Source organism: Streptococcus sp. 2020WUSS084 (genome assembly GCF_044427445.1).
GTDB lineage: Bacteria > Bacillota > Bacilli > Lactobacillales > Streptococcaceae > Streptococcus > Streptococcus suis.
The window spans coordinates 1-57671 of sequence record NZ_JAOTGC010000004.1 but is presented as its reverse complement, the minus strand read 5'-3'; the positions used below and the strand labels follow the sequence as shown (position 1 = coordinate 57671).

At 38.7% G+C, this 57671-nt stretch carries 51 protein-coding genes, 1 pseudogene and 1 other annotated feature (1 of these 53 running past the window's edge); of the genes and pseudogenes, 44 read left to right on the top strand and 8 right to left on the bottom strand.

Going from position 1 to position 57671, the window contains the following annotated elements:
* The 11 genes and pseudogenes from ODU50_RS03525 to ODU50_RS03475 form a co-directional block, all read left to right on the top strand.
* Window positions 1-583: the 3' portion of a tRNA (adenine(22)-N(1))-methyltransferase TrmK gene (locus ODU50_RS03525; protein ID WP_105153555.1), read on the top strand. The gene continues 101 nt to the left of window position 1, outside the view; the window shows 583 of its 684 coding nt (coding positions 102-684); its start codon lies off the left edge, out of view; it ends in the stop codon at window positions 581-583.
* Window positions 573-1367: a Nif3-like dinuclear metal center hexameric protein gene (locus ODU50_RS03520; RefSeq protein ID WP_105153556.1), complete on the top strand. Its 795-nt coding sequence runs from the start codon at window positions 573-575 to the stop codon at window positions 1365-1367. The genes ODU50_RS03525 and ODU50_RS03520 overlap by 11 nt, the downstream gene beginning before the upstream one ends.
* A 175-nt stretch (window positions 1368-1542) precedes the next feature.
* Window positions 1543-2367, top strand: coding sequence for a ZIP family metal transporter (locus ODU50_RS03515; RefSeq protein WP_105121790.1), 825 nt, complete (start codon window positions 1543-1545; stop codon window positions 2365-2367).
* Window positions 2368-2475: 108 nt separating this feature from the next.
* Window positions 2476-3345 (top strand): glucose-1-phosphate thymidylyltransferase RfbA, encoded by an 870-nt coding sequence (gene rfbA / locus ODU50_RS03510; RefSeq protein WP_044762008.1) that lies wholly within the window; start codon window positions 2476-2478, stop codon window positions 3343-3345.
* A complete protein-coding gene (locus ODU50_RS03505; protein WP_105121789.1) occupies window positions 3345-3938 on the top strand; it encodes a dTDP-4-dehydrorhamnose 3,5-epimerase family protein in 594 nt (197 codons plus the stop codon). The genes rfbA and ODU50_RS03505 overlap by 1 nt, the downstream gene beginning before the upstream one ends.
* Window positions 3938-4423 carry a phosphoribosylanthranilate isomerase gene (locus tag ODU50_RS03500; RefSeq protein ID WP_105153557.1) on the top strand — a complete coding sequence of 162 codons (486 nt, stop codon included), beginning with the start codon at window positions 3938-3940 and terminating at the stop codon, window positions 4421-4423. Before ODU50_RS03505 ends, ODU50_RS03500 begins: the two co-directional genes overlap by 1 nt.
* A gap of 360 nt (window positions 4424-4783) precedes the next feature.
* Window positions 4784-5830, top strand: coding sequence for a dTDP-glucose 4,6-dehydratase (gene rfbB / locus ODU50_RS03495; RefSeq protein WP_024385627.1), 1047 nt, complete (start codon window positions 4784-4786; stop codon window positions 5828-5830).
* Window positions 5831-5884: 54 nt separating this feature from the next.
* Window positions 5885-6736 carry a dTDP-4-dehydrorhamnose reductase gene (gene rfbD, locus ODU50_RS03490; RefSeq protein ID WP_105121787.1) on the top strand — a complete coding sequence of 284 codons (852 nt, stop codon included), beginning with the start codon at window positions 5885-5887 and terminating at the stop codon, window positions 6734-6736.
* Between the two features lie 16 nt (window positions 6737-6752).
* Window positions 6753-7796 (top strand): annotated as a pseudogene (locus ODU50_RS03485) (LPXTG cell wall anchor domain-containing protein).
* A gap of 73 nt (window positions 7797-7869) precedes the next feature.
* Entirely contained in the window at window positions 7870-10941 is a 3072-nt protein-coding gene (locus tag ODU50_RS03480; RefSeq protein ID WP_398581317.1) for a GBS Bsp-like repeat-containing protein, read from the top strand.
* 2 nt (window positions 10942-10943) lie between these two features.
* The gene (locus ODU50_RS03475; RefSeq protein ID WP_313770362.1) at window positions 10944-11447 is read left to right on the top strand and encodes a glucosaminidase domain-containing protein; all 504 of its coding nucleotides are present in this window, start codon (window positions 10944-10946) and stop codon (window positions 11445-11447) included.
* Between the two features lie 59 nt (window positions 11448-11506).
* Here the strand turns inward: ODU50_RS03475 and ODU50_RS03470 are convergent, their stop codons facing one another.
* A complete protein-coding gene (locus tag ODU50_RS03470; protein ID WP_161940728.1) occupies window positions 11507-14056 on the bottom strand; it encodes an LTA synthase family protein in 2550 nt (849 codons plus the stop codon).
* A gap of 213 nt (window positions 14057-14269) precedes the next feature.
* On the opposite strand from ODU50_RS03470, the gene cps2T reads away from it, so the two are divergent.
* The 15 genes from cps2T to ODU50_RS03395 all read left to right on the top strand — a co-directional run bounded on the left by cps2T (window position 14270) and on the right by ODU50_RS03395 (window position 30634).
* Window positions 14270-15418 carry a beta 1-4 rhamnosyltransferase Cps2T gene (gene cps2T / locus ODU50_RS03465; protein ID WP_105096051.1) on the top strand — a complete coding sequence of 383 codons (1149 nt, stop codon included), beginning with the start codon at window positions 14270-14272 and terminating at the stop codon, window positions 15416-15418.
* Window positions 15415-16344 (top strand): glycosyltransferase family 2 protein, encoded by a 930-nt coding sequence (locus ODU50_RS03460; protein ID WP_105096050.1) that lies wholly within the window; start codon window positions 15415-15417, stop codon window positions 16342-16344. Before cps2T ends, ODU50_RS03460 begins: the two co-directional genes overlap by 4 nt.
* Before the next feature lie 2 nt (window positions 16345-16346).
* Window positions 16347-17153: an ABC transporter permease gene (locus tag ODU50_RS03455; RefSeq protein WP_002937101.1), complete on the top strand. Its 807-nt coding sequence runs from the start codon at window positions 16347-16349 to the stop codon at window positions 17151-17153.
* Window positions 17153-18367, top strand: coding sequence for an ABC transporter ATP-binding protein (locus ODU50_RS03450; protein ID WP_029171596.1), 1215 nt, complete (start codon window positions 17153-17155; stop codon window positions 18365-18367). Before ODU50_RS03455 ends, ODU50_RS03450 begins: the two co-directional genes overlap by 1 nt.
* A gap of 20 nt (window positions 18368-18387) precedes the next feature.
* Window positions 18388-20112: a rhamnan synthesis F family protein gene (locus tag ODU50_RS03445; RefSeq protein ID WP_024386844.1), complete on the top strand. Its 1725-nt coding sequence runs from the start codon at window positions 18388-18390 to the stop codon at window positions 20110-20112.
* A gap of 32 nt (window positions 20113-20144) precedes the next feature.
* Window positions 20145-21404 (top strand): polysaccharide biosynthesis C-terminal domain-containing protein, encoded by a 1260-nt coding sequence (locus tag ODU50_RS03440; RefSeq protein WP_014735674.1) that lies wholly within the window; start codon window positions 20145-20147, stop codon window positions 21402-21404.
* A complete protein-coding gene (locus ODU50_RS03435; protein ID WP_105096049.1) occupies window positions 21401-22708 on the top strand; it encodes a DUF2142 domain-containing protein in 1308 nt (435 codons plus the stop codon). The genes ODU50_RS03440 and ODU50_RS03435 overlap by 4 nt, the downstream gene beginning before the upstream one ends.
* Before the next feature lie 22 nt (window positions 22709-22730).
* Window positions 22731-23720, top strand: a complete 990-nt coding sequence (locus ODU50_RS03430; RefSeq protein WP_044681993.1) for a glycosyltransferase family 8 protein — start codon at window positions 22731-22733, stop codon at window positions 23718-23720.
* A 2-nt stretch (window positions 23721-23722) separates the two neighbouring features.
* Complete coding sequence (locus ODU50_RS03425) at window positions 23723-24703, top strand: glycosyltransferase family 2 protein (protein WP_024412380.1); 981 nt, start codon at window positions 23723-23725, stop codon at window positions 24701-24703.
* A gap of 9 nt (window positions 24704-24712) precedes the next feature.
* Complete coding sequence (locus ODU50_RS03420; protein WP_105096048.1) at window positions 24713-26773, top strand: rhamnan synthesis F family protein; 2061 nt, start codon at window positions 24713-24715, stop codon at window positions 26771-26773.
* Complete coding sequence (locus ODU50_RS03415; RefSeq protein ID WP_105096047.1) at window positions 26773-28026, top strand: glycosyltransferase family 4 protein; 1254 nt, start codon at window positions 26773-26775, stop codon at window positions 28024-28026. Before ODU50_RS03420 ends, ODU50_RS03415 begins: the two co-directional genes overlap by 1 nt.
* Before the next feature lie 104 nt (window positions 28027-28130).
* On the top strand, window positions 28131-28847 hold the full coding sequence (locus ODU50_RS03410) for a glycosyltransferase family 2 protein (RefSeq protein WP_014637743.1): 717 nt from the start codon (window positions 28131-28133) through the stop codon (window positions 28845-28847).
* Complete coding sequence (locus ODU50_RS03405) at window positions 28847-29203, top strand: DUF2304 domain-containing protein (RefSeq protein WP_002937073.1); 357 nt, start codon at window positions 28847-28849, stop codon at window positions 29201-29203. The genes ODU50_RS03410 and ODU50_RS03405 overlap by 1 nt, the downstream gene beginning before the upstream one ends.
* Entirely contained in the window at window positions 29193-29963 is a 771-nt protein-coding gene (locus tag ODU50_RS03400; RefSeq protein ID WP_105096046.1) for a glycosyltransferase, read from the top strand. The genes ODU50_RS03405 and ODU50_RS03400 overlap by 11 nt, the downstream gene beginning before the upstream one ends.
* 182 nt (window positions 29964-30145) lie before the next feature.
* Window positions 30146-30634 (top strand): EbsA family protein, encoded by a 489-nt coding sequence (locus tag ODU50_RS03395; protein WP_014735682.1) that lies wholly within the window; start codon window positions 30146-30148, stop codon window positions 30632-30634.
* Here the strand turns inward: ODU50_RS03395 and ODU50_RS03390 are convergent.
* Window positions 30623-30817, bottom strand: a complete 195-nt coding sequence (locus ODU50_RS03390; protein WP_009910133.1) for a ferredoxin — start codon at window positions 30815-30817, stop codon at window positions 30623-30625. The genes ODU50_RS03395 and ODU50_RS03390 overlap by 12 nt on opposite strands.
* Window positions 30818-30867: 50 nt before the next feature.
* Here ODU50_RS03390 and ODU50_RS03385 point away from each other — a divergent pair, with 50 nt between their 5' ends.
* From ODU50_RS03385 to ODU50_RS03360, 6 genes are all read left to right on the top strand, one after another.
* Window positions 30868-31344: an SAG1386/EF1546 family surface-associated protein gene (locus tag ODU50_RS03385; RefSeq protein ID WP_002937057.1), complete on the top strand. Its 477-nt coding sequence runs from the start codon at window positions 30868-30870 to the stop codon at window positions 31342-31344.
* 9 nt (window positions 31345-31353) lie between these two features.
* Window positions 31354-32031, top strand: coding sequence for a (d)CMP kinase (cmk, locus tag ODU50_RS03380; RefSeq protein WP_105096045.1), 678 nt, complete (start codon window positions 31354-31356; stop codon window positions 32029-32031).
* A 26-nt stretch (window positions 32032-32057) separates the two neighbouring features.
* Window positions 32058-32186: a sequence feature (ribosomal protein L20 leader region), on the top strand.
* 40 nt (window positions 32187-32226) lie between these two features.
* Complete coding sequence (infC, locus tag ODU50_RS03375; protein ID WP_002940606.1) at window positions 32227-32733, top strand: translation initiation factor IF-3; 507 nt, start codon at window positions 32227-32229, stop codon at window positions 32731-32733.
* Between the two features lie 26 nt (window positions 32734-32759).
* Window positions 32760-32960: a 50S ribosomal protein L35 gene (rpmI, locus tag ODU50_RS03370; protein WP_002940607.1), complete on the top strand. Its 201-nt coding sequence runs from the start codon at window positions 32760-32762 to the stop codon at window positions 32958-32960.
* A 49-nt stretch (window positions 32961-33009) separates the two neighbouring features.
* Window positions 33010-33369: a 50S ribosomal protein L20 gene (gene rplT, locus ODU50_RS03365; protein WP_012028296.1), complete on the top strand. Its 360-nt coding sequence runs from the start codon at window positions 33010-33012 to the stop codon at window positions 33367-33369.
* Window positions 33370-33748: 379 nt separating this feature from the next.
* On the top strand, window positions 33749-36253 hold the full coding sequence (locus ODU50_RS03360) for a pneumococcal-type histidine triad protein (RefSeq protein WP_398581316.1): 2505 nt from the start codon (window positions 33749-33751) through the stop codon (window positions 36251-36253).
* A gap of 193 nt (window positions 36254-36446) precedes the next feature.
* Here ODU50_RS03360 and ODU50_RS03355 read toward each other — a convergent pair whose 3' ends face one another.
* Complete coding sequence (locus ODU50_RS03355; protein ID WP_105153193.1) at window positions 36447-38627, bottom strand: LTA synthase family protein; 2181 nt, start codon at window positions 38625-38627, stop codon at window positions 36447-36449.
* 115 nt (window positions 38628-38742) lie between these two features.
* On the opposite strand from ODU50_RS03355, the gene ODU50_RS03350 reads away from it, so the two are divergent.
* The 11 genes from ODU50_RS03350 to ODU50_RS03300 all read left to right on the top strand — a co-directional run bounded on the left by ODU50_RS03350 (window position 38743) and on the right by ODU50_RS03300 (window position 49982).
* Complete coding sequence (locus ODU50_RS03350; protein WP_398581315.1) at window positions 38743-39906, top strand: class I SAM-dependent rRNA methyltransferase; 1164 nt, start codon at window positions 38743-38745, stop codon at window positions 39904-39906.
* Window positions 39903-40577 (top strand): type I 3-dehydroquinate dehydratase, encoded by a 675-nt coding sequence (gene aroD / locus ODU50_RS03345; RefSeq protein WP_105153191.1) that lies wholly within the window; start codon window positions 39903-39905, stop codon window positions 40575-40577. Before ODU50_RS03350 ends, aroD begins: the two co-directional genes overlap by 4 nt.
* Window positions 40578-40580: 3 nt before the next feature.
* Window positions 40581-41747, top strand: a complete 1167-nt coding sequence (gene aroC / locus ODU50_RS03340; RefSeq protein WP_105153190.1) for a chorismate synthase — start codon at window positions 40581-40583, stop codon at window positions 41745-41747.
* A 7-nt stretch (window positions 41748-41754) separates the two neighbouring features.
* Window positions 41755-42858, top strand: coding sequence for a prephenate dehydrogenase (locus tag ODU50_RS03335; protein ID WP_398581314.1), 1104 nt, complete (start codon window positions 41755-41757; stop codon window positions 42856-42858).
* Between the two features lie 9 nt (window positions 42859-42867).
* Window positions 42868-43206, top strand: coding sequence for a YlbF/YmcA family competence regulator (locus ODU50_RS03330; RefSeq protein WP_029180450.1), 339 nt, complete (start codon window positions 42868-42870; stop codon window positions 43204-43206).
* A gap of 261 nt (window positions 43207-43467) precedes the next feature.
* Entirely contained in the window at window positions 43468-44613 is a 1146-nt protein-coding gene (nagA, locus tag ODU50_RS03325) for an N-acetylglucosamine-6-phosphate deacetylase (protein ID WP_024395469.1), read from the top strand.
* A 23-nt stretch (window positions 44614-44636) separates the two neighbouring features.
* A complete protein-coding gene (lacD, locus tag ODU50_RS03320; RefSeq protein ID WP_105153188.1) occupies window positions 44637-45638 on the top strand; it encodes a tagatose-bisphosphate aldolase in 1002 nt (333 codons plus the stop codon).
* Between the two features lie 628 nt (window positions 45639-46266).
* Window positions 46267-47226: an ABC transporter substrate-binding protein gene (locus ODU50_RS03315; protein WP_398581313.1), complete on the top strand. Its 960-nt coding sequence runs from the start codon at window positions 46267-46269 to the stop codon at window positions 47224-47226.
* Window positions 47227-47249: 23 nt separating this feature from the next.
* Complete coding sequence (locus tag ODU50_RS03310) at window positions 47250-48224, top strand: ABC transporter substrate-binding protein (protein ID WP_105153187.1); 975 nt, start codon at window positions 47250-47252, stop codon at window positions 48222-48224.
* Between the two features lie 54 nt (window positions 48225-48278).
* The gene (locus ODU50_RS03305) at window positions 48279-49172 is read left to right on the top strand and encodes an ABC transporter permease (protein WP_002940642.1); all 894 of its coding nucleotides are present in this window, start codon (window positions 48279-48281) and stop codon (window positions 49170-49172) included.
* Between the two features lie 9 nt (window positions 49173-49181).
* Window positions 49182-49982, top strand: a complete 801-nt coding sequence (locus ODU50_RS03300) for an ABC transporter ATP-binding protein (RefSeq protein WP_044763604.1) — start codon at window positions 49182-49184, stop codon at window positions 49980-49982.
* 409 nt (window positions 49983-50391) lie between these two features.
* Here the strand turns inward: ODU50_RS03300 and aroB are convergent, their stop codons facing one another.
* From aroB to ODU50_RS03275, 5 genes are all read right to left on the bottom strand, one after another.
* Window positions 50392-51459, bottom strand: a complete 1068-nt coding sequence (aroB, locus tag ODU50_RS03295; RefSeq protein ID WP_105153186.1) for a 3-dehydroquinate synthase — start codon at window positions 51457-51459, stop codon at window positions 50392-50394.
* 12 nt (window positions 51460-51471) lie between these two features.
* On the bottom strand, window positions 51472-52341 hold the full coding sequence (locus ODU50_RS03290; RefSeq protein ID WP_105153185.1) for a shikimate dehydrogenase: 870 nt from the start codon (window positions 52339-52341) through the stop codon (window positions 51472-51474).
* A gap of 45 nt (window positions 52342-52386) precedes the next feature.
* Entirely contained in the window at window positions 52387-53412 is a 1026-nt protein-coding gene (locus ODU50_RS03285; protein WP_012027207.1) for a 3-deoxy-7-phosphoheptulonate synthase, read from the bottom strand.
* Between the two features lie 9 nt (window positions 53413-53421).
* Window positions 53422-54459: a 3-deoxy-7-phosphoheptulonate synthase gene (locus ODU50_RS03280; protein WP_105153184.1), complete on the bottom strand. Its 1038-nt coding sequence runs from the start codon at window positions 54457-54459 to the stop codon at window positions 53422-53424.
* Window positions 54460-54758: 299 nt separating this feature from the next.
* Window positions 54759-55352 carry a DUF1361 domain-containing protein gene (locus ODU50_RS03275; RefSeq protein ID WP_105153183.1) on the bottom strand — a complete coding sequence of 198 codons (594 nt, stop codon included), beginning with the start codon at window positions 55350-55352 and terminating at the stop codon, window positions 54759-54761.
* Window positions 55353-55507: 155 nt separating this feature from the next.
* Between ODU50_RS03275 and metG the strand changes: the two genes are divergently transcribed.
* Window positions 55508-57511, top strand: coding sequence for a methionine--tRNA ligase (gene metG, locus ODU50_RS03270; protein WP_105153182.1), 2004 nt, complete (start codon window positions 55508-55510; stop codon window positions 57509-57511).
* The last annotated feature ends 160 nt before the right edge of the window (window positions 57512-57671 follow it).

The following is a 57671-nucleotide window of genomic DNA, read 5'->3' as shown; positions in this document are numbered from 1 at the left end:
TTTTTTGGTAGAGCAGGGGCGTATTGATTTTGCCATTGCAGGGGAAGTTGTTCAAGGTCCCTATCAGTCAGCGCTCCAGAATGTAGAGCAGGCGGGACAAACAGAAAAAATTCTAGTCCGTTTAGCAAATGGCTTAGGTGCGTTTGAGATGTCTGACCAGATGACTGCCGTGACCATAGCAGGTATGGGAGGGCGCTTGATTGCAGAAATCTTAGAAGCAGGAAAAGAAAAGCTTGCGACCATTGAACGGTTGATACTCCAGCCAAATAATCGTGAAGATGATGTGCGTCGATGGTTGGAAAAAAATGGTTTTAGATTGGTTGCTGAAAAGATTCTGGAAGAAAATGGCAAGTTATATGAAATCCTCGTTGCAGAATCAGGACAGATGAGATTATCAGAAGTTGAATATCGTTTTGGTCCCTATCTACTAGAGGAGGCTTCACCAGTTTTCGTCAAAAAGTGGAGAAGAGAACTTGAAAAATTAAGTTTTGCTTTGGAACAAGTTCCATCTGAACGCCAAGGCGACCGCTTTGCCATTTCCCAAAAGATCCAACAAATTCAGGAGGTACTCCATGTTAGCTAGTCAGGTTATTGAGCGTTATCAAGCCTTTTGCCCCTCTTCTTTGGCTATGGAAGGCGATGTCAAAGGGCTGCAAATTGGTACCCTTAATAAAGAGATTCAACGTATCATGGTGGCTCTGGATATTCGTGAGACAACAGTGGCAGAGGCGATTGATAAAAAGGTGGATTTGATTATCGTCAAGCACGCCCCGATTTTTCGTCCCATAAAGGATTTGGTGGCTGACAATCCGCAAACTAAAATGTATCTTGATTTGATTAAGCATAATATTGCAGTCTATGTCAGTCATACAGATATTGATGTGGTTGAGGGTGGTCTCAACGACTGGTTCTGTGAACTATTAGAAATTCAAGATACTACCTACTTGATTGAAACTGCCGAGGGGCAGGGGCTTGGTCGTGTGGGGACAATAGCAGAGCAGACCTTGGAAGAATTGGCATTGAAAGTCAAGTCTGTCTTTGGTCTAGATGCTGTCCGTCTAGTGACCTATGGGCATCAAGCCAAGCAATATGTCAGCCGTGTGGCGATTTGTGGTGGCAGTGGTGGTTCCTATTACCATGAGGCTCTTGCCAAGGGAGCAGATGTTTATATCACAGGCGATATTTACTACCATACGGGTCAGGATATGTTGACACAAGGCTTGCTGGCTATTGATCCAGGTCATCATATCGAAGCCTTGTTTATCAAGAAAATTGCTGAATTGTTGGAAACATGGAAGGCAAATGAAGGTTGGGATGTCGAAATTCTACCTTCAACTGTTTCAACCAATCCGTTTAGACATTTGTGATAAATTAATCAGTACCTAATTATGGAAAGACCAAGACGACATTTAATGTAGTTTTAGGTCTTTTATTTTTTAGATATTTTCTTATTTATTTAAGTGAAAAAGCTTGAATTTTATAATAAATTAGGGTATCTTAATTTATAGGATATGCAAGATTAAACAGGATAGGATGTTAGTTATGACTTGGTTTACTAATCAGTCTGTAGTTCTACAGGCTTTGCTAGGTGGTTTATTCACATGGTTTTGTACGATTATGGGATCTGCCGTTGTATTTTTCTTTAAGACAGTTAGCCGTCGTTTGCTAGACACCATGCTAGGCTTTGCAGCAGGTGTTATGATTGCGGCTTCTTTTTGGTCTTTATTAGCTCCATCGATTGAGTATGCTGAAAGTTCATACGGCAATTTGGCTTGGATACCAGCAGCAGTAGGTTTTGCAGCAGGTGGTATTTTTTTACGCTTGGTAGATGCCTGGGTTCCGCATTTACATTTGGGAAATGATAAAGATAAGGCAGAAGGTGGCGGTGAGAAGGAGAGAAAAAATCTATCAAAAACAGCCCTGCTCTTCTTAGCCATTACAATTCACAATATTCCTGAAGGCTTGGCGGTCGGTGTGACATTTGGTGCACTTGCTTCTAACTATAGTCCAGCAGCTCTTATCGGCGCAATCGGTCTTGCTATTGGGATCGGTATACAAAATATTCCTGAAGGTGCAGCCTTGGCTATCCCAATTCGTACAGACGGTGCATCTAGGTGGAAAGCTTTTTACTGGGGATCAATGTCAGCAATTGTCGAGCCGATTGCAGCAGTCATAGGGGCTTTTGCGGTCACCTTTATGACACCTATTTTACCTTATGCCCTCTCCTTTGCGGCAGGAGCAATGATTTTTGTCGTTGTAGAAGAGCTCATTCCAGAGTCGCAGACAAATGGCAATACGGATATTGCAACACTGGGCTTAATGGCTGGTTTTATCATCATGATGATTTTGGATGTTGCCCTGGGGTGAATTAAAGTATATTTGAGAAGAGTCTGGCTATCAGGCTTTTTTCTTATGACAGTATGATGAAAAATATGGTATAATGAACTGATATTAATTGATGGAAGGTACTCTTATATGAAAGGTATTATTCTGGCAGGTGGGTCTGGGACTCGTCTCTACCCATTGACACGCGCAGCTTCTAAACAGCTGATGCCGATTTATGACAAACCAATGATTTATTACCCATTGTCAACACTCATGTTGGCTGGGATTAAAGAAATCTTAATTATTTCTACTCCTCAGGATCTACCACGTTTCAAGGATATGCTTGGTGATGGTTCTGAGTTGGGAATTTCTCTCTCATATGCAGAACAACCAAGCCCAGATGGACTTGCACAAGCCTTCATTATCGGCGAAGAATTCATCGGTGACGACCATGTAGCCCTTATCTTGGGGGATAACATTTACCATGGAAATGGCTTGACCAAGATGTTGCAACGTGCTGCAAGCAAAGATAAAGGAGCAACTGTCTTCGGTTACCAAGTAAAAGACCCAGAACGCTTTGGTGTTGTTGAGTTTGACGCAGATATGAATGCTATCTCTATCGAAGAAAAACCAGAGAGTCCAAAATCAAATTTTGCGGTTACAGGTTTGTATTTCTATGACAATGATGTCGTTGAGATTGCGAAGAATATCAAACCATCTCCACGTGGTGAGCTGGAAATCACTGATGTAAACAAGGCTTACTTAGATCGAGGTGATTTATCAGTTGAATTGATGGGACGTGGTTTTGCATGGTTGGACACGGGGACACATGAAAGTCTCTTGGAAGCTGCACAATACATCGAAACAGTTCAACGTTTGCAAAACGTTCAAGTGGCAAACTTGGAAGAAATTGCCTACCGCATGGGCTACATTACAAAAGAACAAGTGTACGAATTGGCACAGCCACTCAAGAAAAACGAATACGGACAATACTTGCTCCGTTTGATTGGAGAAGCCTAATGACAGAAAACTTTTTCGGTAAAACACTAGCAGCTCGTCCTGTTGAAGCTATTCCCGGAATGTTAGAATTTGACATTCCTGTTCATGGTGACAACCGTGGCTGGTTCAAGGAGAACTTCCAAAAGGAAAAAATGTTGCCGCTCGGCTTCCCTGAAAGCTTCTTTGCAGAAGGAAAATTGCAAAATAATGTTTCCTTCTCTCGCAAAAACGTTCTTCGTGGTCTTCATGCAGAGCCTTGGGATAAATACATCTCTGTGGCGGACGGTGGTAAGGTCTTGGGAACTTGGGTCGATCTTCGTGAGGGTGAGACTTTTGGGAATACCTATCAAACTATTATAGATGCTTCAAAAGGTATCTTCGTTCCGCGCGGAGTAGCCAATGGTTTCCAAGTTCTGTCAGACTTTGTATCATACAGCTACTTGGTTAACGACTACTGGGCTTTGGAACTCAAGCCCAAGTATGCCTTTGTCAACTACGCAGACCCTAGTCTCGACATTAAATGGGAGAACCTAGAAGAAGCAGAAGTCTCAGAAGCAGATAAAAACCACCCACTCCTCAAAGACGTTAAGCCTTTAAGGAAAGAGGACCTCTAATGTTTCAAGCCTTTTTAGAAATAGCAGAGCAGTTAAACAAGCTTGGGATCACTCCCCTGCTGATGGGCTCTGTCGGCCTGGAAAGGCAGACAGGACGAGATTGGCAGGCAAGGGACCTTGATATTCATGTGCCTAGTGATCCACGGGGATGGGAAGCGCCAGATGAGGAGCGGATTTACCGTGCAGATGAGCTGATTGCCATGATGAATCAACTCGGCTATGTCCTGGTTGATCGTCACGAACATGAATTTCATAAAGATGGCTTATCTGTTGAATTCGGAGGCCTGCATTCACTGCCTGAATTTGCTGGTGTAGAGCTAGAAGATTTGGAAGAATTAGAAACAGCAGGTGTTCGCTATTACCTACCGACACTTGAACAATACCTAAAAATCTACCAAGCCTCTTCAAAAGATTCCTACCGAGCAGAAAATAACAATCAAAAAGACTTTGCCAAGATTGCTTACATGAAAGAAATCTTGAAGTAGTCTATCATTCAAAAAGGGCGAGCACAGCGAGCTAATAGCGATAGTTTCCGCCGTAGTGAAAATAGGAACCTGCATTCATAGTTCAGTACGTTCATCTAAGGCTATTTTTTCAGCTACTCATCGTTAGTTTTTTTCAGAATACAGTCAGTATTCCCTCAAAAAACTGCCTTGATTAGCGAAAAACTATCTCTTATATAAAAGTACTTCACTTGTGAATACAGGTTCCGAGATTACGTTTTACGTAATCTTGCAGGGAAATTTTGAAACCTTAGGTTCAAAATTTAGCCATGAAACCGAAGGTTTGCTGGCGTCCCCACTACCTAAGGAAACTATCAAAATAAGAAAAATTCGGAGAAAAAAATGTCTCAATTTAAAAATATTATCGTAACTGGTGGAGCTGGTTTCATCGGTTCAAACTTTGTACACTATGTTTATAACAATCATCCAGACGTTCACGTAACTGTTTTGGATAAACTTACTTATGCTGGTAACAAGGCTAACATCGAAGCCATCCTTGGTGACCGTGTTGAGCTAGTTGTTGGCGACATTGCAGATGCTGAATTGGTTGACAAATTGGCTGCTAAGGCAGATGCAATCGTTCACTATGCGGCAGAAAGCCACAACGACAACTCTCTCAACGATCCAAGCCCATTCATCCATACCAACTTTATCGGTACCTATACTCTTCTTGAAGCGGCTCGTAAATACGATATCCGTTTCCACCATGTATCGACTGACGAAGTATACGGTGACCTTCCTTTGCGTGAAGATTTGCCAGGTCATGGCGAAGGTCCAGGTGAGAAATTTACAGCAGAAACCAACTACAACCCATCATCACCATACTCATCAACCAAGGCTGCTTCAGACTTGATTGTCAAAGCATGGGTGCGTTCATTTGGTGTCAAAGCAACCATTTCCAACTGTTCAAACAACTACGGACCATACCAACACATCGAGAAATTCATCCCACGCCAAATCACCAACATCTTGGCAGGTATCAAGCCAAAACTTTACGGTGAGGGTAAAAACGTCCGTGACTGGATTCATACCAACGACCACTCGACTGGTGTTTGGGCAATCTTGACAAAAGGCCGTATGGGTGAAACTTACTTAATCGGTGCTGACGGTGAGAAGAACAACAAAGAAGTGCTTGAATTGATTCTTGAAAAAATGGGTCAACCAAAAGATGCTTACGACCACGTGACGGACCGTGCAGGACACGATTTGCGCTATGCTATTGACGCAAGCAAACTTCGTGACGAGCTTGGTTGGACACCACAATTCACAGACTTCTCTCAAGGTTTGGAAGAAACAATCCAGTGGTATACAGACAATCAAGACTGGTGGAAGGCTGAAAAAGAAGCAGTTGAAGCCAACTATGCTAAGACACAGGAAGTTATTAAATAAGACTATTAAAGGCTAGGGCTCTTGCCCAAGCCTTTCTTGAAATAAGGAGCAAATATGATTTTAATTACAGGTGCAAATGGTCAGTTGGGAACAGAATTGCGTTATCTCTTGGATGAGCGTGGTGTTGAGTACGTTGCCGCTGACGTAGCAGAAATGGACATCACGGATGCAGACAAGGTGGATGCCTTCTTTGCAGAAGTTAAGCCAAGCGTTGTTTACCACTGTGCAGCCTACACAGCTGTTGATATGGCAGAAGATGAAGGCAAAGAACTCAACTACAAGATTAATGTAACAGGCTCTGAAAATGTTGCCAAGGTAGCTGCTAAATACGGTGCAACCCTTGTCTATATCTCTACAGACTATGTCTTCAATGGTGATTTGCCAGTGGGTCAAGAGTGGCAAGTAGATGACCAACCAGATCCGCAATCTGAATACGGTCGTACCAAGCGCTTGGGTGAGGAAGCAGTTGAGAAGTTTGCAGACAAGTTCTACATTGTTCGTACGGCTTGGGTCTTTGGGAACTACGGTAAAAACTTTGTTTTCACTATGCAAAATCTTGCGGAAACCCGCGATACTTTGACGGTTGTCAATGACCAACACGGTCGCCCAACCTGGACACGCACACTTGCGGAATTCATGGTACACTTGGTGGACACCAAGCAAGCATTTGGCTACTATCATTTGTCAAACGATGCAGCAGAAGATACGACTTGGTTTGACTTTGCTACGGAAATCCTCAAGGATACCAATACCAAGGTATTGCCAGTGGATTCTAGCCAATTCCCAGCTAAGGCAAAACGTCCATTCAACTCAACCATGAGCTTGGACAAGGCAAAAGCCACAGGCTTTGTCATCCCAACTTGGCAAGAAGCTTTGGAAGCATTTTACAAACAAGAAAAGAAATAGTTTACAGGAGATGTGTATGAAAAAGAAAGCGATTGTTAAGTCGTTGTTGATGTCAGGAATTTTTCTGGCTTTACTAGGAGGTGCTACATTACCGTCCAGAGCTGTTCCAGTTGTAGCAGCAGAGACAAGTCAAAGTACGACCTATCATTTAACTGATGATGAAAAAGTTGCCGTACGTGAATATATTCAAGCTAAAATGACTATCGATATGCAAGAATATGGATTAGCGTTTCTTGAGGGAATGATGGAAGAAACGGCATCGGGTAGTGCTGAAGCTGCATGGGATGAAGAAATTGCAGACTTGAAGGCAAGCTTAACAGCAGAGTAAGCTGTTGTTTTAGATGAACTTAAAGCAAATTTAATTGGTAGCATAGCCCAACATTACCATTACTTATTTGAGACACTTACAGTCGCTGGAAAAAGCGGAAGAGAAGAAGCAGCGGCTATAGTTTCTAAGTACGAGGCTGAAGATGATGCAAGTACTCCTGAAGCAGAATTGGCTGCATTGAAATACGCTAGAGAAGTTATCGTTGAACTACTGAATAAAGAGTCGGCAGCGATTGATAATTATATTGCTTATGCAGAAGCAACCGGACAAGAATTAGCTGGATTGTTGGAAAGTGGAAACTCTAATTTAGAAACTATTACATCTGCCACTATAGGATATGGTCAAGCTCTTGCAACTGCTTCGCAACCAAAATTTCCGTATGACTTTTCAGAAATGGACCGACAGATTGCAGAACTAACTGCTAGTCTACAATCAAAAGTCGAGGATAAAAGTACAGCTAAGACTGAAAATACCGGGGTACAAACAAGTCAAAGCGCTACAAATGGCTCAAATGATTTGCAGACCGTTCCAGGTCAAGGGGGCGGTCAGATTTCTGATTTAGCTACAGGCAAAGGCAATATTTCCGAAGCAGGTCAGAAAAAGGTTATCCCAAATGATAATGCTAAGGTATTGCCAAAAACTTCAGGGAAATCTAGTCTTCCATTAACTGTACTAGGACTCATAACAATTTTTGCTGGTTGGTTATTGACAAAGAAGCAAGAAGAAAAATAGAAGATTAGTGTAATTGCATCTATTTTGAGAAATATAGTTGTTTTTACATGTGAAATACATAAAGGAGATATTTGTGAAAAAAAGAACGTTGTTATTTCTTTCTTTGTGTGCATCCGCGTTGAATGCTCAGCTTGTTCAAGCGGATGTGGTAAATGCCCCATCTAGTCAAGTTTCTTCATCTCAGGTTGCTGAAACTGGCGGGCAGTTATCTGTCGTTGATGAGGCTGGACAGATTAAAGCTATTCTGTCGAACATTCAAGGGGAAATTATTGGTGTTACAGCCCAGTTTCGCTCTGAAACAAATAGCGGCATTACTGTCGCATTCTCAATGGATGAGCAAGGTAGATACGTAGCGGTTTTGGATCGGTCTGCATTTGCGGAGGAAGACCAAGTCTTTTCGCTGAAGTTAACGGCACAATTAACAGATGGAAGTTTTCAGACCTTATCAGATTATAGTTTCGAATGGAAGAAGGATGTCGTAAGCGCGGCTGAGAAGCCTACTGCTTTGAATAATAGCAATACAATCTCGTCTAAAATTGAGGAGGAAGCAACTTCGACTACTACAAGCTCAACGGTTAATTCTAGTTTGACAGCAGGTACAACAAGTAGTACTTCGAATTCGCTGACCAGAAGTTCTTCCAATACGATTGCAGGAAGTTCGAATGGCTCTACAAGTGTTCCAAGTGCTCGAGTCAGTACAGCTTCCAGTTCGGTCAATGTTACACAACCTACTGGCACCATCACAATTGAAAATCGTAATGATGCCCAAGGTACCTTTGATGTTCGTGTTACTAATGTTTCATCGCCGAAAGATATAGCAAGTGTTATTTTACCTACTTGGTCCCAGACGGATGATTTACGTTGGTATGAAGCCACTCGTCAGTCAGATGGCAGTTATAAGTTAACTGTCAATAAGAAGGACCATAAGTACCGCACAGGCACCTACACGGTTCATTTATATTATAAGGATTCAAATGGTGGTTTGACAGGTGCAGGTGGTACAACGACTCATTTATCAGAAGCGAAGCCAACAGGCACCATCACAATTGAAAATCGTAACGATGCCCAAGGTACCTTCGATGTTCGTGTTACTAATGTTTCATCGCCGAAAGATATATCAAGTGTTATTTTACCTACTTGGTCCCAGACGGATGATTTACGTTGGTATGAAGCAAAGCGTCAGTCAGATGGCAGTTATAAGTTAACTGTTAATAAGAAGGACCATAAGTACCGTACAGGTACCTACACGGTTCATCTATATTATAAGGATTCAAATGGTGGTTTGACAGGTGCAGGTGGTACAACGACTCATTTATCAGAAGCGAAGCCAACAGGCACCATCACAATTGAAAATCGTAACGATTCCCAAGGTACCTTCGATGTTCGTGTTACTAATGTTTCATCACCGAAAGATATAGCGAGTGTTATCTTACCCACTTGGTCCCAGACGGACGATTTACGTTGGTATGAAGCCACTCGTCAGTCAGATGGCAGTTATAAGTTAACTGTCAATAAGAAGGACCATAAGTACCGCACAGGTACCTACACGGTTCATTTATATTATAAGGATTCAAATGGTGGTTTGACAGGTGCTGGTGGTACAACGACTCATTTATCAGAAGCGAAGCCAACAGGTACCATCACAATTGAAAATCGTAACGATGCCCAAGGTACCTTTGATGTTCGTGTTACTAATGTTTCATCGCCGAAAGATATCTCAAGTGTTATCTTACCCACTTGGTCCCAGACGGATGATTTACGTTGGTATGAAGCCACTCGTCAATCAGATGGCAGTTATAAGTTAACTGTCAATAAGAAGGACCATAAGTACCGCACAGGTACCTACACGGTTCATTTATATTATAAGGATTCAAATGGTGGTTTGACAGGTGCAGGTGGTACAACGACTCATTTATCAGAAGCGAAGCCAACAGGTACCATCACAATTGAAAATCGTAACGATGCCCAAGGTACCTTCGATGTTCGTGTTACTAATGTTTCATCACCGAAAGATATAGCAAGTGTTATCTTACCTACTTGGTCCCAGACGGATGATTTACGTTGGTATGAAGCCACTCGTCAATCAGATGGCAGTTATAAGTTAACTGTCAATAAGAAGGACCATAAGTACCGCACAGGTACTTATACAGTTCATCTATATTATAAGGACTCAAATGGTGGTTTGACAGGTGCAGGTGGAACAACAACTCATTTATCAGAAGCGAAGCCAACAGGCACCATCACAATTGAAAATCGTAACGATGCCCAAGGTACCTTTGATGTTCGTGTTACTAATGTTTCGTCACCGAAAGATATATCAAGTGTTCTCTTACCTACCTGGTCCCAGTCAGACGATATACGTTGGTATGAAGCCACTCGTCAATCAGATGGCAGTTATAAGTTAACTGTCGATAAGAAGGACCATAAATACCGTATAGGTACTTATAGCGTTCACTTATATTATAAGGACTCAAGTGGTGGTCTAACAGGTGCAGGTGGTACAACGACTCACTTATCAAATCCGTCGGCACAGCGATCCTACACAGTCTATATTGACCCAGGGCACGGAGGGCGAGACTCGGGCGCTTCTTACGGTGGCGTACATGAAAAAAATCTTGCATTGTCTGTTTCAAATAAGTTGCGTGAAAATCTCTTGAAATATGGAATCAATGTTTTGATGACCCGTACAGGTGATTATGATGTAGACTTCAAAACAGAGCGTTCACGAATGACGAATGCAAGTAACGCAGATTTATTTATTAGTATTCATTTTAATGCGACGGGAGCAGGAGTTTCGAATGCGACTGGTATCGAAACATACTGGTATCAATATAATCCAGAATACCAACCTAAAATTAATAAAGAAATGCATAATAACCCTACTCGTTTAGCTGAAAGTGAGATTTTAGCTAACAAGGTTCAGGAGAGTTTAATTAAGGAAACAGGTGCAGTTAACCGTGGCGTAAGAAGAGAAACTTTTGCAGTCCTTCGTGAGACAGCAATTCCTGCTATTCTAGTAGAGCTAGGATTTATGGATAATCCTTCGGAGTTGCAAGTTATCAAACAAGATTCTTACCACACTCGCCTTGCGAAAGCATTGGCACAAGGCGTAATGAATTGGTACGGTGCTGTTGAGGGAAAGTAGAAATTGCAGGTACAGGTATTGAAACAGGAAAACTTTCTAATGATCAAAAAAGTTTCATAGCTAATCTAGTACCTGCAATTGAGCAAAGTTCAAAAGCTAATTCTATCCTTTCGAGCGTCATGTTATCTCAAGCCATCCTCGAAAGTGCATGGGGAACGTCATACTTGGCGACTCATGGGAATAATCTTTTTGGCATCAAAGCGGATGCTGCATGGACGGGCGATACAATTGAAATCATTACTAATGAATACCGTGATGGTGAGAAGAAGCAAGAAAAGCACTTGTTTAGAAAATATAATTCATGGAATGAAAGTGTAGCAGACTATGCTAAGTTCTTTACCTCTACTCCGTGGAGAATAAAAAATTACCAGAGTTTCAGAGAGGCAACTGATTATCAACAAGCAATTCTTGCGTTAAGACAATCAGGATATGCTACTGATCCGAAATATGGTGAAAAATTACGATCAATTATCGAGAATTACAAGCTTTATCTTTTAGATAATTAAGTTTTTTGGATGATTGATGATAAAATAGCCTTGCTCAAGAACGAGCAAGGCTATTTTTATCACTCATATAAATCTGTTAAAGGTTGTTTGTCAATGGCACTATTGTATTCTAGTTGTAAGTATGTTTGGTAAAGTGGTAGGGTTGATAGATCTTCAATTTGTTGGCCATTATTATCGATATTTCCCCAGCTAGTAATGATAGGTGCTTCGATTTGCATATCACTCAAAAATTGTTGGTAAGGTGATCGAGGAAGGGCATAGTCGGATTCGGATAAAATATCCATCAAATATGGAACGAGATAGTTTGGGCTGATTGTTGTAGATTCGCGCTCCCTAATATCAAAATTCGACCAAATCACTAAAGGGGTAGAATATTTAGTAGCAGGATTATTTTCATCCATAAATTGTGCGTAAAATTCTTGAGTCAAACTAGGTTGGTGATCGCCGTACATGACGATGACCGTTGGCTCTTTGTAAGTGCTAAAGAAAGTAATTAAATCTGCAAATGCTTCATCTGTTCTTTTCATGCTGGTCAAAAATTCTGTTTCAGCTAAGTATTCAGATGTTGAACCATTAATACTGACTTCGCGAGGATAAATTTCTTCCGTACTTGGATAGCCTCCATGTCCTTGCATGGTAACAACAAAGCTAAATAGAGGCTGGTCTCCTTTTTGGGTATAAAGTTCTTTTATTCCGTTGAACAAGAATTGATCAGATGGCCAGCCACGATCGATTGTTAGTGGTGCTAAGCTACTAATAGCAGGTTCCGAATCTAAAAAATAAGATTTATTAAACCCTAGTAGAGGATACACTGCATTGCGGTTGTAATTATTTCCAGATTGAGGATGTAGAGCTACGGTGTCGTAATTTTTATTTTTTAGATAAGTTGCGAAACTTGGACGTTCTTGTGTGATAATCTGCTGATATGGGAATAAATTAGAGGATAATAAACTGATTGGGTTACTTGTCAGCACTTCATACTCGGTATTTGCAGTACCACCGCCGAAAACAGAGACGTTTAGGGTGCCATGAATAGTATTGTCTGTTAATGCATGTTGGTTTGATAGCGGATCAGGCTCCATATTTAAGCCCTGTAAGTTTGAAAAATCACTCTGTGATTCATTCTGTATAAAGATAATATTAGGTCTGATTGTTTGTTTTTCTGTTTCAGGAGGGTACTTCTCAAGAACTTCATTAAGTTTTGGGAGTGAATATCCCTCAGGCTTAGTTATTTTACTATCTTCATAGAAAGAGGCGAGTGAGAGTGGTAGCCCAAATTGACCATAGGTGACGTACATTCTCCAGTAGTTTAACGATATATTTGCATTAGAGACGACAGTTTTATTAATCATTGGAACGATTGTTATTAAAGTTATATAGCCCAGTAAAATTCTGCTGAAACGTTTCGGCCATTTGAAATCATAACTAGAATAGAACGTTCTAGAAGGTAGAAGTTTTGGTAAATATAATTTGGGGATAAAGAAAAAGAAGGTCAATAAGATATAAGAAAATACCATGCTTTGTAGCATTCGATTGTTGATATTAATTGCTACGCTAGAAGCTACATTTAATCCGTCTGTAATTTGAAAAAGATTATAAAATAATAGAGGGGCACCACGGCTGTCAATCAAAAGTTGGTTACTTATACCAATAAATACTGAAGCGGATAGAATTAATAGGCTGGCAAATCGTAGGTTAGTTGTAAAGACCAGTATTAGGTAGAGGACTCCGATAATGATTAGATTGTTCCAAAGACTGTTTGGGGAAAGAGTAGAGAATTGTGAGTAGCTATTTTCAATAATAAATAATGAAAAAATGGGAACTAGAAGATAAATCACTGATAGGCTAATCGTTTTGAAGGCTTTAGAGATATGACCTCGGAGTTGTTTGTATCCTAAAAGACCAAAAAATATCAGGAAAGTTAGTGCAACTAATAGCTGTTGAGTTTCCATTTTATTAAAGTTCGAATTAAATAGCACTAATTCATTGCGATATAAACGTGGAAATGTAAAAGTAGTGAATATATATTGAACGATTAATAATATTGTTAAGATACGGATATCTCTTCTTTTGATTCTCCATGTTGCTCCATTTAAGATAAAGCATGTTAGACCTAAAGCAAGGACTATTAAGTGGAGGTACCAAAATTGATTATCTTTAGTTATCCGTAAAGTATAGGGAAGCTCAATAAAGGCTAAATTTTTATATTTATCTCCAGTTGATGTGTCAATGGATTCAACCAATTGTCCACCGACTTTAATTTTTACAATAGTCGGATTTTCACTAACAAAGTATTCAAATGATAAGGTTCTTACAGAAGAGGAAGATTTAATTACGAGTGAATTTTCTTCACCTAGAGAAGAAAAATTAGGAATTAAATCAGCATCATTGATTCCCCATTGGTTTTCTATAATTTCTGATGAGTGAATATAACGTCCATTTATTTGGATGCTGTCGATTACTTGGTTTGGTTGTTCTGCGATTATTTCTATAGTTCCATCATTTTTTGTAGAACCTAATTCGTTTTGAATGAGATGTGCATAGAGAAAAAAACTTCCAATCAATCCGATGGAGATCAGTATGTGAATAAGCTGTTTGATTAATTTCATATTTATTAACAATTCTAAGTTTTATATTTTTATGTAAAATCCAGTACATATTATATCAAATTTTTCTTATTAACTCAAAATTTGTTTTTATCTATACTGTGGAGTCAGAGGCGTAGAAAAAGAAAAGCCTTTATAACCAAACTAGTATAGAATTAGGAAAAAAAACTAAAAAATGGTATAATGAAAAGAACTGCAATTTGATGGAGAGGATTCATGAAACACGTTTTTATTATCGGTAGTCGTGGACTGCCAGCAAAATATGGTGGCTTTGAGACCTTTGTCCAACAATTGGTCAGTCACCAACAATCTGAAAAGATTCATTACCATGTGGCGTGCTTGTCTGATACAAGTCATCACCAACATTCGACCTACCTGGGTGCAGATTGCTTCACCATTAATCCACCAAAACTTGGACCGGCTCGTGTGATTGCTTATGATATGATGGCGATTACTTATGCCCTTAAAATCATCAAGGAACAGCAGATAGAGCGACCAATTTTCTATATTTTGGGAAATACCATAGGTGGCTTCATAGTACCTTTTGCGAAAAAGATTCACTCTGTTGGAGGTACCTTGTTTGTCAATCCAGATGGTTTGGAGTGGAAACGAGCAAAATGGGCTAAACCAGTTCAACGTTATCTAAAATTTTCTGAGAAAATGATGGTTCGTTATGCGGATTTGATTGTCGCTGACAATGAAGGTATTGAAGATTACTTGCAGTCTGAATACTCAGCTACAAATACAACTTTTATTGCCTATGGTACAGATTTAAGTCCGACTAAGTTAACAAAAGAATCTGAACAAGTTCGCCAATATTTTACAAATTGGAACATTAAAGAGAAAGAATATTTCCTGATAGTTGGTCGCTTTGTTCCAGAAAATAATTATGTAACAGCTATCAAGGAATTTATGGCCAGCAAGACAAAACGTGATTTGGTCATTATAGCCAATCATGAAGGCTCTGCTTATTTCCAACAGCTCAAAGAAGAGACAGATTTTGCATCTGATCCACGAATCAAATTTGTTGGAACAGTGTACGATCAAGAACTACTAAAGTATCTTCGACAGGAGTGTCGTGCCTATATCCATGGACATGAAGTTGGTGGAACAAATCCTGGACTACTCGAGGCCTTGGCACAAACCAATGAAAATTTGGTTTTAGGTGTTGATTTTAATAAAAAAGTTGCCCTGCAAGGTGCTCGTTATTGGAGCAAAGATGGAGGAAATTTGGCTCATTTGATTGATCAAATAGATGGACAAGCAGAATCCATTGAGCTTGGGAAAGTTGCAAAAAAACACATGCAAGAAGCCTATACATGGGAAAGAATTGCACGTGAGTACGAGGAATTATTTTTACGATGAAAGTCAATATTTTGATGTCGACCTATAATGGTCAACAGTTCTTGGCTGAGCAAATTCGTTCTATTCAAGAACAGTCATACACAGACTGGACTCTCTTCATCCGTGATGATGGTTCCAGTGACAATACAAAAGAAATCCTTAAGGATTTTGAGCATCAAGATAGTCGAATTCATATTATTGATAGTGATAAGAGTGACAATCTTGGAGTTATAAAAAGTTTTCACAAACTCGTGAACCACGATAGGGCTGACTATTATTTTTTTAGTGATCAGGATGATGTTTGGTTGCCAAATAAATTGGAACTGAGTCTAAAGGAAGCTCAAAACTATCCAGCTGATCTTCCCTTAATGGTTTATATGGATTTAAAAGTGGTCAATCAAGATTTAGAGATTATGACTGAAAGCATGGTTAAATCTCAATCTCACCATGCAAATACTGAATTAGTTCAAGAATTGACCGAAAACACGGTAACAGGTGGGGTCGCCATGATCAATCATACTCTCGCTGAAATGTGGCAAGAGACGGAAGATATACTCATGCATGATTGGTTCTTAGCCTTGCTTGCCTCAGCCTTTGGAAATTTGGTGTTTATAGATCAACCAGGGGAACTGTACCGCCAGCATTCTGATAATGTTTTAGGGGCTCGAACTCTCTCAAAACGCTTTAAAAAATGGATTCGTCCTCACATTTTATTTGCGGTTTATTGGGACTTGATTAAAAATAGTCAAAAACAAGCCCGTCATTTACTACAAATGCCTCTATCTCAGTCAAATAGAGAATTAATTGAAGCATTTGTAACCATTATGGATAAACCAATGCTTGAACGATTCAGGATTTTGAGAAAATATGGATTGAGGAAAAATAAGGCTTTCCATACATTGGTATTCACAACACTGATTGTGACAAAATTTGCATATAAGGAATAGTTATGAATTTATTAAATAAAGAAAATCAAATACTCTTGAGAGAGATGATTAAAACAGATTTTAAATTACGTTACCAAGGTTCTCTCATTGGGCATCTTTGGTCGATTTTGAAACCGATGTTACTTTTTACAATTATGTATTTAGTATTTGTTCGTTTTTTGCGCTTTGATGATGGAACTCCTCATTATGCAGTAGGGTTATTATTAGGTATGGTAACATGGAACTTTTTTACTGAAGCAACCAACATGGGAATGATGTCCATTGTTTCTCGTGGAGATTTGTTGCGTAAATTGAATTTTTCGAAAGAAATTATTGTCTTTTCTTCAGTTGCAGGAGCTGCAATTAATTACGCCATTAACTTAATGGTTGTGTTTGTATTTGCTGCTATTAACGGGGTTCCCTTTACTTGGTCCATTTTAATTATAATCCCATTGTTTTTTGAATTGGCATTACTAGCAACAGGTATAGCTTTCATTCTATCTTCTTTATTTGTAAGATTTAGAGATATTGGTCCAATTTGGGAAGTGTTCTTACAGGCTGGATTGTATGCGACACCAATTATTTATTCATTGACATTTATTTTACAGCGTGGGCAAGTAACATTTGCTAAATTGATGATGTTGAACCCTGTTGCACAAATTATTCAAGACTTGAGACATTTTATTGTTTATTCTGGGAATACTACAGTTAGTGAATTGATTGAAAATCCTGTTATTGTGGCAATTCCGTATATTCTTCCAGTCGTTGTTTACCTATTGGGTATAACTGTGTTTAGAAAAAATGCCAAAAAGTTTGCGGAGATTTTGTAATGGTAAAAAATAATAATATTGCTGTAAAAGTAGAACATGTTAGCAAGAGTTTTAAGCTTCCAACGGAGAGTAGTCAGAGTCTAAGAACTACTTTAGTCAATTTATTTAAAGGGATTAAAGGCTACGTAGAGTATAATGTTTTGCAGGATATCAGTTTTGAAGTTGAAAAAGGGGACTTTTTTGGAATTGTTGGTCGCAATGGTTCTGGTAAGTCGACACTGTTAAAAATTTTATCTCAAATATATGTTCCTGAAAGAGGAACTGTAGCTGTGGATGGTAAATTAGTTTCTTTTATTGAACTTGGTGTTGGTTTTAATCCTGAGCTAACTGGTAAGGAAAATGTATACCTAAATGGTGCGATGTTAGGATTCACTGCAGAAGAAATTGATGCAATGTATGATGATATTGTTGAATTTGCGGAATTGAGTGAATTCATGAATCAAAAGCTGAAAAATTATTCTAGTGGTATGCAGGTACGTTTAGCCTTTTCAGTTGCCATTAAAGCTCAGGGAGATATTCTGATACTTGATGAGGTTCTAGCAGTCGGTGATGAGGCCTTTCAGCGTAAATGTAATGATTACTTCCTAGAGCGTAAAAAAAGTGGAAAAACAACCATTCTTGTCACCCATGATATGGGAGCTGTGAAAAAGTATTGTAATAAAGCTCTTCTAATAGAGAAAGGATACGTCAAGGCATTAGGAGAACCTGATGATGTAGCTAATCAATACAGTTTTGATAATGTGCTTGCCTCAATAAGCGAAGTTACAGAAAACGAAGAACCACTGCATCAGAGTGATATTGTAAAAGATTTGCAGATTAACCTAGTCTCAAAAAATCAAATTGAACCTGATGAATCAATTGAAATCGAGTTTAAATATACGGTTTTAGAAGATATTGAAACACATATTGCATTTACATTTTTAGATTTAGAACGTCATTTTGATGTATATAACGACAATTCTATGGATTTAAAAACATTTGGCAAAGGTGAGAAGTTTATCCGAGTGAAATGTAAGCTACCTTCAATTAATCAGGCTAAATTAAAAATGGCGGTGTCAGTACGAAATAGTAATAAGCAGCCGTTATTATTTGCAAAGACTTCTGACACACCAGCTATTTTTATTAGTAGGAAGTTTAGCACTGATAATATTGCAGAGGAAGACGCAGCAACCGGGTTTATTCAGAGAAATAGCCAATGGGAGCTGCTAGATTAATAAAATATAACGGAGGCAGAATGTCGCGTTTGTTGGTATATGTTCACTATAATAAATATAATGTTGTCAGTGAATATATTTATTATCAATTAAAGTCGATACGAAGTATTTATTCAGACATAGTTTTTGTTTCTAACAGCCATGTTTCAAAGGACATAGTACAATATTTACAGTCGGAACGACTGATTGATTTTTTTATCCAAAGAGATAATATTGGTTATGATTTTGCGGCATGGAAAGAAGGGCTGAATCAAGTAACATTTTATCAATATGATTCGGTAACTCTGATGAATGATACATGTTTCGGCCCCCTCTGGGACCTAGAGGATTATTATAGTCAATTTGACAGTGATGTTGATGTAGATTTTTGGGGGATGACCAATCATTTAGAGACAAAAATAGATAGTGTAGTTGTCCCGGAACATTTACAGTCATATTTTATGGTATTTAAAAAACGAATCTTGCAGAGTCAAGCATTTGTTGGTTTTTGGTCATCGGTAAGTGAGTTAACAGATATTCAAGATGTTATAAAATTATATGAGAGCCAATTGACAAAAATACTTTTATCAGAGGGTTATAGCTATAAGTGTGTATTAGATACGTCCATTTGTTGTAAAACCCTTGAAAATAGCAACATTACACTAGAATATCCAGAAGTTATTCTTAAAAATAATGTTCCATTCATAAAAATAAAGAGTTTTACCGAATATCCAGACAGAATATACTCTTTATTACATCTTATTAGGATGAAAACGAAATATCCAGTTGAATTAATCGAGAGGCATTTGAGGCAGATAATCATTCCGGGTACGAGTTTTATTCCTCAAATACGGGTTTCGCAAACGACAGAGACCGTTCGTTCTTCGACGTCGGTACTTCTTCATGTTCACATAGAATCAGTGTCTATTTTTGAAGAGTATATTGAAGAGTTATGCAAAATAGCCGATAGGTGCCAGTTACTAATAACATTGCCAGAAGCTGATTTTTCAAATAAGTGTAGTATAGTTGAGAGATGTTTATTCACCTACCAATTGAGAGCACAGATTGTAAAAGTCACAGATGAATTACAATTTTTTGAAATAGTAAACAACTATATGGGAGATGCCCAATATGTTGCTCATATAACTGTCAAACAAACAAAGGAAATAAAATATTCTGTAGAGGATATTATTGACAGGTATCAGTTGAGGAAAATGTTTTTTACATCATTTGATGCAGTGATTTCTAATTTTGAATCACAATCTAATTTGGCTGTAGTTATTCCAGACTTAACAACCAATCAAAGATATGATAGACAAAGTCTTCGAGAGGGCAATCCAGAACTTATTCGTCAATTGAATATACTTTATGAATCACTTGTGAGAACTAAGAAAGTTGATTTTTATAAAGTGCCTTATATAATTGGAGAAGAAGTAAGTTGGTATTGGATAAAAACAGAACACTATAAAAAGATTGAGGAGAAATTTAGAAACATTGATTTTTCAAAAGAAGATAGATTATTGCTAGTTCCAATATTATTTATTTATAGCGCGTGGGATTTATCAAATGATTATGCAGTGGTCGAGAATACTGAAAATGTGAGTCCAATATTAGAAAAGATTAGTTTTTCCAGCGAAAGGGAATTGCGTTTAATTATTGAAGAAAAGGAATTTCTACAAATTGGACTGAGAAGGACACTAAAGATAATATCTGTTGGGATTGTAAGTGTTTTTAAGATGATAAAGAAATCTCTATTAAAAAATTAGGGATAACGGATGACAAACAAGGGGAAGATAGTGTGAAGAGCAGAATAGTATCACCAAAAACAATATTTATTTGGAATTTATTAGGAAGTATTTCTTCAGCAGCAATATCAATATTTTTATTGTTACTAGTAACACGTTTGTTGACGGAATTAGAGGCTGATATTTTTAGTTTTGCTTATGCAGTAGCAAATCTTTTTGTAATCATTGCTAGTTTTCAGGTAAGAGATTATCAAGCTACTGATGTTTCGAAAAAGTTTTCGTTTAGCCAGTATCTTGCAACAAGGCTTATAACAATCACTATTATGCTATTACTTGCCTTAAGCTATATTTTTCTGTCTAAATATGAATTTCAAAAATCTGCTTGTATTTTCCTAATATGTTTGTATCGTGGAAGTGATGCTCTATCGGATGTTTTTCAAGGATTGTTCCAACAAAATGCTCGGCTAGATATTGCAGGTAAATCACTTTTTTTGAGAAACTCTATTGTGATTTTGACATTTGGATTTGGTTTGTTTATAACCAATAACCTGCTACTCTCATTAATCTATCTAGTAATTAGCTCATATTTATTTGTTTTCTTTTTTGATGTTCCGAATTTGTTTCAATTTACGAGGGTTATCAAAGAAGAAATTAATTGGAAAGCCATTAAAAATATATTATTAGAATGCTTGCCGTTATTTATTAATGCATTTTTACTTGTTACTATCTATAATCAACCTAAATATGCTCTCAATACTTTTTTTGAGAGAGGTGTTATAGGAACAGGTGTTCAAAGAGATTTTAATATTTTATTTATGCCTGTTTTTTCAATGAATATTTTGTTGATTTTGTTTAGACCCATGATAACTCAGTTGGCTATATATAGAAGAGCTGGGGACTATAATCAATTTAAACAATATCAGAAGCGTATCGTTAAAATGGTTGTCGGATTGGCTGTGTTAGTTTTGGTTGGGGGAATAGTATTGGGGATTCCAGCATTAAATATTCTCTACGGAACGAATCTTAATAAATATTGGCTCAGCTTTATTATAACAATGCTTGGGGGAATTGCGAGTACCTTTGCAACCATTTGTGATAACATGCTTACTGTTTTGAGGAAGCAAAAGTATCTCGTAATTTCATTTGCAATTTCTTGTTTATTATCCATATTGATTTCTAATCCACTGGTAGAATATTATGGAATATTGGGGGCAGCTATTGCTTTTGTTAGTTCGATGTGGACTTGGTTTTTAATTTCTTTAGTAATATATCTAAAATTGCAAAAACATTTGAATTGGGAAGTACAAGAATGAAGATAGAAAAATTATTTTTAAGGTTAGCAATCCCCTTTTTGTTAATTTCAATATTTGTTATGCCTGTGACAAAGGTTCCTGATGAAGCAACACATGCTTTTATGTCGTGGAATATATTATTTGATTCTCTGACAAGTAGAGATACTGAGGCAATGAATGAATTACGGGCAGCAGATTTTGCGTATTCAGAACCGGAGATTCATGCAGTTGATTCTACAGAATATTCAAGCCTTTTTACCAAAATTCGTGATTTTTCAAAGGACAAATTATCTATCGATTTTTCTCTGAAATCGTTAATGAGTACACCTCAGCTAATTGGTCTAGTTATAGGTAAATTGATTTATCCGTCATATGGTATGATGGTCACTATAGGGCGCCTTTTTAATACAATAGTCTATATTATAGGTGTCTACTATTTGATAAAAAAAATAAAGTATGGGAAGATGACCCTGTTTTTTGTCTCACTTTTACCTATGATGATTCAGCAGGCTGGCTCACTGTCTTATGATGTGGTGAACTATCTGGCTGTTGTTGCATTTTTTGTTTTTTATGTTAACTTATTGGTAGACAAGGTACTGACCACCAGGAAATTTATCAACTTAATATTACTATCCTTGCTACTATATTTAACAAAAGCAAATAATATTTTACTTTTAGCACTATTGTTTTTTGTTGATTTTGAATTTGAAGGTATCTTATCTAAGTTTAATTCGATTTTAAAATGGATTCAAAAGAGAAGATTACCAATTCTTATTTTAGGGTTTGGACTAGTTTTACTTGTTAGCTATCTATTCCTACATAACAGAGGTGGTGTCGTGCACTTTGTGAAAGTGATGATAAACAGTTTATTTATCAATAATAGAAATGATCATCTTAATGGTATTTTAACGGTTGGTATTTTTGGTTATTTTGGCTGGTTTGTCACTCAATTACCTCTCTGGTTAATTTTCATAGATATTTTCATTTTTACGTTATTATTGTTTAATGATGGAAATTTAAAGATAAGTAAAACAGAAGGTCTTGCTTCGTTATTTGTACTCCCTGTTCAGGTAGCTATCATTGTAGCGGGCATGTATTTTGCATGGACACCGACAGCTATTGGACCAAATGCAATGATTTCTCAAGGGGCACAAGGAAGATACTTTACTCCATTTTTAGTCTATCTATTTCCGGCATGTTTAATGTTAAAAGAGCAGGTAAGCGTATCGGTAAAACAGAAGTATTTGACACGGTTGATCACTGGCACAGTAGTCATTAACTTTATCATGTATCTATTTTTGATAGTGGATTATTATTGGTTGTAAGAAGATAGTGGAAGAGGGAAACGTGAATATATTATTTACATTGAATGATGCTTTTGTTCCGCAAGTAGCGGCTTGTATGGGCTCAATCATGCGAACATTAAACGAAGACGATACATGCCATTTTTATCTTTTCTCAGATGGTATAAGTCAACAGAATAAAGAAAAACTTCATCAATTTGTTACCGACGGAGGAAATAAATTGACAATCGTTGAATTGGAAAACTTGGAATCATATTTTGATTTTGAAGTTGACACAAATGGTTGGGCTTCGGTTGTACTTGCAAGATTACTTGTAGATAAATTACTACCCAAAGAAGTTGATAGAATCATTTATTTAGATGGAGATACTTTAGTTTTAGAGAATATTCGGGAGCTATGGGAAGTAGATTTGGAGGGGAAAGTCCTTGGAATGTGCCCAGAACCGACAGCTTCGTCTGAGAGAAGAGAAGGCTTAAATTTGGGTACGTATACATATCATAATGCGGGAGTTCTTCTAATCGATTTGAAACGGTGGCGTTCAAAAAGTATAGGAACAATTATTTTTGATTATTATAAAGAAAAAAACGGAGAGCTTTTTGCTAATGATCAAGATGCACTGAATGGAGCGTTGAAAGAAGAGATAAAAACACTCTCAATCACTTATAATTATTTTAATATTTTTGATGTTTATCCATATCGTACATTGGAAAAATTAAGTAGGCCTTCAACGTTTATTTCAAAAGAAGAATTTGTAAAAATTCGTAAGCAACCACGTATTGTTCATTTTTTAGGCGAAGAACGTCCATGGAGAATCGGAAATAAACATCGATTTAGAGAGGACTATGTTTCTGCATTAAATCAGACGCCATGGAGAGGTACTCAATTTGAGAGTGGTTGGCAGCTTTACTTTTTCTGCTTTAATCTTTTTAACATGGTTATGAAGCCTTTTCCTATGTTGCGCTATAAAATTATTACAGTCTTAATTCCTGTATTCATGAAATATAGGAAAATTAGATTACAAAAAGGAGTCTAGGTGTGAAGTTTTCCGTTATTATCCCAGCGTACAATGTTGCTGATTATCTGGAAGAATGTGTGTATAGTGTACTGAATCAGACTTATGAAGAATTTGAAATATTGTTGGTAGATGACGGTTCTACAGATGGTAAAACCTCCAATATATGCGATAAATTAGCAGCTAAAGATGATAGGGTGAAGGTATTTCATCAGTCTAATGGGGGATTATCTGCAGCCAGAAATACAGGGATAAAGAACGCTAGTGGTGACTATATTTTATTTTTAGATGGAGATGATTTTTGGACCGATATATGCTTTTTAGATGAAATTAATAGAGAAATAATTTCACATGACGAAGTTATTGATGCAGTTATCTATCCATTTTCCTACTTTTACGGTAAGGATGATGTAGCAGTTCGAAATTTTTCTAAAAAATTACCGTTTCATCAGGTTATTACAGATACGCGCTTACTCGTTGAAACAGGAGCCCTAATCACCCCTGCTTGGAATAAGTGTGTCAGAAGAGATAAATTTACCTCTGCTCTTAATTTCTTGAGTGGATATCTATATGAAGATGGTATTTGGTGTGCAAATCTCTTGAAAGAGTTGAATGTATTTATTGTTGTAAATAATACACAATGCATGTATCGTCAGAACCGACAAGGAAGTATTACAAATAATGTCACGCTTCGACATGTAGAACATGCCTTTAGAGGAATTGAAGAAAATTTAAAGAATTTTAAACAACTATCGAATGAGAAACAAGAAGCACTTTTGATTTATTTATCAAATTCTTATATTTCCATCTTGCCATTTGTATTTCCATATCTGAATAATTCTGATATAAAAATGTTTGTGAAAAAATTTAGATATTTGCTAAAATATTCACATAGGGTAGAACTTGTTTCGTTTAGAATCTCAGGTTTAATGACCAGAGTTCTGGGGATATATGTATCAACATTTATTCAAAACAAACTTTTGAAAATTTATAAAAGTAGATAATAATAGAAAGTGACTGGTAACACTGTGAAAAGGTGGATTAGAAATTTCACAACGCGATTATTTATCTTATCAGGTAAATATAAGCTATTGTTTTATATATTAGAGCTTACCAAAAATATTGCAAAGTTTTTCTGGAGCATTCCAAAATATATAAAGCGAACTCTACTAGCTTTGCAACGTGATAAGCAACGTAGAAATAATTATTCAGATATCAAAAATCGTTACTTGATTTACACAATTTATGAACAACACTCGTCTTTACAGGACTATAAAGTAATTTTTTTAGAGGCGTTGGCTAAAATTTCTCGAGATGTTTTAATTGTTGTAAATGGTAAACTTCCACAGGCTGATATAAATCGTTTAGCACAATATGGTAAGGTTTTGGAAAGAGAAAATGAGGGGTATGACGTTGCGGCTTTCCGACATGGGATAATGCATACTGGAAAAGAGGCGTTACAACAATATAATCAGCTCATCTTGGTTAATGATACGAATATTGGTCCTTTTAGAGATTTGGAAGAGGTTTTCTCTGAGTTTAATTCCAATCAGCTAGACTTTTGGGGAATTTCTATGGGTGAGGAGCAGCTAGACTTTACAGGTTATAACCCTTATGGTAAAATTCCTAAGCACTTACAATCATATTTTGTTGTTGTTGAAAATAGCTTGCTTAGGTATGAAGGATTTTATGATTATTGGGAAAAGCTCTCTGATACGGATTCTCGTAATAAGGCAATTGGAAAACATGAAACTGTGTTTGCAAAATATTTTTATGATCGAGGCTTTAAGTATGATGCATTGATTAAAGACACGAAAGATAGTGCATTGTATATTCATCCGCTTAAATTATTAAAGCAAGGTTGTCCATTAGTTAAGTACTCGGCCTTTAGAAATTATGACAGAGAACAATATTTTTGGCATGGTTTAGAAAGAGAATCTGAGATTCCGGATTTGATGGAGTATATTGCTAAGGAAACAGATTATCCGATTGAAGTGGTGTCTTCTATATTAGAAGATTTTAAAACTAGAGAAAATCAATCTTATATTTTGATTATTGATGGTGTCGAAAATATTATTCCACAATGTACACGTTATCGTGTGTTAAATAAGGCTGAGCAATTGCGAGAACTTGGTTATACAGTTCGAGTGATAAATAATTCTCTTGTACAACTTCAGGATGCACAGTTTGCTAGTCATATTATTATTTATCGTGCTCCATTCAATGATATGCTGAAAGAAATATGTAGGGCGGCACACATAAAGAACAGACCTGTTTATTTTGATATTGATGATTTGGTTTTTGATACAAAATTTACAGATGAACTTGAATTTACCCAAGGCTTGAGCAAGAGAGAAAAAAAAGGCTATGATACAAGTGTCTTAGCTTACAAAAAAATGCTTTCTCTCTGCGATTATGCTATCACATCGACTTCGAAATTGAAAGACGAGCTTGAACAATATAAAAACAAGGTTATCTTGAATCGCAACGTCATGTCTAAAGAATTAGTTGAGCGTAGTTTACAAGTTAAGAAAAATTCGAACGACAATAAAGTTAAAATAGGATATTTCTCAGGATCAATTACACACAACGAAAATTTTGATTTAATTAGTCAAGCATTGCTACATCTGCTTCAAAAGTACCCGCAAGTGGAATTACATATAGTAGGATATTTAGACATTCCTAAACCATTCCAAAAATTCAAAAAACAGATTGTGAGTCATGAGTATGTTGATTGGAGAAAGCTTCCAAATTTAATTTCACAAGTTGATATTAACTTGGCGCCGCTTGTAACCACAACCTTTAATGAAGCAAAGTCGGAAATTAAATGGATAGAAGCGGCAGCAGTTAAAGTTGTGACAGTTGCAAGTAATCTTGGAGCATTTGAAGAAATGATTCAAGATGGAGTGACTGGAGTTCTAGCAGATGATAACGAATGGGAAAGTAAATTGGAGAGATTGATTCTTGAACAAGACCTGAGAGAACAAATAGCAGAAAATGCTTTTGAATTTGTAATGAATCATTGCACTACAGCAAATAGAATTAATGATTTTTTGAAAGAAGAGTTAGTCTAATGAAACGTATTTTGTTTATTTCTCCTACTACTAGTATGGATAATGGTGCGGAGAAGTCTATTTATTATCTAATGAAGTACCTTATTCAACTGGGACACACAGTTATAAATGTTACTCATGCAATAGGAGGGGAACCACAAGATAAGCATGAGCAACTTTATAAAATGATAGGGGTTAAGAATTACTATTTGCCAACTGTCAAGTGGTGGTGGCCGGATGCACCAGGTGGAGAAATCCTTAATAGAGAAGAGGCTACAAGCTACTATCGCCAGAATGTTCAAGACATAGCTGAAATTATTGAGCAAAATGAGATAGACTTGGTTATTTCAAATACTGTTAATGTTTTTCAGGGAGCAATTGCTGCCTCATGTCAAAAGGTTCCCCATTTTTGGCTAATTCATGAATTCCCTAAAAATGAATTTGCTTATTATGCTGATAAAATTGACTTCATAGAAGAGTATTCTTCAGAATTATTTAGTGTGACTGGAGAGTTAAATAATTTTTTAACACCACTATTTAATAAGAGAGTCCATCCGTTTATTTCTTATACTGAGCAAGAAACAAAAGATTTAAAAAAAGGCAACCAAGTTAGAATTGTTTCTGTTGGTCGATTAACAGAAGGAAAAAATCAATTAGAACTTATAAAAGCATATAAGACACTAAATAGATTAGATATTGAATTGGTTTTTATTGGAGGATGGGATAGTAAATACAAAGCTATTTGTGATGAATATATCCATGAAAATAAATTACAGAAAAATGTTAAATTTTTAGGTAACTTGGATAATCCTTGGGAAGAAGTCACTGATAGAGATATCTGTGTTTTCCCCTCATCTATGGAAACTTTTGGCTTAGTCTATGTTGAAGCAATCTTAAGAGGGCTTCCGGTAATTCTATCAGATAATTTAGGACATTTGACGGCATTTGAAATATTCTCAGCAGGTCAAATTTATAAATTGGGCGATATAGAAGAGTTGGTGACTAAGTTAGAGCAAGTGATTGAATCCTTTAGAAATTTTTCAGATAGGGCTCGGCTTGATGTGGAACGTTTACGTACTCTATATACACCGGAAGTTGCCTATAAAGAAATACTGGACGGCATCAATCACTTAGAATATACTGGACACCAAAATACAAATTTAAGTCACATAAAAGAGTTACTGACTTTAAATATGCGTCCAACAAGATTGGAGCGTTATGCAAGATTGATTAGCAATATGGCGACAAAAATCAGACATAAACTTCGACTTTGATGGACAATAGGATATCTATGTTAAAATATGTATTATTATAGTTTCTTCAAATGAGTAAGTAGAATCTAAAAAGTTATATAGAATTCTAGTTTTAGAGAGAAAAAATGAAAGTATTAATGATTATCCCTGCCTACAATGAAGAAGAAAGTATCCTTCAAACTGTTCAGGGAATTATAGATTATAGAAATAGTGTGAATTTCCAATTGGATTATGTTGTCATTAATGATGGCTCAACAGATCACACGAAAGAAATTTTGATTCAAAATAAATTAAATGCTGTTCACCTAGTACAAAATTTAGGTATTGGTGGAGCTGTTCAGACGGGATATAAATATGCCTTGGACAATGACTATGACGTAGCAGTTCAATTTGATGGTGATGGCCAGCATGACATTCGTTCATTAAATAGCTTAATTCAGCCAATCTTAGTTGGTCAGGCTGATATGGTGATTGGCTCACGCTTTGTTGGTGATACTTTGTCGGAATTTCAAACTAGCTTTATGAGACGTTTTGGAATAGGTGTTATTTCAAATATGATTAAATTAACAACTGGAAACCGAATTTGGGATACTACATCAGGTTATCGTTTGGGAAATAGAAAAGTGATTGCACAATTTGCAAAACGATACCCAATTAAATATCCGGAACCGGAATCAACTGTTCATTTACTAAAGCAAAATTTCCAAGTAGTAGAAGCTCCGGCGAATATGTTTGAAAGAGCGGGAGGGGTTTCATCCATAACACCTCTAAAATCGATTCGTTATATGGTTGAGGTTTGTTCATCAATCTTGATTGCATCATTAATGAAGGAGGGAGAATAATGACCATACAAGCATTAGCTATGTTTCTTGCCTCACTAGGTTTTTTGTATTTTATTTTTAGGAATATTAATAAAAATAAGATCTTATTCGAACATGCCTTTATGTGGATTGTTATTGGCTTCGGACTGATTGTTTTTGCGCTCTTTGATGTTATTCCTATTAAATTGGCTTACTTATTCGGGTTTGGTCTGACTTCCAATTTCTTGTTATCTGTGGCAATTTTTGTTCTCTTGGTGATTGGATTTTTGCATAGTATGGCTTTATCTCAACAAAAGCAGCAGATTAAAAATTTAATTCAAGAAGTATCAATGGCTAAAAAAAGAATCTCTGAGTTGGAGGAGCATCATGCAGAATAACCATACATTTGTTATCTGTGCTTATGGAGATAGTAAGTATCTAGAAGAATGCATCCATTCGTTAAAGCAGCAAACACTTCAATCACAACTTATCCTATACACTAGTACTCCGAGTGAATATATAGAACAAATTTGTCAAAAGAATGCAATCGTAATGCGTACCGCACAAGGAGGAGGTATTGGAAAAGATTGGAATTTGGCACTCTCTTTTGTAACAACCCCTTATGCTACAATTGCTCATCAAGATGATATTTATTTACCAGACTATTGTGAAAAAATAATGTCTCAGATGACAGAGGAAACGTTGATTGCTTATTCAGATTACCAGGAAGTTAAGGAAGGTGTGGCTATTCCCTTAACTTCAAATTTGAAAATCAAGCAACTCATGTTACGGACAATGGCCATGTTTCCCAAATGGAAGTTTTGGCGGAATAGGGTTTTAGCCTTTGGTAATCCAATTTCTTGTCCAGCTGTGACCTATAATTTGAAGAAACTGAATGATTTCAAGTTTAATGAAGAAATGAAAGTTTCTCTTGATTGGTTTGCTTGGTATCAGATTGCACAAAAAAATGGGAGCTTTACCTTTGTAGATGAAAGTTTGATGTATCATCGTATCCATGAGGAATCTGAGACGACAAATAGCATTGAAAACAATATTCGTACACAAGAAGACTATGAAATGTATTTGTTGTTCTGGCCAGAGTTTATTGCCAAATTTCTCTTGAGTTACTATGTTAAGAGTCAAGAGACGAATAATTAAAATATTTTAGTTACCAATCATTGTATTCCCATCAATTCCTACTCAAAATATTTCAAAAACATTTCAGAAATTTTACAAAACATTCAACATTGTCATGTAAATGTAATAAAAAATTTCAAAAGATAGAGGTTTTCATAGGAAAATCTCTTTTTTTGTGCTAGAATAATAGATGGAGGTCCGATATGATCAAAATTTTTGGTAAAATTCGTTACCATTGGCAACCGGATTTATCATGGGCCATCATATACTGGTCACTTACCTTCACACCTATTTTTATTGGTATGGCACTTTTATTGGAGAAGTTGCAAGTTTCAAGATTATTTATTCTACTTGTCTCACTCTTTGCTGTATTAGTAGTGCTCGGCTTACATCGCTATTTCGAGATAAAAGATGAGCATTTACGGATTGCTTCGGCTAATCCTTTTGCAGTGCAGAAAATTGAAATTGCTACCATAGAAAAAATTGAAGTTTCTTATCTAGCCATTCGCATATTTTCACAAGAATTTCCCAATGGGCAGGTGTATCACATGCGTAAATGGACAAAAAAATACTTTATTAACCATTTAGCTATTCATAGTTGCTTCAAGGGTAAAATTGAATTAATAGACCATTTAATAAAACAGGATTATTTTGAAGAGTATTATACAAAAAAAGCCAAATCAATCCGCTGAAATGGCTTTTGTAGGACATGATTTGATGGCTTTAAGAATATCTGGATTGGGTTCAATCGTTTTCTCAAATTGTGATTCGTCTGAAAAAACAACGATACCGTCGTCATCATAATCGAATAGAGATGAGTAGGTTTGGCAGAGCCCGCAAGCAATGCACCGTTCAGGAATAAGTTTTACTTTCATATTAGTATTGTAATCATATTTTAATAAAAATACAAGGAGTTTTCTCAATAATGTCACAAGAGCCATGGAATGAAGAAGTTTACCACACAGAAACAACTAGTCGTAAAGAACGTCTGAGTAAGGGGGTAGCGGATACAACAGTATTTACAGTTTTGGCAATTATTTTCTTTGTTATCGTACTGATTATTGGAATTATGGCTGTCTATCTCTCAATCGGTGGCGGTAGTAAAACAGATTCAACAAAAGAATTTTATACCCCAAGCACTACAACAGTCGTAGCAGAGAGCTCTTCATCGGCTGCTGAGACACAAGAATCTACTTCGACTGACACGACAGAAACAGAAACAAGTTCTAGCCCAGCGGAAGCAACGGATGGCTCTACCCTTACTGTTCAAGCAGGTGAAGGTGTAGGACAACTGGCTGCTCGTGGTGGGATTTCAATTGCAGAGCTAGAGCGTTTGAATCCAGAGAAAATGACTACAGGGTCTTGGATTGCGCATCCTGGGGATGTAGTTCGTATTAGATAAAGAGGAGTTATGAAATCAATTCAAATTGCAATTGACGGTCCAGCTTCAAGTGGAAAGTCAACGGTTGCTAAAATTATTGCTAAAAATTTGGGATATACTTACTTAGATACAGGAGCTATGTATCGCTCGGCTACCTATCTAGCCTTGACAAACGGTGTAGAGGCCACAGATCAAAAACGAATTGTGGACTTGCTTGCCCAGTATCCCATTCGATTTGGGCGTGATGAAAACGGTCAGCAACTTGTTTTTGTCGGTGATGAAGATGTTACTTTGCCTATTCGAGATAATCAAGTAACAAATAATGTATCAGCGGTAGCAGCGCTTCCTCTAGTACGGGAAGAATTGGTCCGCCTGCAACAGGACATTGCGCAAGCTGGTGGGATTGTTATGGATGGTCGTGATATTGGAACAGTTGTTTTACCACAGGCAGAACTCAAAATATTCCTTATTGCCTCTGTTGAAGAGCGTGCCCTCCGTCGATTTAAGGAAAATACGGAACGTGGCATTGAGACCGACTTGGAATCTCTAAAGCAGGAAATTGCGGCTCGTGACTATAAAGATTCCCATCGAGAAGTTTCTCCTTTAAAGGCAGCAGATGACGCCATTACCTTTGATACAACAGGAGTATCCATCGAAGGTGTAGTGAAATTTATTTCCGAAAAAGCGAAAGAAATTCTTGACAAGTAGTTTTAGACATGTTAGAATAGTCGTATTGAGAAAAGCAGAAGTGAGAGCTTCTCGCCTTGCGACTAACGTTGTCTGGCTCTACGGATTAAGATTTCTTCGGAAAGAATAATGGTGTAGTGCGGACTTGTTTAGCAAGTCCGTTTCGTTTTTCTCGAAAAATATAAAATGAGGTGAAAAGCCATAGCAAAGCAAGATTTGTTCATCAATGATGAAATTCGAGTGCGTGAAGTTCGTCTTATCGGTCTTGAGGGTGAACAGTTGGGAATCAAACCGCTCAATGAGGCTCAGGCCATTGCTGATAGCGCCAACGTGGATTTAGTATTGATTCAACCACAAGCTAAACCACCAGTAGCGAAAATTATGGACTACGGTAAGTTCAAATTTGAATATCAGAAGAAACAGAAAGAACAACGCAAAAAACAAAGTGTTGTCACTGTAAAAGAAGTGCGTCTAAGTCCAGTTATTGATAAAGGGGACTTCGAGACAAAACTTCGTCATGCCCGTAAATTCCTTGAAAAAGGAAATAAGGTTAAGGTTTCGATCCGTTTCAAGGGTCGTATGATTACCCACAAAGAAGTTGGAGCGAAAGTATTAGCTGAGTTCGCTGAAGCAACCCAAGATATTGCCATTATCGAACAACGCGCTAAGATGGACGGACGTCAAATGTTTATGCAATTGGCCCCAGCTTCAGATAAAAAATAAGCTTTTTAAGCAAAAGGAGAATTAACATGCCAAAACAAAAAACTCACCGCGCATCAGCTAAACGTTTCAAACGTACAGGTTCTGGTGGATTGAAACGCTTCCGCGCTTATACTTCACACCGTTTCCACGGTAAAACTAAAAAACAACGTCGTCACCTTCGTAAAGCAGGTATGGTACATTCAGGTGACTTCAAGCGTATCAAGTCAATGCTTACTCAAATGCGCTAAGCACTGATATAGCACTACTTATTATTTGAATTATTTGGAGGAAAATTAAATGGCACGTGTTAAAGGTGGCGTTGTTTCTCGTAAACGCCGTAAACGTATTTTAAAATTAGCTAAAGGTTACTACGGAGCTAAACATCTCTTGTTCCGCACTGCGAAAGAACAAGTCATGAACTCTTACTACTATGCATACCGTGACCGCCGTCAGAAAAAACGTGATTTCCGTAAATTGTGGATCACTCGTATCAATGCGGCTGCTCGTATGAACGGTTTGTCATACTCACAATTGATGCACGGTTTGAAATTGGCCGAAATCGAAGTAAACCGCAAAATGCTTGCTGACTTGGCAGTGAACGATGCAGCAGCTTTCACAGCTCTTGCAGATGCTGCTAAAGCAAAACTTGCTAAATAAGTATAAAAATGTAAAGAACTTGGTAGTGATGAACCAGGTTCTTTATTTTTGGAAAGTAGCTCACTACTTGCTAAATTTCGATATGAGTGATATACTTAACTAGTAAATAAATCGACGGTTTTAACTTTATCGTCATTTAGTTTTTCTTTTGTTACTTCATCAACTCGCCTTGCCTAACTTCAGTTATGCCTGCGGCTGTTGACACAAACTTCGTTTGTTTCATTTCCGCCCTTCAAAGATTCCCCGAACCTTTGAAGCTAGTAATAAAAGTAAACTAAAAGACTATAATAAGTGGATGTGGTGATGCTATTTTACAATAGTTGATTACATTTATCATGTCGGTAATATAATAATGGTAAATAAGGAGAGAAACATAGATATGAAACAAGGTAAGACTTTGCTTTATGTAGCAGGAGTATCGCTTATTTGTGCTGTAGCATTGGTTACTTATCAAGCGTCTAACTATAGAGAGCAATCGAACCATCAAAAAACAACAAGCATAGAAACATCGCAATCAAAGCAATCAAAAGAGATTCCTTCAGATTCGAAAAAGGAAGTTCCAGGGATTGATAAGGCGACGGATGATGGTTTTTTACTCACTGATGAGTCACAAATTGAGGAAAAAACTGATTTAGGAATTATTGTCAATCATGGCGATCATAAGCACTTTTTCTTTTATTCAGATTTAAAGAATACAAAATGGGCTTATTTAATTCCTGAAAACTATCAAGAAAAAAATCATTCTTCTCAACCTAAGAGAAGTCAATTATCGTCAGGCTCGAAACAGATCGAAGATGAATACGTTTTTGATCCTAAAGATATTGTCGCAGAGGATGCCAATGGCTATACTGTTCGGCATGGGGATCATTATCACTATATTTTAAAATCAAGCTTAGGTGGCACGACACACAGACAATTGACCTCTGATAGTCGTCAATCGCCAACTCTTCCTATCGTTCACCAACAGGAAGGGATTCCGGGGATTGATTTTCAAACGAGTGACGGTTTCTTGTTTGATGGGCAAAATATCAGCGGTGTAACGGAAACCGGGATTCTAGTAAGGCATGGGAAACATTTGCATCTTATTCATTTTGAAACATTGAAAAGGAGTAAATGGTCTTATCTTGTGAATCAGTATAAACCAAATGTTGAATCGGATAAGAAGGCACAACCTGAGGTAGAAAATACTGAGTATCAAACCAAATTGGACTACTTAGCAAAAGAACTGAATTTAGAGCCATCACGTTTTAAGAAAGTCATCGTTGACGGTCAAATTGGATTAGAGTATCCGCATGGAGATCACACACATATTGTTTTATTAAAGGAAATTGATACAACGAAGCCGTTTGAAAGTCCGGAAGATCGTATTCTTAAACAAAAGGATGGAGAAACTCTTGAACAGAGAAAAGAACGTCTCATTAAACAGTACATGGAGCGTTTTAAAGTAAAACGTGAGGACATTACAATTGATGGGAACTATATGAGTGTACGCCATGGAGACCATGCGCACGTTTATAAAATTGATCCTAGTTTGCCAGATGATCCTGAGCGTGATGTTAAGACCGAAACGGTAAATCTTGCTGTTGAGAAACAATCAGTATATGGACCTTTTTATACAGAAGGTTCGACAGAAAATTTAACACGTAATGGTGTCCATCAAAAGTATCATCCGGAAGGTCTTCAGGATATTAAAAATTTCATTCTAGTAACATTCAGTACAAATAGTGATTTTGGTGATTTTGTCGTTAATGGTAAAAAAACGAAGAGAGTTTATTATTTGGTTCGTAAAGATTTAAATTGGGAGGATTTGAATATCGCCTATCCGCAGACCCTTCAACAAAAGGGACGTGTCTTTAATGGTTGGAATGCTACTTTGCCAAAGTCTGGCAAGATGGCAAGAGAACATCAAAGTTTTTATGCTGATTTTGATAATGTTTATCGTAAGCCAACCAAAAATATTTACACTCCAAGTGATGATGTTTCAAATATTGATCTATCAGACTATGTACCTGTTAAATATAGTGCGATAGCCAATGGTCGTTTAAAATTAAATGGTGAGATTCGAGCAGGGTTCATATACTTTGTGAAATCTGACTTAACTTGGAAACAAGCTAAGGAGCAGGGGCTTGTTGTACCAGAACCGGTTCCAAGCAAAGATTATGAGTTCATTGAGTTTAGGACAGTTATTACTGGTGGAGAAAAAGATACAGATTATGTTAGTGCCACAACGAGCTTGGCAGCATTTGGGACAACGGCTCCTCGTATAGGACCTTACATTGCTAATAATACGGATAATCCAACGGACATCAATGACCCAAGTAGACATCCAAATTACTATTGGCATGATCCAAAGAATTATGTAGCCCTCGCATTTCGAGCAGGTGAAGGCGGTCAACTTCAGACACATTTGGGAACTAGTAAAACAGTTGTTTACCTTGTTAGAAAAGGGTTAACACTAAACCAAGCTGGAATTTTTCCGCCATCTTTGAAGAGTGATACAGGTTATAAACGAGATTATACAAAACCTGTTATTCCAAATGTAGCATGGGATACACCTATTTTGGAAGATACTGTCTACGATATTCATTTCGATAAAGTTGAAAGTGATAGCAAAGATGGGACAGTTGAGCCAGGTGATACTTGGTTGCCTGGGAATCCATTGCCGAATACTCCAAATGTCCCTAATGGAGAAGGGAACGCAGATAGCTGGTTAAATGATTTGTTGACACCTAGTCCAGAAGCGACAGATGTAGAAACTGTAACAGAAGCTGAAATTACAACAGAAGATATAAAAGCAATTGAAAGTAGTACTGCTGCTCCCATAGATATCCCTAAAAAATCATCAACAGAGGAAGAGCCTAGTGAGGATTCTATATTTCCTTGATGGAATAGAGATGAGTGATTTGAAATAGTGGTCTAATACTCTTCGAAAATCAAAATCAGACGTTGTTGACTTGATTTGATGAACTTCAGTTCTATCTGCATCTGCGTCGCCTAGCCTGTTTTTGATTTTCATTGAGTATAAAAAGGCTTAGAATCAATGTAGTAACTGACATGATTCTAAGCCTTTTAGTGTATTACCGTGAATTTGAACTGGTACTTGTTGAGCTAGTGCTTGTACCAGTATTTGGTGTGCTAGTAGTTGTTGTACTACCATGAAGTTCTAGGTAGCTTGGTGCTTTAAATAGGTCAATTGTCGACTTATTGCCGTTTGTACTATACAAACTTGTTGATTGTTTGCCAAGTTTATTCTCTAGTGCAATCTCGGCAGCCAATGAGTCAAGGTAGTTATATTGGCTTGGATCCAAGGCTGACAATCCATTGTCGAAGAACCGGATAAGATCACCAGTTTGAATGGCATCGCTAGTCGCCAGTTGTGCTACAGTAGCTTCTTTAATTGCATCAATTTCTTTCTGAGTTGTCTCATCTGGATTTGTAATTTCAAGACCAGTTTCTGTATAATAGATTTTACCTTCGTAGCTAGTGTATTTTGGTGTAATAAAACTTCCAGCGGTTCGAAGAGCCACAATTTGGCTGTGTTGGCTGGAAAGCAGGTCTTGACCAACTTGGAGATAGTTATCGGATTTGATTCCTAAAAGATGTTCGAGAGTAGGAAGTGCGTCAATCTCACCACCATAGGTATCAAAAATTCCACCGTTGGTCATTCCAGGTACAACAATCATATAAGGGACACGTTGCATCATGGCATTGTCAAAATCTGACCAAGTCTGCGAATCTTTTCCAATCAACGGTGCCAAGTCAGGATTACGTGAATTAGAAATTCCATAGTGATCACCATAGAGAACGATGACGGAGTTTTCGTACAAGCCAGTCGCTTTTAAGTAATCGAAAAATGCCTTTATGGACGCATCGAGATAGTTGGCAGTAGCGAAATAGCCATTAATGGTTTCATCATCTGTATTGGCTAATGGAAAGCCGATTTCATCCCCAATCAAGCTGGTTGTATAGGGGTAATGGTTGGAAACCGTGATAAATTTGGTATAGAAGGGTTGCTGCAAATGTTCAAGATATTGGATAGAGTCGGCGAACATGATTTTATCATTCAGACCGTATTGGAATGAATTTTCAGCAGTGGCTTTAGAGAAGTAGGATTGATCAAAGAAGTAATTGTAGCCCCACTGTTTATAGGTGTTGTTCCTATTCCAGAAACTGGCTGCATTACCGTGGAATACAGCAGATGTATATCCTCCATTTTGAGAGAGAATATATGGTGCAGCTTGTTGGGTATTGCTTCCACCGTATTGGACCATGAAAGAGCCTTGATTGAGGCCAAAAAGAGAGGTTTCAATCATGGTTTCGGCATCAGAGGTCTTACCTGCCTTAACTTGGTTAAAGAAATTGGAAAAGGCGAGAGTAGAGCTAGAATGATACAGAGAATTGAGGAAAGGTGTGACTTCGTGCTCGACACCGTTGACGTTCAACTTATAGTCAATAACAAATTGTTGTAAGCTTTCTAGGTGGAGATAGATAACATTTCGCCCTTTGGCAATACCGAAGTAGTTGTCATTCGGTTGAGCATAATGTTCTGCAATATATTGTTTCACAGGCTCCAAATCTGTAGATTTTGCTCCAGAACGATTCTTGTGGGCATTGTAGGTTTGATTAGCATTGTAACCAAGGAAAGCAGGTAAACCAAGGGCTCTGACGATATAAGTATTAGAAAATCCTCTCGTAAGTAGCTCTGGTCTATCAATTTCTGCTAAAAAGAGGTTGATGGAGAAAAGCATGACTGATAGTGCTGTAATAGCAAAGCTAGATTTTTTATGAAATGTCTTTTTATCCCACCGGAGTAGTTTACGATAGACTAGGATTCCAAAAATGATAAAATCAATAAAATAGACAATATCCCATAGCCTAAATAACTTAAGAGCTGCTTCCCCTAATCCAGCAGATACACTAGAGGTAGCCATTATAGTAGAGATGGAAATATAATCGGAAAATTCTCTATAATAGACTGCATTTGAAAAGAGCCAGGCGGAAAGAATAATGTAAATGATCATCGCTACGCTATAGAAGACTTTTGTATTCTTTATATAAAGCGAGAGACCGAGTAATAAAATCCCGACTGGTAGAGGATTCATAACAGCAATAAAATTTTGGAAAAACCCTTGTGTATCTAAGTTGAAATCAACATAGTAGGCCCAGAGTGTTTTGAGCCAGTAAATGATTAGCAAAATCAAGACGAAACCAAGTCGAGTTTGTCCGCTCTTCTTGACGTAGTCAATTAGTTTTTTCACAATAAAACCTCATGGTCCTTTCTAAAAGTTTAGTTCATTATACCATAATTTTAAAATAAGCCTCAAAGTTTAGAGTTTTTTTGGCATATATGAAGAAACATGTTATAATAATTCTATGAAAATAAAGGTAAACCGTATTGCAGAACAGAAAATAAACAGAGGGATTCAACTCTTGGATAGCGCTGATTTTTCAGGTTTTTCATTTGATGAAGACAGGCTGGCTGTTTTGTATTCAGAGTCTGGAACCTATTTAGGTCAGGCTTATTTGTCCAAACAGAATAAGGGGATAGGCTGGCTGTTTAGTAGAAGCAATCAAGACTTGACCAAGGATTTTTTTGTTAAATTATTCGTGGAGGCTAAACAGAAACGTCAACATTTTTATCAATCTGAGATGACGAACGCTTTTCGTTTATTTAATCAAGATGGAGATAGTTTTGGTGGAATGACGGTTGACTTGTATGATGAATACGCAGTTTTTTCATGGTATAATACCTTTATTTATTCTGTCAAAGAGATTATTGTTGCTGCATTTCAACAGGTATTTCCAGAAGTAAGAGGAGCTTATGAGAAGATTCGTTTTAAAGGTTTGGCCTTTGAGTCTGCTCATCTTTATGGAGAAGAAGCCCCTGAGTATTTCACTGTGTTGGAAAATGGAGTTCACTATCAGGTTTTTATGAATGATGGTCTGATGACGGGAATCTTTTTGGATCAGCATGAGGTACGTGGTTCCTTGGTGGATGGCCTGGCGGCAGGCAAGTCACTTTTGAACATGTTTTCGTATACGGCAGCATTTTCTATTGCTGCTGCCATGGGCGGAGCAGGGGAAACGACTTCTGTTGACTTAGCCAAACGCTCGCGAGAACTTTCTAAAGCTCACTTTAAGGTTAATAGTTTAGAGTTAGATAATCATCACTTTGTGGTAATGGATGTATTTGAATATTTCAAATATGCCAAACGTAAAGGCTTGACTTATGATGTGATTGTCTTGGATCCGCCAAGCTTTGCACGAAATAAGAAACAAACCTTTTCAGTAGCCAAAGATTATCACAAGTTGATTTCTCAATCTTTGGAAATACTAAATACAGGTGGAACTATTATCGCTTCGACCAACGCCGCAAATGTTTCTGTTGAAAAATTTAAGAGGCAGATTGAAAAAGGTTTTGGTGTTAGAAAACACCGTTATGAGGCAAGTTATCGCTTGCCAGTCGATTTTGTAATCAATAAAAATGATGAAAGTAGTAATTACCTAAAGGTCTTTACGATACAGGTAGATAAATGAAAATAGTAGTTCCTATTATGCCTAGAAATCTGGAAGAGGTAGAGGCCATTGATGTAGAACGTCTAGCAGAGGCAGATATTGTTGAATGGCGAGCAGACTACCTTCCGAAAGATGATATTTTAAGAGTAGCACCTGCTATATTTGAAAAATGTAATGGTAAGGAAGTGGTTTTCACTATTCGGACAACACGTGAAGGTGGCCACTTGGATTTGGACGATCAAGAATATGTCAATTTAATCAAAGAAGTTGCAGCGCTTTATCAGCCAGATTACATTGATTTTGAATATTATTCTTATAAGTCGGTTTTTGAGCAGATGTTGGAGTTTCCTAATCTTGTGTTGAGTTATCATAATTTTGAGGAAACACCGTCTAATTATATGGAAATCATGTCTGAACTGACTAGCCTGTCACCAGCTGTTGTTAAAATGGCTGTAATGGCTAAGACAGAGCAGGATGTCCTAGATGTTATGAATTATACTCGTGGTTTTAAATCGCTGAACACCGAGCAGACATTTGCGACAATCGCTATGGGTGAACTAGGGAAGTTAACACGTATTGCAGGTGTGATTACAGGCTCCTGCTGGACTTTTGCCAGCTTAGATGAAACATCTGCACCAGGACAAATGTCTTTAAGCAATACTCGTAAGTTTCTGGAAATTTTGGAGAATTAAGTTATGCGTTATTTAACAGCTGGCGAGTCTCATGGACCACGTCTAACAGCCATTATTGAGGGAGTTCCAGCGGGTCTTCCTTTAACAGCCGAGGATATTAATGAAGAGTTAAAACGGCGCCAAGGTGGATACGGTCGTGGTAGTCGGATGCAGATTGAAACAGATCGCGTAGAGATTACAGCTGGTGTTCGTCACGGTAAGACAACCGGTGCCCCGATTACATTGAATGTGACCAACAAAGACCATCAAAAATGGTTGGATATTATGGCAGTTGAGGATATCGAAGAGAAACTCAAAAGTAAGCGTCGTATCAAACATCCACGACCAGGACATGCTGACCTAGTTGGTGGTATGAAATATCGCTTTGATGATTTGCGTAATTCCTTGGAGCGTTCTAGTGCGCGTGAGACAACTATGCGTGTGGCTGTTGGTGCGGTTGCCAAACGGATTTTGGCTGAGTTGGATATTGAAATTGCTAACCATGTAGTCGTTTTCGGAGGGAAGGAAATTGATGTCCCAGATGGTTTAAGCGTAGCAGAAATCAAAGAGCGTGCAGCCCAGTCAGAAGTATCCATTGTCAACCAAGAGCGTGAAGAAGAAATCAAAGCCTATATTGATCAAATCAAGCGAGATGGAGATACTATTGGCGGAGTGATTGAGACTGTTGTTGGAGGAGTTCCAGCTGGCTTGGGGTCATATGTGCAATGGGATAAAAAGTTAGATGCAAAATTAGCGCAGGCTGTTGTTTCAATCAATGCTTTTAAGGGAGTAGAATTTGGAGTAGGCTTCCAAGCTGGCTATCTCAAAGGGAGCCAAGTCATGGACGAAATTCTCTGGTCCCAAGAAAAAGGATATACACGCCGAACCAATAATCTAGGTGGTTTCGAAGGTGGTATGACCAATGGCGAGGCCCTAATCATTCGTGGTGTTATGAAACCAATTCCGACCCTCTATAATCCATTGATGTCGGTTGACATTGACACTCATGAGCCTTATAAAGCTACTGTGGAGCGTTCAGATCCAACGGCTCTCCCAGCAGCTGGTGTAGTCATGGAATCAGTCGTAGCTACAACTCTAGCGACAGAAATCCTAGAGAAGTTCTCTTCCGATAATATGGAGGAATTGAAAGCTGCAGTAGCCAGTCATCGCGACTATGTCAAAAATTTCTAGGTAATTAATGAAAAAAACGATTTTAATTGTAGGTCTAGGGTTGATTGGAAGTTCACTTGCGCTCTGTATTCGCAAAGACCATCCTGACTATCACCTCATTGGCTTTGATCCTAACGAACAATCATGCCAAATTGCCTTGGGCAAGGGGATGGTTGATGAGGTATCAACAGAAATGGAGGGTGTAGTAAAGCAGGCTGATGTGATTCTTCTTTGTGTTCCAATTCAAGTTTCTTTGCGTTTGATTAAAGAATTTAGTGCCCTTGAATTGAAGGATACGGTCTTGATTACAGATGCAGGTTCAACGAAGTCTGCAATTGTGGTTGCTGCTGAGGAACATTTGGCGCCAAGACAAATTAATTTTATCGGTGGACACCCTATGGCAGGTAGTCATAAATCTGGTGCCAGTGCAGCAGATCTCCATCTATTTGAGAATGCTTACTACATTATGACACCGTGTCAGGCTACCAAGCAGGATGCGGTTCCCCGATTGACAGACTTGTTATCTGGAACGGGGGCACGTTTTGTTCAGATTGATGCGGCAGAACATGACCGTGTGACCAGTCAAATTTCACATTTTCCACACGTATTGGCTTCTAGTTTGATGCATCAAGCTGGTGAGTATGCCCAAGATCATCCCTTTACGAATAATTTTGCAGCTGGAGGATTTAGAGATATGACACGGATTGCGGAAAGTGAGCCGAGCATGTGGACTAACATTTTGCTAACCAATGCAGATTCTATTCTAAATCGAATCGAGGAATTTCAAGCACGTCTCTCAGAAATTTCAGATGTTCTCAGATCTGGCGATCAAAAAGCAATTTGGGACTTTTTTGATAAGGGACGTCAAACTCGTAAAGCCATGGAAATTCACAAGCGTGCAGGTGTTGATTCTTTCTACGATTTATTCCTTAGTGTTCCTGATGAGGAAGATACGATTTTGAAGGTTTTGGAAGTCTTACGGGGTATTTCCATTGTCAATATTCGTATCAATGAAGAGAACCGTGAAGATATACACGGTATTTTACAAATCACGTTTAAAAACAAGGGAAATTTGGAAGACGCTGCGAAACGTTTAAGAGAGCAGACGACTTACAAAATCCATTTAGATTAGGAGAAAAATATGTCAACAAATATCTATGATATAGCAAATGAATTGGAACGTGCAATCCGTAACCTTCCTGAATATAAGGCGGTGGAAGCCGTTAAGGTCTCAGTTGAGGAGAATTCAGAAGCCAAAGAAATATTGGAAAGTTATATTTCTTTCCAAAAAGAAATCCAATCTAAATTGCAGGCTGGTGAAATTCCTACTGAAGCTGACCAAAAGAAAATGTTGGATTTCAACAAGAAAGTTCAGGGAAATCCACTTTTGACGGAATATTTCAGCAAGCAACAACAGTTGGGAACTTATGTAGCTGATTTGGAACGTATCATCTTTAAGCCTCTCAACGAATTGTTGTAATATATTTATATTTGATAGGAGCAGGGTGTTAGGTCATGGATTGACGCCTAGTATACGCTGCTTACGTAGAGTTCTTATCTCCAAGTACAGATTCAGAAACGGTACTTTGGGGAGTAAGAACTCTTTTTTCTACCTTCTCCAGCATCCATTTCTTATAAAGTTATGGTAATTACTTGACATTTTCTAATAGAAGTTCTACAATATATTTAGTATATGGTTATAACCAGTTTGATAAATATATATATCAACAAAGGAGATAATATGACAGTATTTATAAAAGCAAAATCTATTATTTTACCAGAGAGTGAGGTCGAATCAGCCTATTTGGAAATTACTGACAAGGGTCAGTTTGGACGGATTGTGACTGAAAAGCCTGAAGGGGAGATTGTTGATTATTCTGACTTTCATTTAGCACCAGGGCTAGTTGATACACATATCCACGGCTACGCTTCTCACGATGTTATGGACAATGATTTTGAAGGGATCAAGGTAATTTCAGAAGGTCTCTTGTCTTGTGGGGTAACCTCTTGGCTTCCAACGACCTTAACGGATACGACTGAAAATTTAGATGCAGTTTGTGAAACGATTGGGACCTATGCAGGGCAGGAAACAGGCGCCAAGATTCAAGGTATTTTCTTAGAAGGTCCCTTCTTTACAGAAAAATACAAGGGAGCACAAAATCCTAAGTACATGAGCGATCCATCCATTGAAAAGTTGGACAACTGGCACAGCTTATCTAAAGGTTTAGTCAATAAAATTGCTATTGCTCCAGAACGTGAAGGCGTCAAAGAATTCATCGAGTTTGCTAACAGCAAGGCAATTCATACTGCCTTGGCTCACAGCGATGCGACCTATGCGCAAGCGGAAGCGGCAGTAGAAGCTGGTGCCAATATCTTCGTCCATGTTTACAATGGGATGAGTGGGCTTCATCACCGTGAACCAGGTATGGTCGGGGCTGCTTTGAATTTAAAAAATGTCTATGCGGAAATGATTTGTGATGGACACCATGTTCATCCAGCTGCGGCAGAAATCGTGGTCAAAGCACGTGGAGCAGAGGAAACTGTTTTGATTACGGACTGTATGCGAGCTGGCGGTATGGGGGAAGGGGAGTCCCGCCTCGGTGAATTTGAAGTTGTTGTAAAAGATGGAACTGCTCGTTTAAAAGAAAGTGGTAGTTTGGCAGGTTCCATCTTAGAATTGATCGAAGCAGTGCAGAATGTTGTGAAATGGGGCTTGGTGTCCCTACCTGATGCCCTTCGTATGGCTTCTCTGGCACCAGCTCGCTCTGTCAATATTGACCATATTTGCGGTCGGATTGCAGAAGGTCGAGCTGCAGACTTTATCGTCGTAGATGATGCAGGACGCTTACAAGCGACCTATCTAGATGGCGTGAAACGATTTGGTTAATAAAATTCCTTAGGAGGAAACTAATGACAAAATTACAACTTTCTCAGGCTAAATTCAATCACATGACCCGCTTGTCAAACAGCAATCAGGTGATTGCTGCCTTGGCGATTGACCAACGGGGGGCTTTGAAACGCTTGCTTGCTGCTGCAGCAGGTGGTGGCGAATTTGGAGATGACATTTTGATTGACTTCAAGAAAGTCATCTCAAGTGATTTGACCCCTTATGCAAGCTCTATCCTCTTGGATGCTGAGTATGGTGTTCCAGCTTCAGAATTGCGTCATGCAGATTGTGGCTTCATTGCTGGTTATGAAAAAACAGGTTACGATGCGTCCACACCAGGTCGTTTGCCAGACCTTTTGCCAAACTGGTCAGCCAAACGCATCAAGGAATTGGGTGCAGATGCCGTAAAAATCTTGCTTTACTATGATGTAGATGACAAGCCAGAAATCAACGACATTAAGCATGCCTGGGTAGAACGTATTGGTAGTGAGTGTATCGCAGAAGATATTCCTTACTTTGTCGAAATCTTGACTTACGATGCCAGCGATATGGATGTGACTTCTCGTGAATACGCAGCCCTCAAACCACACAAGGTCAATGGCGCTATGCGTGAATTTAGCAAGTCACGTTATAATGCCGACGTGCTCAAGGTTGAAGTGCCTGTCAATATGAACTTTGTAGAAGGTTACACGGATGAAGAGCCAGTCTACACAGTTGAGGAAGCCAAGGCCTTCTTCAAGGAACAAACAGACAGTACCCACTTGCCATTCATCTATTTGAGTGCAGGTGTGTCTGCTAAACTCTTCCAAGAAACACTTGTCTTTGCCAAAGAAGCAGGTTCAAGCTTTAATGGTGTCCTTTGTGGTCGGGCGACTTGGAAGGATGCAGTAGCCATCTTTGCAAGCGAGGGTGAAGAAGCAGCCAAAGCTTGGTTGGCAGATCAAGGTCGCCGCAACGTTGAAGAACTCAACGAGGTTCTAGCAACTACAGCATGTCCTTGGACTGAAAAAGTTGAAGTAAAATAATTGTTTTAGTAGGGTCTGGGCTTAGGTTCAGACTTTTTTGTGACATCAAATATAGTCATTTATACCCTTCGAAAATCAAAATCAGTCGTTGTTGACTTGATGTTGCACTCCGCTCTTATATCTCCCGCCTTAACAGTCCATTTACTCTGCAAGCAATCCCAGAAACAAGAAAGCATTGTGTTATAGCTGCGGCTGTTGACAGATCGTTTTATAGCTAATAATATAGGGGTTTATTTTTAGAAAAGTTCGAAAAAATTTGAAAAATCTGAAAATTTACGCAATTTCCTATTGACAAATAATTTGAAAACAGTTATGATAGTTACAAATAATTGAGAAAGGGAAACAGAGATGTTACAAATGTGTCAAAATCATTCAGCTAATCATACTTATTTCTACGGCTATTTTAGATAGTGTTTGTAGACATGGTAAACATGGATGCAAACACGGGAACGTAAAGTTTGTATCTATGTGGCTGTAGCTATTTTGACATGTGCCCATAGATGATACATCTAGATGGCACGGATAATTCATTCTGTTTTCCTATACAGATGAAATATAAGGACCGTTTAGAGTGTAGTCTAAGCGGTCCTTTCTTGTTTGCAATTATATTTATAAAAGGAGAATAATCATGGGATTTAAAAAAATTATACTTAGTTCAGTGGCACTTTTGTCAGCAGTAACGCTTGTTGCATGCAGTTCCAATTCGTCAGATTCAAGTTCGGTCAATGTTGGTATTATTCAATATGCTGAACATGAAGCATTGACCTCAGCTCGTGAAGGCTTTGTAGAGGCACTCGAAGAAGCAGGCTACAAGGAAGGTGAAAATCTGACGATTGATTTGCAAAATGCCCAAGGTGATCAAGCAAACTTACAGACAATGGTTGAGAAATTGGCAGGAAAAAATGATCTTAACTTTGCCATCGCAACACCGGCAGCCCAAGCCATGCTTAATGCAGATAGTGAAACATCAAGTGTATTCACAGCTGTCACAGATCCAGTTGAAGCAGGTTTGGTTGAATCATTGGAAAAACCAGGTGGGACCATGACGGGATCGACTGATGCAACTGATGTGGAAGGTCAAATCGAGATGTTGCTCAAAGTTGTACCAACTGCGAAGACTGTCGGTATTTTCTACAATTCTAGCGAGGTAAACTCAGAAGTTCAAGCTGAGCAGGCTAAAAAAGCACTCGAAGCAAAAGGTGTAAAGGTAGAAGTGACAACAGTTACGACTACAAACGATGTTCAGCAAGCTATTACTTCACTTGCAGGAAAAGTCGATGCTATCTATCTTCCAACTGATAACACAGTTGCCTCTACAGCTTCAACAATCGGTGATATTTTAAAAGAAGCAAAAGTTCCAGCTATGGGAAGTGACGCGGCAGTTATTGACGCAGCTCTATTTACCTACGGTGTCGACTACCATGCTATCGGTGTTCAAGCTGGTGAATTGGCCGTGAAGATTTTGAAGGGTGAAAAGCCAGCTGACTTAGCAGTTGCAAAACCAAATACAGCGGCTATTACCGTCAATGAAGAAATGGCTAAAGCTGTTGGTATTGATGCAGCAAATATAAAAGCATTAGAAGAGTAAAATATTTAGGAGAAGAAACGTTTATGTATTATAAGCTAGTAAAAAAATTGGCAACTATTTCAGTAGCAAGTATGGGTTTGCTAACACTTGCAGCTTGTTCCTCATCATCAGAACAAGCTTCCTCAGATGTGGTCAAAGTTGGAGTTCTCCAATATATGGAGCATGAATCATTGACAGCTGCCCGTGAAGGTTTTGTGGCGGAATTAGAAGCAAATGGCTATAAAGAGGGTGAAAAATTGGTTTTGGATTATCAAAATGCCCAAGGCGATCAAGCTAACCTTCAAACCATTTCAGAACAATTAATCGATGGAAATGATATTGTCTTGGCAATCGCTACGCCGTCTGCCCAGAGTTTAGCGACTGTGTCTACTGAAACGCCGATTGTCTTTACTGCGGTTACAGATCCCTTGTCAGCTGACTTGGTAGAATCCATTGAAAAACCAGGTGGACTTTTGACAGGTACTTCTGATCAAGCTCCAATTGACAAACAGGTTGAGTTGCTAGGACAAGCTGTTCCTGATGCTAAGACAGTTGGTATTTTGTACACTACTAGCGAACGTAATTCAGAAGTCCAGGTAGAGCAAGCTAAGGAATTGCTAGAAAAAGCAGGTTATAAGGTAGTGGTAAAAGGAATCACTTCGACTAATGAAGTGCAAGATGCGACAACAAGTTTGATGAAGGATGTAGATGCTCTCTTTATTCCAACAGACAATACTGTCGCTTCAACCATGACCATGATCGGTGAATTATCTGTGGAGCATAAGGTTCCAGTAATCGGTGGTTCAACGGACATGGTGGATGAAGGAGGTCTTTTGACTTACGGTACCAGCTATGAAGCTTTAGGTCGTCAAACTGCAAAAATGGCTATTAAGATTATCGAAGGAGCCAATGTGTCAGAAACAGCGGTAGAATACCCGGAGACTGTCAGTCTTCACGTTAATGAAGAAATGGCTAAGAAATTAGGTATCGATACTTCTAAGCTTGCTGTATCTGAATAAGATCGGTAAGATAGAACCTAGTATTGACTACGAATTTAGAAAAAGGAGAAAATCGTGGATATTATTTTATCAAGTATCTCGCAAGGCTTGCTTTGGTCAGTTATGGCGATTGGTGTTTACTTGACGTTTCGTATTTTAGATATTGCTGATATGACAGCTGAGGGGTCTTATCCGCTTGGAGCTGCTGTTTGTGCGACAGGGATTGTGAACGGAGTGAATCCCTTACTGGCAACCTTTATGGCTATGGTAGCTGGTATGGGTGCAGGCTTGATTTCTGGTTTACTTCATACAAAACTAAAAATTCCAGCCCTTTTGACCGGTATTGTAACCTTGACAGGTCTCTACTCTATCAACTTGAAAATCTTAGGCAAAGCCAACGTAGCCCTGCTCAAACAAGAAACACTGGTGACCCAATTGCAGGATTTCGGTTTGACAAAAACAAATGCTGTTTTGGTCATTGGTCTGGTCTTTGTACTAGCAGTTGTAGGCCTATTGACGCTCTTGCTCAATACACAAATTGGTCTAGCTATTCGTTCAACAGGGGATAACATTCCAATGAGTGAGGCCAATGGTATCAATGTAGACAATATGAAAATCTACGGCTATATGTTGTCGAATGGTCTAATTGCCCTTTGTGGTGCTCTTCTTACTCAGAATAATGGCTATGCAGATCTCAATTCAGGTACTGGTACCATTGTTATCGGTCTAGCATCTGTCATTATTGCAGAAGTTATCTTGCGTAACTTACGCCTGGGTTGGAGACTCCTATCGGTTGTTCTCGGTGCAGTTGTTTACCGTTTGATTATCTTAGCGATTTTGGAAATTCCAGGTATGGATGCAGACCTTGTTAAACTCTTCTCAGCTATCCTTCTGGCAACCGTTCTCTATGTGCCAGAATTGCAGAAGAAATTGAATATTCGTCGTCCAAAATTGAATGGAAATGCTTAGGAGGAAGTCATGTCTACAATTTTATCAATTCAAAATATTCATAAAACCTTCGAAGCTGGAACAGTTAATGAGAACCATGTCCTTCGTGGGTTGAACTTAGATGTAAAAGAGGGTGATTTTATCTCCATTATCGGTGGTAATGGTGCTGGTAAATCAACTTTCATGAACTCACTTGCAGGTGCCTTGACGGTTGATTCGGGCGATATTTTGCTTGAAGGTAAATCCATTAAGCATGTCTCAGCTGCCAAACGTTCTAAGGACATCAGCCGTGTCTTCCAAGATCCTAAGATGGGAACAGCTTCCCGCTTGACCATTGAAGAAAACATGGCTATTGCCTATCGTCGTGGATTGTCACGTGGTCTTGGTTGGGGTGTGAAAGACAGCGAACGTGCAATCTTCAAAGAAGCTTTAAAAGAACTTGGTTTGGGCTTGGAAGAGCGTATGAAAGTGGATACGCAATTTCTTTCAGGTGGTCAACGTCAGGCCTTGACATTGATGATGGCTTCGCTTGTCAAACCAAAAGTTCTGCTCTTGGACGAACACACTGCAGCCCTTGATCCCAAAACTAGCGATATGGTCATGGAATTGACTAAGAAGATTGTCGAGAGTCACCAGTTGACAGCTCTGATGATTACGCATAATATGGAAAACGCCATTGAATATGGTAATCGTTTGGTCATGTTGCACCGTGGTCAGATTGTTGTTGATGTAGAAGGAGAAGAGAAGAAGAACTTGACCGTTCAAAACTTGATGGACCTTTTCTACAAAAACAGTGGTGAAAAGCTAACTGACGATGAGATGATTTTATAAAAAAATAAGACTACTGATTTCATGCAAGTCAGTAGTCATTTTTCTTATATCGCCATTTAGTTGACTTTTATTACTTCGACGTAAGAGGAAACTTTCCAAATTCAAACACTCTACTGGATTGTTTGAACTCGCCTTGCCTGATTTTGCAAAAGCGACTTACTCCGCTCTTTTATCTCCCACCTTGCACAGTCCATTAACTGTGCAAGCAATCTGGGGGATACGAATAGTCCAGTGGACTATTCGTACCTGAGCCTGAAAACAAAAAAGCGAAGTACATCAGCTGGTCACCTAGAAACAAGAAAGCATTGAGTTATGCCTGCGACGGTTGATGCGAACCTTGTTCGCTCTATTTCCAACCTCCAACTATCTACCAGATAGTTGGAGCGAGTACTAAAAGTAAACTAAGAGACTATACTTGTAGAAATTCTAGCATTTCTTCCATTGGAATTTGATGGATGGCAGCCTGTCCCAATTGAGGGACGATGACGAGTTTGATGGTCTTGCCACGTGCTTTTTTATCGTGAGTTAGGGCGGCGTATAATTCATCTTCATTCCAAGGTTGGTGTGTAGTCGGCAAGCCGAATTTTTCACACATGGCGATAATCTTTTCTGTCATACCAGCTGGCATCAGTCCTTTTTTCTCAGCTGCGCGTGAGATTTGTACCATACCGATAGCAACAGCTTCACCGTGCATGACCTGGCCGTAGCCAGCGGTCGCTTCAATAGCATGTCCAATCGTGTGACCGAAGTTGAGGTAGAGTCTGACACCGTTGTCTAATTCATCTTCGACAACAATCTTGCGTTTGACTTCACAGGAGTGGTAGACGATATAGTCAGCATGCTCCAGAATGCTCTCGACAGAGCCGTCTAATTGGTCTAGGGTTTCCCAGAGATCCACATCATCTATTAAGCCATATTTGACAACCTCGCCCATTCCTTCAATCAATTCTCGTTTGCCGAGTGTTTTTAGGGTATCAGGGTCGATGAGAACGCCGTCTGGTTGGCAGAAGGTCCCCACCATATTTTTGGCAAATGGGGTGTTCACGCCAGTTTTTCCCCCGATAGAAGAATCAACTTGGGCAGTTAGGCTGGTTGGGATTTGTAGGAAATGGATACCACGCATATAGGTAGAAGCGACAAAACCTGCCAAATCACCAACGACTCCCCCGCCGAGAGCAATGATTCCATCACTTCGTGTCATACCATTTTTTACGAGAAATTCGTAGGCCTGATTGACGGTATCAAGATTTTTTGAGGCTTCACCTTCTGGAAATTCAAAGACAATGGTTTCAAAACCAGCTTGTTCTAAGCTTGACTGAACTGTTTCACGGTAGAGTGAGCCAACGTGGTCATCTGTAATAATGGCGATTTTCTGAGGTTTCCAAAGTTCTTTGACCCATGTACCTGTCTGTGATAAACTTCCTCTTTGGATAAGGATGTCGTAGGGAGTGTTGGGAAGATTGACGGTCAGTTTCATCAGATTTCCTCTCTATTTGATGTCGTATTTCTGGACTAATTGGGCCCAAATCAAGTCAGTCGGCATTTCCTTACCAGTCCAGGCTTGGAAGGCTTCAGCTGCTTGAAAGAGGAGCATGCCCAAACCATTGATAGTTGGGTTGCCTTGTGACTGGGCATGCTTCATTAAAGGTGTTTCGAATGGTTGATAGATCACATCTGCAACCAAAAGATTTTCAGGAAAGCGAATGGTAGAAGGAACAGGTTGAGAATACCCATCCATGCCTACACTGGTTCCGTTGACTAGTAAGTCGGAGTTGGTAATATGTTCCTGTAGTAATTGGCTATCTTCAAGCGCTAGAACCTTCATGGGAACTCCAGTTGCTTGAGCAATAGGTGTAAGACTCGCCTGTGTTCTTTCCAAGCTTTGTTGACGGCAGAAAATGGTAATTTCCTTTGCACCATCCAATGCAGCCTGAGCTATGATAGCAGTAGAAGCACCACCACCACCTAGAATGGTCAGTCGCTTGTTGCGTACTTGGAATCCTCTTAGTTTTTCTAAACTTTTGAAGAATCCAATGCCATCGGTATTATGACCGATTAGTAAGCCGTTCTGATGAATGACAGTATTGACAGTGCCAATCAGGCGTGCAGAGGCTGTTAAATCATCTAGATAAGGAATGACAGCTTGTTTATAGGGCATGGAAAGATTGATGCCAAACATATCGTAGCGTTTGATATTTTCAAGAGTAGCAGCCAAATCCTCTTCTGGAATTTCCAAAGCGACATAGACACCGTTTACACCTGTTTCCTTAAAAGCCAGATTATGAATGAAGGGGGAAATGGAGTGTTTGATTGGCTTTGCAACAACGGCAGCAAGACGAGTGTAACCATCAATGTTCATAGCTTACCTCCAAATTATTTATCCTATAAAAAATTAAGGAAAGAATTAGACAGTTTGATGGATTTCACGAATTAGAGCTTCCGTTTTTTCCCAACCCAAGCAAGGATCGGTAATGGATTTGCCGAATACCTCAGGGCTATCTTGACGGCCGTCTTCCAAGTAGGATTCAATCATGAAACCACGGACATATTTGCGAATGGCTTCATTCCAATCACGGTTGATGAGGGTCTGACGGACGATACGGATTTGTTCCAGGTAATTTTTACCAGAATTGTCGTGGTTGGTATCAATTACGATAAATGGATTTTTAAGACCAAATTGTTCATACTGTTTGATGGTTTTCAAGAGAATATCATAGTAGTAGTTTGGTTCATAACCGCCCTTTTCAGTATTGGCACCACGAAGGATAGCATGAGCTAGAGGGTTGCCATCTGTATCAACTTCTGCGTCGCGGTAAATAAAGTTCTGTTTGTTTTGTGCGGCGTAGATACCATTGAACATAACGGTCAAATTACCAGAAGTTGGGTTTTTCATACCAGTTGGCATATCGACACCTGATGCAACAAATCTGTGTTCTTGGTCTTCAACCGAACGTGCTCCGATAGCATGGTAGGACACCAAGTCTTCCACAAGAGGGTAGTTGGCAGAGTAGAGCATTTCATCAGCAGTTGTGAGTCCGGTCTCAGTAATGACACGGTAATGCAAATTACGAACGGCTGCAATTCCGTTAATGAGGTCTGGTAATTTAGAAGTATCTGGCTGATGAACCAGTCCTTTATAGCCTTCCCCATTGGTACGTGGTTTAGCTGTGTAAACCCGCATGACCATGAAGATTTTATCTTTGACTTCCTCTTGAAGCTTAGAGAGACGACGTGCATACTCTAGAACGGCCTCTTCATTATCTGATGAGCAAGGGCCGATAACCAAGAGTAGACGGTCATCTTCGCCTCGGATAATTCTTTTCAGTTCTTCATCGCGCTGATTTTTTGCAGCTAGAAATTCTCCTTCTAACTTGGAAAGTTCCTTTACTTTATCGATGTCTAAACTGGTGCTACGTTTGTGAATTCCCATAATATCTTCCTATCTGTTGTAAATTTCTCGGATGAGTTCTTGTGTTTTTTTCCAGCCTAAGCAAGGGTCTGTGATGGATTTTCCATAGACATCTGGATTGTCTTGGCGACCGTCTTCAATGTAGGATTCAATCATAAATCCGCGAACGTAGTTACGAATGGATTCGTTCCAGTCACGGTTGATTAAGGTTTGACGGACGATACGGATTTGTTCCAAATAATTTTTCCCAGAATTGTCATGGTTGGTATCGATAATAATAAATGGATTTTTCAAGCCAAATTGGTCATAGAGCTCAATGGTTTCTAGAAGATTGTCATAGTAATAGTTTGGTAGGTATTTACCATTTTCATTGACTGCGCCACGAAGAATAACGTGAGCAAGTGGATTGCCAGATGTTTCAACTTCAGTATTGTTGAAGAGGAAGGATTGCTTCTTCTGAGCAGCAAAAAGACCGTTGAACATGACTTTGAGGTTACCAGATGTTGGATTTTTCAAGCCTGTTGGAACATCGATGCCTGACGCTACAAAGCGGTGCTGCTGATTTTCAACCGAACGAGCTCCGATAGCGATGTAGGAAACCAAGTCATCAACCAAAGGCAGGTTTTCAGGATAGAGCATCTCGTCAGCAGTAGTTAAACCTGTTTCCGTAATGACACGATAGTGGAGGTTACGAACTGCTTTGATTCCGTTGATGAGGCTTGGTGCAGCATCTGTATCTGGTTGGTGTATGAGTCCTTTATAACCATCACCATTGGTACGTGGCTTGGCAGTATAGACGCGCATGACCATGAAAATTTTATCTTTGACTTCTTCTTGGAGCTTGGCCAAGCGGTGAGCATAATCTAAGACAGCCTCTTCATTGTCAGATGAACATGGTCCAATCACTAGGAGAAGACGATCATCTTCTCCTTTTAAGATGGCTTCAAGTTCACGGTCACGAGCTTGTTTTTTAGCAAGTGTTTCAGGAGAAAGTTTAGAGTGCTCTCGGACTTGATTGATGTCAATTTTTTCGCTGATTGGTGTAAACAATAGATCTCCCTCTTTCATTTATAGATTCCTCAATTATACCATTATTTTTAAGAATTTAAAATCAATATCTATGATTTTATGTAAAATTTACAGTAAATTCTGAATATTTTATATAAAGGAAATTTAAGAAATTTTGCTTACAATAGGTTAACGATTTTTGCCTCATACACTTTGGATAAAAATGTAATGGAGAGAAACGGAGAAGATATAAATTTATCAAAAAAGTTTGTTTATGTCCTTGAAAAATCTTCCCAAAAGGAACGATAGTCCTTGAGTGTGGGAAGATGCTTGAAGATAATGGCTATGAGATAAAAATCTTATTCATTTATTGAAAAGACAAGAACCATAATTTGGATAAAGGTGAAGCCGAGGATAAAGGGGAGGGCATCCCACGAAATAACAGCAAGCATTTCATCAATAACGACAGTTGGTCTGGTAAAGATGTCCCATGAATTCAGTCTTGCATATCGTCCGATATGAATGGCAAAGCTGGATAGTAGGGAAAGACCACTAATCATAAACAGTTTTAGCCAGTAGGATTTGATAGAAAAAGCAGAGAAAATAAGTCGTACACTTTCAACGCCAGCCATGACCCCAAAGAAAATACTTGGGACATAAAGCATAAATAGAATCATGCTTTCTCGTTGCCATAGTACTGTGTTGGCAAAGTGCATATGGACGATGTCTGTCACCATGTAAAAAGTATTGGGGTAGAAAAAGAGCCAGAGGAGACCTGCTATCACTTTGAGGATATGGTACTTTGTATGATTGGTAAGGATTGCAAAATCAAGTGCTACCAATGCCAAGAACATATTCCATGTCAAGTCAGGTGCTGTGACACCGTACCGTTTTAGTCCGACTGCTATAATGAGGAAAAAGAGATGAGTAAGAATATTTTTCTTTGTAAACATAGATGACCTCTTTCTGTTTGAGTTGTATCATAGTATAGCATAGATAGAGGAAGAATTGTAGTTAGAACCATTTTGTGATTTAGCTGAAAATATGATAAAATAGGATGTTGTCAATAACAGGGTTTCATTTGCTCTGAATTTGAAAGGAAAAAAGCATGACAAAAACACCGTTTTATATCACCACACCGATTTATTATCCGTCTGGAAAACTTCATATCGGTTCAGCTTATACGACCATTGCCTGCGATGTCTTGGCTCGTTACAAACGCCTTATGGGGCATGAAGTCTACTATCTAACAGGGCTTGATGAGCACGGGCAGAAGATTGAGGAGAAGGCAAAAGAGGCTGGTTTGACACCGCAAGCCTACGTTGACGGTATGGCGGTTGGCGTCAAGGAGCTCTGGAGCTTGCTAGACATCTCTTACGACAAGTTCATCCGCACGACTGATGATTACCACGAGGAAGTGGTGGCGGCTGTTTTTGAAAAATTGCTGGCACAGGACGATATTTACTTGGGAGAGTATTCTGGTTGGTACTCCGTATCGGACGAGGAATTTTTCACCGAGAGCCAATTAGAAGAGGTCTTCCGAGATGAAAACGGCAAGGTAACAGGTGGTATCGCTCCGAGCGGTCACGAGGTTGCCTGGGTATCAGAAGAATCCTATTTCCTCCGCCTCAGCAAGTATCAGGATAAATTGGTCGAGTTTTTCAATGCTCATCCAGACTTTATCCAGCCAGACGGCCGCCTCAATGAAATCATGAAAAACTTCATCGAGCCAGGCTTGGAAGATTTAGCAGTATCCCGTACATCATTTACTTGGGGAGTACCTGTTCCGTCCAATCCTAAACACGTTGTTTACGTATGGATTGATGCCCTACTCAACTACGCAACTGCCTTGGGTTATGGTCAGGAAGAAACAGCCAACTATGACAAGTTCTGGAATGGCACAGTTTACCACATGGTTGGTAAGGACATTCTTCGCTTCCACTCCATTTACTGGCCAATCATGCTCATGATGTTGGATATGAAGTTGCCAGATCGCTTGGTTGCTCACGGCTGGTTTGTCATGAAAGACGGCAAGATGTCCAAGTCTAAGGGTAATGTGGTCTACCCAGAAATGTTGGTCGAGCGTTTCGGCTTGGATCCGCTCCGTTACTACCTCATGCGTAGCCTGCCAGTTGGCTCTGACGGAACCTTTACACCAGAAGACTATGTTGGTCGTATTAACTATGAATTGGCTAATGACCTTGGAAACTTGCTCAACCGTACGGTTGCTATGATTAACAAGTATTTCGGTGGTCAGGTGCCAACCTTTGTTGCTGACGTGACTGATTTTGATGCAGACTTGGCGGCAGTAGTAGCGGACAACTTGGCAAGCTACCACAAGTATATGGAAGCTGTTGACTACCCACGCGCCTTGGAAGCTGTTTGGAATATCATCTCCCGTACCAATAAGTACATCGATGAAACAGCTCCGTGGGTCTTGGCAAAAGAAGAAGCTGACCGCGACAAGTTGGCAGCGGTTATGGCTCATTTGACAGCAGGTCTTCGTGTGGTGGCGCACCTCATTCAACCATTTATGATGACTACGTCTAATGCCATTATGGAACAGCTTGGTTTGGGTACTGCATTTGACCTTGAAAACCTTGACTTTGCAGGTCTTCCAGCTGGTTTGACAGTGGTCGCAAAAGGCACGCCTATCTTCCCACGACTCGATATGGAAGAGGAAATCGCCTATATCCAAGCCCAAATGGGTAGTAGCTCTGCGATTTTCCAAGAGGAAGAAAAAGAGTGGAACCCGGCTGACGTTGAACTCAAAAATGAGAAAGCTGCAATCAAGTTCGAGGACTTCGACAAGGTGGAAATCCGCGTGGCCGAAGTCAAAGAAGTAGCCAAGGTGGAGGGCTCTGACAAGTTGCTCAAGTTCCGTCTGGACGCAGGTGACGGTCAGGACCGCCAAATCCTGTCAGGTATCGCCAAATACTATCCAAATGAGCAGGAGTTGGTCGGTAAGAAAGTCCAAATCGTTGCCAACCTCAAGCCACGTAAGATGATGGGCTTGCTCAGCCAGGGCATGATCCTCTCAGCCGAACATGGTGATAATTTAACACTCTTAACAGTAGACCCATCAGTGCCAAACGGCAGTCAGATTGGGTAAGAAAGAACATTGAAAATGCACACCCTAACCAACTGATATACTCCCCTTATAGTGGACAGTGAAAAAACAAAAATTTTCACTAGAAACTATAAAGGGAGTTTTATTATGTCCAAAAGAAGTCCAAAGTCTGTCTCTGAGAAACTAGAAATTGTTCTACTCT

Coding starts and splice junctions, on each gene's coding strand:
- ODU50_RS03520 (WP_105153556.1), top strand. CDS start 573: ATGTTAGCTAGTCAGGTTATTGAGCGTTATCAAGCCTTTTGCCCCTCT.
- ODU50_RS03515 (WP_105121790.1), top strand. CDS start 1,543: ATGACTTGGTTTACTAATCAGTCTGTAGTTCTACAGGCTTTGCTAGGT.
- rfbA (WP_044762008.1), top strand. CDS start 2,476: ATGAAAGGTATTATTCTGGCAGGTGGGTCTGGGACTCGTCTCTACCCA.
- ODU50_RS03505 (WP_105121789.1), top strand. CDS start 3,345: ATGACAGAAAACTTTTTCGGTAAAACACTAGCAGCTCGTCCTGTTGAA.
- ODU50_RS03500 (WP_105153557.1), top strand. CDS start 3,938: ATGTTTCAAGCCTTTTTAGAAATAGCAGAGCAGTTAAACAAGCTTGGG.
- rfbB (WP_024385627.1), top strand. CDS start 4,784: ATGTCTCAATTTAAAAATATTATCGTAACTGGTGGAGCTGGTTTCATC.
- rfbD (WP_105121787.1), top strand. CDS start 5,885: ATGATTTTAATTACAGGTGCAAATGGTCAGTTGGGAACAGAATTGCGT.
- ODU50_RS03470 (WP_161940728.1), bottom strand. CDS start 14,056: ATGAAATTAATCAAACAGCTTATTCACATACTGATCTCCATCGGATTG.
- cps2T (WP_105096051.1), top strand. CDS start 14,270: ATGAAACACGTTTTTATTATCGGTAGTCGTGGACTGCCAGCAAAATAT.
- ODU50_RS03460 (WP_105096050.1), top strand. CDS start 15,415: ATGAAAGTCAATATTTTGATGTCGACCTATAATGGTCAACAGTTCTTG.
- ODU50_RS03455 (WP_002937101.1), top strand. CDS start 16,347: ATGAATTTATTAAATAAAGAAAATCAAATACTCTTGAGAGAGATGATT.
- ODU50_RS03450 (WP_029171596.1), top strand. CDS start 17,153: ATGGTAAAAAATAATAATATTGCTGTAAAAGTAGAACATGTTAGCAAG.
- ODU50_RS03445 (WP_024386844.1), top strand. CDS start 18,388: ATGTCGCGTTTGTTGGTATATGTTCACTATAATAAATATAATGTTGTC.
- ODU50_RS03435 (WP_105096049.1), top strand. CDS start 21,401: ATGAAGATAGAAAAATTATTTTTAAGGTTAGCAATCCCCTTTTTGTTA.
- ODU50_RS03415 (WP_105096047.1), top strand. CDS start 26,773: ATGAAACGTATTTTGTTTATTTCTCCTACTACTAGTATGGATAATGGT.
- ODU50_RS03410 (WP_014637743.1), top strand. CDS start 28,131: ATGAAAGTATTAATGATTATCCCTGCCTACAATGAAGAAGAAAGTATC.
- ODU50_RS03405 (WP_002937073.1), top strand. CDS start 28,847: ATGACCATACAAGCATTAGCTATGTTTCTTGCCTCACTAGGTTTTTTG.
- ODU50_RS03400 (WP_105096046.1), top strand. CDS start 29,193: ATGCAGAATAACCATACATTTGTTATCTGTGCTTATGGAGATAGTAAG.
- ODU50_RS03395 (WP_014735682.1), top strand. CDS start 30,146: ATGATCAAAATTTTTGGTAAAATTCGTTACCATTGGCAACCGGATTTA.
- ODU50_RS03390 (WP_009910133.1), bottom strand. CDS start 30,817: ATGAAAGTAAAACTTATTCCTGAACGGTGCATTGCTTGCGGGCTCTGC.
- ODU50_RS03385 (WP_002937057.1), top strand. CDS start 30,868: ATGTCACAAGAGCCATGGAATGAAGAAGTTTACCACACAGAAACAACT.
- cmk (WP_105096045.1), top strand. CDS start 31,354: ATGAAATCAATTCAAATTGCAATTGACGGTCCAGCTTCAAGTGGAAAG.
- rpmI (WP_002940607.1), top strand. CDS start 32,760: ATGCCAAAACAAAAAACTCACCGCGCATCAGCTAAACGTTTCAAACGT.
- rplT (WP_012028296.1), top strand. CDS start 33,010: ATGGCACGTGTTAAAGGTGGCGTTGTTTCTCGTAAACGCCGTAAACGT.
- ODU50_RS03360 (WP_398581316.1), top strand. CDS start 33,749: ATGAAACAAGGTAAGACTTTGCTTTATGTAGCAGGAGTATCGCTTATT.
- ODU50_RS03350 (WP_398581315.1), top strand. CDS start 38,743: ATGAAAATAAAGGTAAACCGTATTGCAGAACAGAAAATAAACAGAGGG.
- aroD (WP_105153191.1), top strand. CDS start 39,903: ATGAAAATAGTAGTTCCTATTATGCCTAGAAATCTGGAAGAGGTAGAG.
- aroC (WP_105153190.1), top strand. CDS start 40,581: ATGCGTTATTTAACAGCTGGCGAGTCTCATGGACCACGTCTAACAGCC.
- ODU50_RS03335 (WP_398581314.1), top strand. CDS start 41,755: ATGAAAAAAACGATTTTAATTGTAGGTCTAGGGTTGATTGGAAGTTCA.
- ODU50_RS03330 (WP_029180450.1), top strand. CDS start 42,868: ATGTCAACAAATATCTATGATATAGCAAATGAATTGGAACGTGCAATC.
- nagA (WP_024395469.1), top strand. CDS start 43,468: ATGACAGTATTTATAAAAGCAAAATCTATTATTTTACCAGAGAGTGAG.
- lacD (WP_105153188.1), top strand. CDS start 44,637: ATGACAAAATTACAACTTTCTCAGGCTAAATTCAATCACATGACCCGC.
- ODU50_RS03315 (WP_398581313.1), top strand. CDS start 46,267: ATGGGATTTAAAAAAATTATACTTAGTTCAGTGGCACTTTTGTCAGCA.
- ODU50_RS03310 (WP_105153187.1), top strand. CDS start 47,250: ATGTATTATAAGCTAGTAAAAAAATTGGCAACTATTTCAGTAGCAAGT.
- ODU50_RS03300 (WP_044763604.1), top strand. CDS start 49,182: ATGTCTACAATTTTATCAATTCAAAATATTCATAAAACCTTCGAAGCT.
- aroB (WP_105153186.1), bottom strand. CDS start 51,459: ATGAAACTGACCGTCAATCTTCCCAACACTCCCTACGACATCCTTATC.
- ODU50_RS03290 (WP_105153185.1), bottom strand. CDS start 52,341: ATGAACATTGATGGTTACACTCGTCTTGCTGCCGTTGTTGCAAAGCCA.
- ODU50_RS03285 (WP_012027207.1), bottom strand. CDS start 53,412: ATGGGAATTCACAAACGTAGCACCAGTTTAGACATCGATAAAGTAAAG.
- ODU50_RS03280 (WP_105153184.1), bottom strand. CDS start 54,459: ATGAAAGAGGGAGATCTATTGTTTACACCAATCAGCGAAAAAATTGAC.
- ODU50_RS03275 (WP_105153183.1), bottom strand. CDS start 55,352: ATGTTTACAAAGAAAAATATTCTTACTCATCTCTTTTTCCTCATTATA.
- metG (WP_105153182.1), top strand. CDS start 55,508: ATGACAAAAACACCGTTTTATATCACCACACCGATTTATTATCCGTCT.